Raw genomic sequence first — 57671 nt, 5'->3', positions numbered from 1 at the left:
GCGATTGAGCGGCCTGCGCGAATAGCCGTCGCATTTCGGTAGCGGATAGGTCAGCGATGTGCAGCCGCTTAAGGCGGCCGCCATGCAGAACAGCGAAAATATTTTGATCATTCCTGGAGAGCCTTTTTCTTGTTCGTGCGAAAGGCGTCATGATCCCGAGCCTTTCGAGGTGAAGGTTCGACCAACGGCTCGGACACCGCGCCCGGCCGCACGGACGCTGTGTGATGCTGCCCAAGCCAGCGTGCTTTCGTGGGCGTCGCGTGCGGCGCCGTAGCCGTAGGTCAACGACGCCCCGCCGGCGGCCAGCGCCGAAGCGATGTTGGGGAGTTGGTAAAAGACATAGAGGGCGGCAAGGCAGATGGCGCAAAGCGCGATCGGGCGCATCAGCACGTCGCTATATCCCTGAATTGCCGTGAAGGTCGTGTCGATGCAGGTGATCAGCAGCGAGCCGACGGCCACGACGAGGACCTGAAGGATCACGAAATTGGCAAGCTGCCCGATCCAAGCCTCGGTGAAGCGTCGCGTTGACTGGAACATGGCGAGCGCCACGAAAATCGGCCCGATCGCCAGCACGATGGCGAGCGCCAGCCGGGCGTAGAGCGAAACGATGTAGCCGATCGCAGCGACGCAAAAGCTTGCGCCGATCACCATCATGCCACCGACGCCCGTGACAATGTCGACCGGCCAGGAACCACGCGACCAGATATCGGTAGCAGAGGCCTGCCCCTTGTCGAGCAGGCTATCAAAGGTCGAGGCGCTCGGCGCCGTACCGGTGTTCAGCGCCTGGGAGACCTCGCGCGGCAGGACGTCGAAGAAGATGTTGGTGACATAGGTCTGATATTCGCTGGCGTTCTTCACCAACATCACGATGATGGCGAGCTTGATCGCCCGGTAGGCGAAATCGAGGATCGGTTCCTGGATCGAACCGCGAAGGACGAGATAGCCGTAGAGTACAATGTAGAGGGTGATCGCCGCCGTCAACGGGCCTGAGACCCACTCTGAGATGTTCGACGTTCCGTCGGAGATGAAGGTCTCCAGGGGGGTCTTGAATTGCTCGTCGACAAAGCTGAACACCTCATACATGCGCATCAGCCTCCCAAGGAGTCACGCATGCGCTGCAGCCGCAGCTTGCCGTCGGCGGCTTCGGCGTTCCTGCAGTTCGTGGTGTCGCGAAGCTTGCCTGGATTGTTACGGCACTTCGTGATGATGTCGGTAAGCAGCGCCTCGTCGGCCACCAACTCATCGACGGTGTAGCTCCGGTCCGACGGCTCCGAGCAGGCCGCCAGGCCAAGCATTGCCAGAAGAAGGAGCAGTCTCCTCATTGCAGGGCCGCCTTCATCGTGTCCATGCGCTGGCGCCAGTCCTCGGCCTTACGCTGTTCGTCCACCTGCGCCTGAGCCTGCTGCACCATCCGCAGCCCCTCCATCCGCAGCACATCGGTCTGGAGGAAAGCCGTTTCGGCCTGAAGCCGCGCCTGAAGGTCGGCGATATCCTTGGCGTCGCCAGCCGTGGAGATCTTTTGCCGCAACTGGTCGATACCATCGATGCGCTTGGTCGCGGCGTCATAGATCTGCTCGCCAAGGCTCATCTGCCCGGCATTCCTGTTCTGGATGCGGGAAAGCTCCTGCGCATAGAAGTCGTCGGCGCTGGTCCGGTAGGTCGTATTGCCTTCGAGGAATTTCGACGCGGAATCGCCGAAGAGGCCGGTGGCGTTGCCCTTGAACAATCCTTCAATGGCATTGAAATCTGCCGGCAGCGCCTCGCGGATCGCCGGATCATTCAGGACGCTGGCGACATCGGCCATGTCGGTCAGCTTATTCAACGAACCATAAAGCTGCTGCGCCTGCTCGATCTGCTGATGCAGGGCATCGAGCTGGGACTTCAACTGCGCAATGCTCTCGATGTGCTTGGCGATCGCCGTCTGGTCGATCACCGGGATTCCCTGCCCCGCCGCACTGCCGGGGCAAAGGATCAGCGCCGCGGCGATTGCCGCACCGTGAAGTCGATGGAAAGCCATCAGCTCGCACTCCTTCTTTGTTGGAAAACGGGAAGCCAGTCCTTGGCACCGTCGCCCACCTCCGCGCGAATGGCATCGGCGAGTTCGATATTGGCGGTCCGGCCGGAGAGGATAGCGAGCTCGTCGTCGAAGCCGTTGAGATCCAGCTCGGCAACGACACTGTTGTGCCCCTGCTTCAGCACGAACCGGCGACTCTCGACGGAGAGCTCGCGCGCGATCAGCTCGTATTCGCGCTCCGTCAGCTTGAAGCCGTCGATATAGTCGGCGTGGTTGCCGCGGGCGTTCGGCAGGAAAATCTGGGTCGGGCATTGCTCGATGATGGTATGGGCGATCGGCGAGACGATCGCATCGCGCGGGCTCTGCGTGGCGAACAGCATGAGGCCGTTCTGCTTGCGGATCGTCTTGAGCTTGTTCTGGGCGAGATCACGAAAGCTCTCGTCCTGAAGCGCCTTCCAGAACTCGTCGATGACGATGATGATCCTGCGGCCGTCGATCAGTTGCTCGACTCGATGAAAGAGGTAGGCTATTAGCGGCGTGCGAATCTCCTCGTTGTCGAGGAAGTCGGTCATGTCATAGCCGACGAACTTGCCGCCGACACCAAACTCGCCGAAGCCGATGTCCTCGATGACATTGTCGAAAACCCAGCCGAGCGGCCCTCCCCTCTCCCACCGCCGCAGCCTTGCCGCGATACCTTCTGGATCGGTGTTGTCGAGAAAAGTCCTGAGCGCGCCAATCGTCCGCCGCTCGACCGGCAGGTCGGCGAGCGCGTCGATGGCGGACGCAATGTCGCGGAGTTCAGTCACGGTCAGTTCCCGCGTTGCCGAACCGACAAGCTTGCCGACCCAGCGCGTCAGGAACACCTTGTTCTCTGGCGTCAGTTCGAGTGCCTTCAGAGGGGCGCAGCCGGTCGGGACACCGTTCTTGAGGGGAAGGTAGGTGCCGCCGGCGGCGCGCACGTAGAGATCGGCTCCCCTGTCCTTGTCGAAGAACACCACATGCGGATCGTGCTTTTCGAGCTGCGACAGCATGAAGTTGAGAAGCACGGTCTTACCGGTGCCGGAGGGTCCGCAGACGAAGGTGTTGCCGAGATCGCCATAGTGGAAATTGAAATAATACGGAGACCCCGAGGCCGTTTTGAGCAGGGTGACGGCGGGACCCCATTCGTTGCCGTCCTTCCGGCCGAGTGGATAGGCGTGGAAGGGCGACAAGGCTGCGAAATTCCGCGACGTGATCGCTCCGGACCGGGCGCGGTAACGGAAGTTTCCCGGCAGCTGCGCCCACCAGGCCGCCTCAAGGCCAAGATCTTCGCGCGCGACGACTGCGCCGCCACTGATTAGGCTGGCACGAGCCTTGGCGAAGTTGTCGGTCAGTTCCTTCACCGACGGGGCGAAGACGGAAAGCGTCAGGTGGTGCTCTCCCAGCACGAACCGGTTGGACTCCAGATCGTCCATGGCCTCGTCGAGCTCCTCGATCTGCGAGGCGGCTTTGTCGCCGCTGCTCACCATCTGGTTCTGCTTGCGGCCCATGATGGCGCGGGCGTTCGCCTTCGAGACGAAGGAGAAGGATTGGGCCAGGATCAGTTCGAAAGGGCTGGTGAGCACACCATCAAGCATGCCGGTCCTGGTGCGGGCCGGATATTCCTTGAAACTCAGCATGCCGGCAAAGCGGCTCGTCGCCTCGTGCCGGATCTCGATCGTCTCGCGGCCCACGATGACGCGGTCGGAGTAGATCGCCGAGGCGATGCGCCCGTCGGTCAGCGGGATCGGCTCCCGTCGGCCACCGACGATCTGGTGCAGGACCTCGCTCGGTTCCGAGAGCAGCAAGCCATCGTGCTCGTAAAGCGACAGTACGCGCGGTTCGAAGCGCTTCAACGCCGCCGTGACATCGACCACCTTATCGCGAAGCTGCTTGAAGGCCTCCTGATCCAGCTCGATGCCAGCGCGACGAGCGTGACGCAGGCGGGACAACAGTTTCGCCGCCTTGTCGGCCGGATCGCGCGCCGGAGACCACAGGATCGTCAGGTAGAGATCGTTGCGAAACAGATCCTCGCCCACCATGCGCGCGCGGTACTTGTCATTGAGCGCGGCGGAGAACGGCGTGGTGAACGTGCCTTCCGGATAGCTGTTGTCGCGACGGCGGATGAGATGGGTCCAAAGGGCAAGCCGTTCGTCGGCTATGTTCCGATAAAGCGTGTTGAGATCGCGGTGAAGCGCGTTCAAGTCGAGAACGTCCGCGGTCTCGAAGGAGACGCCCTCAAGCGCGATCATCACCATGAGCGCGCGGGAATCGAGCGCGATCGTGGATTCGTCGACGTGGCGGACATAGGGAATGAAGGTCTCCGGGCCAAGCTCGCGAGACCTGAGTGTGGCGAGACTAGGCAAATCCGAGGTCCTTTTCGTCGTAACGCCGGGCCTGCCTCAGTGGCGAAAGCGTCGCCCCACCCCAATAGGAGCCGTTGCGTGACCGGCCGCGCGTCTCCACCCAGGCAAGCAGGATGCGAAACATGTTGTGGTCGTGCTTGACGAGCGCGCGGAACACCAGATGGAAGACGACGCCGACAGCCAAGTAGGCGACCGAGCCGGCAACGATGAAGAGAATGGTCGTCAGCATGATGTTCACGCCCATCGCTTCCATCGTCACGCCGGCGATCATCGCCGGCCGGGTGCAGGCGATGAACAGCGTGTCGTCCTCGAGCGTTGGCCGCGCGGTCGCCATGACATCAGCTTCCGACGATGGTGTTCACAAGTTCGGTGGCGCCGAAGATGCCGCCGATGCCGATGATCCAGAACCCTGCCCGTCTCAGATCCATGTAGCCGAACATCCAGGCGATGCAGATCACGATCACCGCGATGACGGCCAGCAGCTTGGCGATGTTTCCGGTCAGCATGTCGACGATGTTCTGCAGTACGGTCTCGATGCCGGCGGCTTGCGCGAAGGCCGGTTCGACCAGAGTGGCCACAATGGCGACGGCCATTAAACCGCTGGCGGCTAATGGGCGGATACGGGAACTTAAATTCATTCACTCTGCTCCATTTGACTGTTCTGAAACACGAGGACGGAAGACTTCCGCCGCGAACTGAAAACGTCCCAGGACGGCGCTGATGCCGTCTCATCGACGGGCCGGACGTCGTCCGCCTCCGCGACCGCCACATCGCCGGCGCTAGCTTCGGTGACCTCCCTCTGCTGTCCGCCATCTCCGATCACGAGAGTCGCAACGGTTTTGCCGAGCCGCTTCACTTCTTCGCGGACCTGCTCGTCGTACTGGACCTTGGCGCCAACGGACGGATCGTCTCGGCCGTAGTAGGATTGCAGCATCACCTGTTCGGCCTGGTACGGATCCGCGCCGGCCTTCACTGCGAGCCGGTAATATCCGTCGAGAAGCGTCGCGGTGGCCTGAAAGTTGAGGCACGGGTCGAAGGCGTCGGAGATCGAGAGCTTCAGGTTCCGGAGTTCCTCCGTGCCAATACCACCGAGACCGAGTTGGATGTCCTGCCGCTCGGCTACCAGCGATGTGGCGATCTCGATCGCTTCCGCCTCGGTCGCGGGCTGCTGCGAAAGTTTGGCGCCGCTGTTGATCCGGATGGCCAACGGCTCGAATCTGCTTTCAAGACTGACGACGCCGGCGAGTGTCTCGGCCGCAACCATTGGTGCGCACGTTTGCGCCAGATCGAGGAACGCAACAGGCATGGCTCAGTACCACACCCTTTGTTTGCCGACGCCGTCGATGGTCACGTCGACATAATGGGGTTGCGCGCGGACGTTCGGCCGCGTCGTCACATAGCGTTGGCACTTCATGCGGCCCTCGCTCCGGCGCCACATCGCCGAGGTGTTCCGATCATTGTCGGAATAGCATTCATCACTTGAGACGGTTTGTGGCGTGGTCGAGACGCAGCTCGCCTCGCGCCCACGATCTCCATACCGCGTCGTCAGGCGGTAGCCATCATTGCAGTAATACGGCTGGTATCTGGGGCGCGAGGCCTGGAACCCAACGCCGCTGCAGGTCGGAAAAGAGTGTCCCTTTGCAAGCGCGCGCCAGAGCTTCTCGATCGGAGGCCGGCACTCTGCATACTGCGTCGGTCCGCCGGGAGCGGAAAGGCACAGGATAACCTGGCATCCCCACTCATACGCTCGCGCTTTACCGTCGAAAACCAGATAGAATGACGCTAAGCTGGCTGCAGCAATGACTGCCTGCATGAGAGACTTGTCCATGACCACTACCCTTCACCGACGCAAGCATTTGCGGAACCTAGCAGGCTCTGCGGCTTCCCGCCTCGTTTTACAATCATATAACTGATAGTATAAAAGATGGCAAGAGCACTCAACGCACATTGGCAGAGTCAGTTATTTGCGGCCTACGCCCTGCAAGAAGTCCTCGACAAACCCATCGACGGGGAGACTCCGCAATCGCGGCTGAAGCAGCTTGGGATGATGACGGTCCTCTACATGATGCACCAGAGCCACGAAAAGCTAACGCTTTCAAACATCGTTAAAATCACCGGATTGACGCGCAATGCCGTGGCGGAATCGGTCGACCCACTCGTTGAGCGAGGCATACTTACAGAGACAATTGTGAAGAACTCCATGGGGCGCGGAACTGCGAGGCAGTTCGAGTTCTGTCCCGACGTATTTGAGAGACTAAAGCTGAGCGCACATCAAAGGAAACCGCAGAATTAGTGTCTATTATCTGACACTAAGGTTCATGTAAGGCGCGAGATCACGGCCGCTTTCGGCGCACCGTCTATCAAGTCCGCCCTGGCGCTTGCCGTTGGCCCCACCATGTGGCCACGCCGGCGCAAGAGCAGGAAGGCAGTGAGCTGCAACTTGCTTGAGAAGTTGGCTGGCCGCCTGCGGCGAACAAAAGCCGGGAAAGAGAGCCGATACAGACGAGTGCGAAGTTGCCTAAGGGACCAATATCGCTAACCGAAGCTCGTCCAAACTATTCAGCTTTTGGGGCAAGCGAAATACGCTTCATCACCAAGGTGCGAGCTGCAGGGCCGCCGAAAAGGTGATGGTACTCATCAGGTGGTCGCTAGCGGCATTCTCCGATCGCGAAACGCTGGCTACGCACAATTGCGTACTGCGTTCAACTTGCCACCGTCACAATCAACGCGCAGATTACAAGTCCTCCCTCGTGCCCTCGTGCCGTTGACCACGGATGTACTGGCAGCGGCATGAGGTTGCGGCTGCTCAGATCTAGGCGGGATTTCTCGTCCGCCTCCCATCATCATCAGGTCGAACAGCGGTAGCGCTTCTTTGCATCTGGCGCGCACCAGAAGCGGCGTCGCATCGGCGACCTTTCGGCATGGATTGGGCTTGAACGGATTGGCGTGGGGTTGAGAAGCCCAGCGGTGCCTCACGGTTACCTACGGCAAATCCTGGGTCCAGCACACCGATTGCGGAGAACCGTTTTGGCTGGCAGTGATAAGCATCCGCATCAACAGGACATATGCGCGCAGGTCTATACGACATAAACCCCTTATGATTTGGACATTATCTTCGCGGGGAGGCAACAATGCCTAGTCGCTCGCTAAGAAAAGCTCAACAGAACATCCACCCGTTGAATGCCTGTAGCGGACCTACGTCGATGCCGCTTCGGGGTTTCATTACACAGTTTCCTTATTGAGTGCGGCTGAAGGGTCTGCGGCACCGACGCTTTGAGAAAATGAAGGCAATCGATAGAGAGCTTCTTCCGTCTTATCGAGATACTGCATAAGGGCGGTCACGAGGTGATAGAATATGGAAGCTGGCACTTCAGTCGCAACGGCCCTACCCTTATCGTCGATACGGTCGATCCACATGCCGAGCGGCGCCGGGTCGATGTGCCACCGGAACAGGCGACCGACACGCGCCTCGATCTCCGGCTTGAGATCCGGTCCACCCGTGCCTTCAAGCGCGAGCGCGGCTTTGACCGCCTCGGCCTGCGGCCAACTGCGCGAGATGAGGTCAAGCGGGAGGGCGGCGCGCGACACCGCTCCGTAAGCCAGTCCTGTGGATCGATTGAGCCCAGTTGCTATCGCGGAAGCGTAGAGCTTGCGTGCAAAAGCAATCAGATCCGTCTGCCTACTTTTTGCGGCAAACTCGACGAGAAGCGAGGCCCATTCGAAATGGTGGCCAGGCTCGGTCCACTGGCCCTTTTCACCGGCGGCCGGCCTCCAGGCCTCGTCGAAATATTCGCCGAGCGTCCAGCTTTCGGTATCGAAGAAATGGCTGCGGAACAGATCGATGATGCGGGCAGCCCGGCGCAGATAACCCCGCTCGCCCGTTGCTGCGTACCAGGCGAGGAAAGCCTCGAGAAGATGCATATGCGGGTTGCTCCGGCGCAACTCGGTACCGTCTGATGTCTCGAGGAAACCGGTCAGTCTGTCGTCCTCCAGGTGTTCGTCGAGAAAGGCGAAGGTCTCCTGGCCGAGCCGCAGAGCGTCTGGATTGCCGGCTTGGTGTGCGTGAGCGAGCATCAACAGGACACAGGCATGATCGTAAGCATCCTCACACGCATCGGCAATCGTGCCGTCTTCCTGAAGCACCCGCGCCCAGCCGCCGCGTTGAGTACGTCCTTTCTCCATGAACGCAATGCCATGCTCGATCAACCGGTCGGCATCGCCGTCCCAGCCGCGTAGCTTTGCCACGGAAAAGGCGTAGACCTGACGGGCCATGGTGCGCATACGCTTGGGCTTCATCAGCGGCGCAGCCTCGAAACTCATGGCTTCGTGGAAGCCGCCATGGCGCTCGTCGACACCCACCGTAGACCACAGCGGCAGCGTTTCCTCGAACAGCCAGTGAGCGACCCGCTCACGCCAGGCACCGGGCTGAAGCACGCGACCGTGAGCCGGGGTGAACTTCGTCTCCAAACGCCCGCTCTTCTCTAGTTGTTCGACGATGCGCTTGACCTCCTGGCTCTTGGCGACCGGCGCCACGAAGGTGGCGTCAGCCGTGGACACGATCGCGACGTCTCGGAGACCGATGACCGAGAGCAGCCGACCCTGGCTGCGCAGGTAGGAGCGCTCGCAATCGATTGCGACGACGTCGCCGATCACCACGTTGCCGTTCCCGTCGGTAGGGCTGATATCGAGCAGCGACTGCCAGGAGCCGAGGTCGCTCCAACAGAAGCTCGCCGGCACCATCGCGATGCCGCTCGCATGCTCCATGATCGCATAGTCGATCGAGGCAGAGGGGATTGTCGAATATTGCTCAATTGGAAGGTAGGTGCCCGACACCTCGGTCGCTGCCGCCGCGAAGGCGCACTCTGTCTTTTGCCAGATCACGGCCTGATGCTTGCGGAAGGCTGCGCGCATAGCGCCGGCGCGAAACAGGAAAATGCCAGCGTTCCAGAAAAAGGTTCCGGACGCGACATAGGCCTTCGCCATCTCCAGTCCAGGCTTCTCAACAAACCGGGCGACATCACGAACATCGCCCTTACCAACCGACTCTATGTAGCCGTACCCAGTTTCCGGCTGGTCCGGCGGGATGCCGAAGACAACAAGTCTGCCGGCTTCGGCCGCCGGCACGCCCTTTTCCACTGTATTCCAGAACTGCTCCTCGGTCGAAATCTCGTGGTCGGAGGGCACAACCAAGACCAGTCCGTCGCCGTGAGCGGCAATCGTCTGGAGTGCAGCCACAGCGACCGCGGCAGCCGTATTTCTGCCAACCGGCTCGAAGATCGCGTGACCACCCGCCAAATCGATGCCGGCCAGGTCGGCACGCATCCGCTCAGAATGGCGCTCCGACGCGATCACGTGGACTGGCGTGTCCCCAGCCGGTCGAGCCTTCAGCCGCCGCACGGTGTTGACCAGCATCGAGCCGTGGCCGGCAAGGTCATGGAATTGCTTCGGATTGTCCTCGCGTGAAAGTGGCCAAAGCCGCGAACCGACGCCGCCGCTCATTACGAAGCAGGAAATCCGTTCCGGCATAACTTCGCCCTCTTCCCTTGCTCGCTTCCGGCTAGAAGGTCTGGTTGTAGGCGCCGACCTCCGGATTTTCCCTGAGTACGCAGTCGACCGCCTCGAACATGACGCGCTGGCGTGCTTCCGAGACCGGGCTTTCGACCACGACGACGAGCTCCGGCTTGTTGGAGGATGCCCGCACCAGTCCCCAGGTGCCGTCCTCGGCCACCACGCGCACGCCGTTAACGGTGACGAGATCGGCAATCATCTGTCCTGCGACAGGGACTCCGTCCCGCTGCATCGCCCGGAACCGCTCCACCACCCGTTCGACCACGGCATACTTCACCTCATCGGCGCAAGGTGGCGACATGGTTGGTGAACTCCAGGTCAACGGCAGCGCCCGGTAGATGTCGGCCATGCTTCTGTTCGGACTGCGGTCGAGCATCTCACAGATCGACATCGCGGTGATCAACCCATCGTCATACCCGCGCCCGAGAGGCGGATTGAAGAAGAAGTGGCCCGACTTCTCGAAGCCCGCGATGGCACCCAGTTCAGCGACCCTTCGTTTAATGTAGGAATGGCCGGTCTTCCAGTAGTCGGTGCGCGCACCGTTCGCCTTCAGCACCGGATCGCTCGCGAAGAGCCCGGTCGATTTGACGTCGACCACGAAAACCGAACCAGGATTCAAAGCGGAAATATCGCGTGCCAACATCACACCGATCTTGTCGGCGAAGATCTCGCAGCCCTCGTTGTCGACCACCCCGCAGCGATCGCCATCGCCGTCGAAGCCCAGGCCGACATCGGCGCCGCTCTCCAAGACCTTGTCCCGGATGGCATGGAGCATCTTCAGGTCCTCGGGATTGGGATTATAGCGGGGGAAGGAATGGTCCAGCTCGCAGTCGAGCGGGATCACCTCGCAGCCGATCCGTTGCAGCACATCAGGCGCAAAAGCGCCGGCCGTGCCGTTGCCGCAGGCGGCAACGACCTTTAGCTTCCGGCCGATGCGCCTGCCGCGGGTCAGATCGTCGATATAGCGCCGACGGAAGTCGGGAACAAACTCATAGGCTCCGCCGCCGGTCAGGTCGAAGTCAGCTTCCAGTACGATCCTTCTCAACTCCGCCATCTCTTGCGGCCCGAAGGTCAGCGGCCGGGCCATGCCCATCTTAACGCCGGTCCAGCCGTTCTCGTTGTGCGAGGCCGTCACCATCGCGACCGACGGCACGTCGAGTGCGAACTGCGCGAAATAGGCCATCGGAGACAAAGCCAGGCCGATGTCCCTGACCCGGGCGCCTGCGGCCATCAGCCCGCAAACTAATGCCAGCTTGATGCTAAGCGAGTAGGAACGGAAGTCGTGCCCGGTCACGATCTCCGGACCGGCGCCGGAGCGCTGGATGAAGGTGCCAAGCCCCATGCCCAGTGCCTGAGCGCCCATCAGGTTAAGTTCGGGCGCCGTCCCGCCATCGGAGCGCCCGAACCACCACCGCGCATCGTATTCCCGAAACCCCGTCGCCCGTATCAGCGGGCTCGTCTCATAGGTAAATTTGTCCGGCCCGGATTCTTGGGCCCGCCCATTTGCCGACGCCGATTCAAAACGAGCAAAATTCATCTGCACCGCCTCGCGCACCTCCAATTGTTGGAACCATTAACAGGATCGCGGTTCCCGCAGTCCCGGCTTGTCCCGTGCTCCGCCCTCGACGACGAACATATCGCTGAGCTTGTAAGCAACCTCAGTCCGGTTCGTAGCCTTCAGCTTTTTCATGATGTTCCGGATGTGGACCTTTACGGTGCTCTCACGCAGATTGAGCTCGTAGGCAATGATCTTGTTCGCCTTGCCGCGCCTGAGCGCTTGGATGACTTCTTCCTGCCGCTGCGTGAACATCCCCCCCAGAGGCCGTGTCACCTCCCCGCCAGCGACCATGTCCATTCGTGTGGTCAGGACACTGCTGGCGGGGACGAATATCCCGCCGGCTCGCGCGAGATTGACGGCTTGCACACAGACGTCGAACCCGATTGAGGATGGTATATAGCCCCTGACTCCGCACTCAAGTGCCTTGAGGATTTGAGGCAGTTCATCCCAGTCGGATAGGAGCACGACGGGGGTCGGGTCAAATTCCCTTACCAGATCCGAGATTTCGGCCGAATTGCTGGCATCGACAGCCTTTCGACCACCGATATTCAACAGGATTGCCGCGATGGGCGGATGAGGTTCTTTGTCCTTGCGCCATTCATCAACTGAACCATAGGCTAAGACTTGCATGCCGATACCATGCAGCACGAGACATTGGGACAGGCATTCCCTATCGAGTGTTCGGTTGTCCAGCAGGAGCAGAGCCGAGCCCGCTGCCGTGTTGTTATGCGTTTCACTTATTGCCTTGCCAGGAAGAGGTGAGCTCAGCCTGTGGACTTCAAGCGCGCCATTTTCGTGAATTCGAGTCAATGAATGCATGGTACACCCCCACCGCAACATTAGTCGGGCGCAAATAAATGATGAGGTGGCGCTGAACGGTTCACGTCACCCGCCACAAAAAAATGTCAACATTTGAAAGGGCGCCGGTAAAGCGCCAATCCCCAATAGTAAGCGAGAATAAGCCCTAAAGCGTGACCGTTCATTAACCTAAGTTAATATGCACCATTATTTCGTATATATATGGGAAATCTAACCTAAACGGAGCAATTACAGGCTACTCTACAGATTAATACGGTTTTACAATCCGCTCGCACTATACCCATTTTGGGTTATCTCAAACATCTTGATCTCGCATTCGCATTTCATGTCTCACCGGGCAAACGGAGGTAACCTGGATCGAAATCTGCAAAGTGCTCTAGGCCTTCTTTGTTCAGTAAATGAACGGAACCCTGTCGGAAATCCAAATAGCTCCTCTGTCTCAATTCGCGCAGCATCCGGTTAACATGGATCGGGGTTACCCCGAGTGCGGCCGCGAGATCATATTGAGTTAGGGGGCATTTAAACCCATGGCTTTTTGCAGCATCCGCCTTCTCTAGGCGCGTCCCCAACTCAAGGAAAAAATGAGCGGTACGTACCAAGGCACTTCTTCGGCCCAGATTGGTCAAGTGCTGAGACAGAATCGCTTTTTCGCGGGCGATCGCCCCGAGCAGGCCAGCGGCAAGGCTCGTGGAATGGGCGAGGCCTGACGAGATCGCCTTGGCGGGCGCCTCGAATAGCATGAGTTCGGTCTGTGCCGTGAATGATTCCAAACCTTCTCCCTCGAAGGCTCGAGAGGCTACAACCTCTCCTTTCAGCGGGAAATCGAGGATTTGCCGCTCGCCATTCGCCAAATTGGTGCAAATGCAGCCCCAACCGGAATGGACGACGAAGATGCGATCCTCCTCGTCTCCCTGTCGGGTAATCACCGCATGCGCGGGGTAACGCCTCGGAATGAAGCCGAGCGACCCAAAGAGGGATTTATCGCTGTCGTTGAGCGCAACCCGGAGTATCGAGGTTTCCAGTGCCCGGGCAAACGCTTCAGACGCAACTGTCATTTGCGGGGCACCCCCTTTCTTTAAACTTGCATAATATACGGAGTGCGCCACAACGTAAGATTGCTAATGCGAGCTAATGCGAAATCGGTATCGTGCTCCCCCCTTGTGAGGTCATGTCACGCATATTGAGTTGTGGCTGAGCGAGGAGGCAACCTCACGCTTTTGCGAAGTACTCAGTACGGTCCCGCTTGCTCGTTAAATTTTTGCGTCGCTACCGCAAGGTGAAGCCGCCGTGTTTGGGCCCGAGTCTGAGGCGATTGCGCTCAATCGTGGGGCCTGGCCGCCAACTGGATAGATCAGGACGAGGTCCAATGATGCGGGCGAGACCCGGGAAGGAATCCAACAAAAGGGAAATGGCCGTCATCAGATCTGGTGAAGTCTGCGAGTCACGCAGACCTTGCGGCGGGTTCACGCGCAGGATGTGATTAGCATGAGTCGATGTCCGCGATCAGGTGCAGATACGCCTCAGCAATCCGGCGCCATGAAAAGGTCGCTGCCCGGGCTCTGCCCTTTTCTGCCAAGTGGCGACGTAGACTGTCTTCCTTGCAAAGTCGGCGGACGGCCGAAATCCATGATCCGGCATCTGCCGGACCGGCATAAAGGGCGGCATCCCCACACACCTCTGGAAGACAGGGGGCAGTCGAAGCAATAAGGGGACAACCAAGCGCCATCGCTTCGACGGCTGGCAAACCAAACCCTTCGATGCGGGAGGGGAAAAGGAAGCACAATGCATGCGAAAGCACGTTGGCCAGGTCGTCGTCACTGATGCGGCCCAGCAGTCGGAGGTTCGATGGCTGCTGCGGGACCAATTGTTTCAGCAAAGCGGCATCAACATCGCCAGCCATACAAAGATCCAGCCCCAGCCGATCCAAGGCTGGGGCAAGCTTCAATAGAAGTTCTACATTCTTGTACTTCTGGCTTTGGCCAAGGCAGAAGACAAAAGGCCGCTGCCCCAGATCGATCGACGATAGCGCCGCATCCCAGCGCGCTACATGATCGCTTCCATTGTAGGTAACAGTGATCTTCTCGAAAGGTGCCACGCCAAAGCCGGCGATGTGATCGCGTGAGAAACTCGATACTGTAGTAATCGCCGACGCTCGGCGGCCCAATGCTGGAAGTATCAATCTGTGCGCCAAGCGAAATCCTCGGCCGTAGCTTTGTGGCATCAATCTGGTGTGTAGATCGTGAATGCACACGATTTGGCGCCGTATAGCTACCGGCGCGAGATTGCAGAAGCTCAGCAATCCGCCCCTTACATAAAATGGCAATTGCGCCTGCACCCAGAACTGCGGCAGCCGAGGTCGACTGTATTCCGGCACCACACGCACCGGGATTGACTCCAAGGGGAGATCTCCAGGCGGTTCGCAAGGGGCGACAATCGAAAACTGGAGCCCACGCGTCATCGGATGACGTTCCGTCATTAACGCGTCGAGCGCCAAAGTTACTTCTCGCGCATAGCGGGCCACACCAGTCGGCCGCAAAGCGAGAAAGTCCCCGTTGATGGTCCAGTCATGATGCCAATTCGGAATAGGCGCCGCGAGCGCCGGTCCCCCTACGTCCCATCCATGCCGTGGCGATTTCGCACGAGTACTCTGCTGGTCGACCGGGCGAGCGCCCCCGACATCGGTCATGCTTGCTACTCCACCGCGGACGACATTGTCCGAATGCACAATGGAGCATCCAATGAACAATTGGGCGCGGGTCGTTCAACTTCTCATCAGTCGCTCGGGCCCTATCGTCCACCTGGAGGCGTTATGCCGTCGGCTTATGTCCTTAAACCTAACCTTATGGAAAATACCTCCACATGCGCGCGTTCGAAACGAACCAATTGGAGGTAAAGGTGGCATGCCCGATGGCCATCGTCCTGCGACCTACACCGAGTTTAACGCCAATGAGTAAGAGCCCTATCCAAAGGGTGGTGACGTGGTGAGCCTTTCGCCGGAACGGGGTTTGCCTGGCCGCGCCGAGGGCAAACGAGCGGGCGTCGGTCCTCACTCCAAGGGCTGACGGGGGCTAGGAAGAAAAGTCCGAAGGTTTGCGCTAGGCTTGGACGCGGTGTAACGCGCGCAGTGGCGGACTATGGAACGCTCGTGGACAATTAACGGACGCTTTCTGGCGCAGCCTCTTACGGGTGTTCAGCGATACGCTTTTGAGATCGTGCGTGCCTTGGACGAACTTCTCGTCGAGCAGCCCCTCCTCGCCAGCAAGCTCAAGATCGAATTGCTCGTTCCTCGCGAGGCAAGGGCCCCTTCCCTCAAAAGGATCTCAACGCGCGCCATCGCCATTGCCCCTACGCACGGCCACTTGTGGGAGCAGGCAGCGCTTGCAGCTCACGTTCGAGGTGGACTTCTCAGCTTCTGCAATACCGGCCCCTTGAGCGTCCAAAAGCAGATCCTGTGCATCCATGATGTCAACACGCGAACCTACCCACAGAGTTATTCGCTCCCGTTCCGGCTGCTCTACCGCACCTTACTACCTGCTTTGGGGAGGAGAGTCGCGGCGGTCGCGACGGTCTCGCGCTACTCTGCCGGCGAGCTCGTCCGTCATCGAATATGCGGACCTGGCAAGATCATGGTGATCCCAAACGGGCACGAGCACGCAGCCTCGTGGAAGCCGGGGCATTCCCAAAGGACTCGGGCCGTCGCGGGGCGGGACACGATTGTCGTCATGGGAAGCGCAATTCCTCACAAGAACACCGGCCTGATCATCGGCATGGCCGAAAGGCTTGCCGCTGTGGGGCTTCGAATAGCGGTGGTAGGCATGTCCGACGCGCGCGTTTTCAAGAGCGACGGCCGGAAAGAACCGGCCAGCAATGTCGTTTGGCTGGGAAGACTGTCGGATGAGGAATTGGCGGCGCTGCTCCAGGACTGCCTGTGCCTTGCGTTCCCCTCTTTCATAGAGGGCTTCGGTCTGCCTCCGCTCGAGGCCATGGCCACCGGTTGCCCGGTCATTGTATCCAATCGTGCCAGTTTGCCGGAAATCTGCGGTGAAGCGGCTCTTTACGCTTCTCCCGACGACGCCGAAGCTTGGTTTGACTGTTTCATGCGGGTGCGCAACATGCCCGCCATGCGCGATGAAATGATCGGCCTCGGCAGGGTACGAGCGTCAAATTTCCAGTGGAAGGCGTCGGCTGGCCGATATCTCGACGTAATGGCCGTTTTGGACGGAATGTCTCAGTCCTCCGGCGGGCCGGTTGCCACGTCTATCGCCTGACGTGGGCGGCCTGCGCCAGTGCAAGCGCTTTCAGGATCGCCAGGTCGAAGCGGTTTACGGAAAATCTGTCCGCATTCGATCGGCATGCCTGCGATTTGATCGCCGGCTGGTTCTGCTCGAAGACGTGGATGGCCTCCTTGAGCGACTCCACAGATTGGCTGCCAAAGAGAATACCAGTTGGATGCTCTGCTTCGCCGAACGCCTGCACGATATCGCGCGCGCCGCCGCGGCCAAAAGCGATCAGTGGCGTACCGCATGCTTGTGCTTCCGCCAGAGCTATTCCGAAATCCTCGCACCCAGCAAACACCATCGCCTTGGCCCTGGCGACGGTCCTCACATATTCCTGTCGTGGCAAATAGCCAGTGAAGCTTACGTTGGAGCTGGCCATGCCCCGCAGGCTCTGCGATTGTTGACCTTCTCCTACCACTACCAGTCGCCTCGATGGCATGTCGTTGAATGCCCGTATCACAAGGTCCGTGCGTTTGTAGGGCGCGAGAAAAGACGCCGTAACGTAATAGTCGTCTTTGCAGGCGATAAATTCGAGTTCGTCGAGGGCAACCGGCGGAAAGACGACCTGAGCTTCCCGGCCGTAGATTCGCTGGATACGGGAGCGCACATAGCTCGAATTGGCCAGCATGAGATCGGGCCCGTGGGCGGTTCGGGTGTCCCAGGTCCTTAGATTATGCAGCATGTAGCGGAAGAGCAGGCCCTTTGGGCCAAATCCAAGACGACCCTGCGCAAGATAGGAAAACTGTTCGTCCCACGCGTAGCGAATGGGGCTGTGTACGTAGCATAAATGTGGCTGGTCAGGCCGGGTTAGAACTCCGCGCGCGAAGGCGGCGGAGGACGAGATGACGGCATCATAGCCGGTGACATCGAACTGCTCGACGAGAAAAGGGCAAAGAAAAAACAGGGAGCGATAATATTTTTGCACCATTGGCAATCGGTTGGCGGCCGAGGAATGAAACGCGACATCGTGAAAATACTGCTCCTTTATGTCCTTTGGAAGAAAGTCGAATAGGGTGAAGACCTCTGCATTTGGGAACAGCTTGCATATGCGGGCAAGCACACGCTCACCACCGCGAAAGTTTGGGCACCAGTCGTGTACGATGGCGATTCTTGCGCCGCGGTCCGCCAATGCCGGCGGCGTTTGACCAGAAATGCGTCTATGCGGCCTAAGGCCAGTGATCGTGGCCATTTCGTCCCGGCGCATATGATGCATGTGGGAACACCCCCTCAGCCGATGTGCTTCCAGGTTCTCCACATGAACGCGGCTCTGGAACGCACGCCAAACAGTCTGTGTTCGGCTGTTGACGCGGGCAAGGTGGCAATCGGGCTTAGACGGTTCTCACCTGCGAGGCGGACATAATCGATATGCGTATGGTGGCTACGTCTGATGGGCCAGCCCCCGGCACCTCGGTAGCCTTATTCACAGGCTGTCTGGCCGCCCCGGCTCGCCTAGGATGAATTTCGCCAGGCGAAGGCCCGTGATTATGTCAACTGCAAGAGAGCGAGCTATCGATGAAACTGGCCGTGATCATTGCCACTTTCGGCCGCAAAGAGCAGCTTGCTCACCTTCTAGAGCACCTCGGACGGCAGGAAAGGCTGCCGGACGAGGTCGTCGTGTCGGCTCCTGACGAGACGCACGTTCCGGCCTACGAGAAGCCCAAATTTCCGATCTCTATCGTCTTGGGAAGGAGAGGACTGTGCGCGCAACGCAACCAAGCGCTCGATAAGGTCTTAGAGCGCTTTGATGTGATCACCTTCTTCGATGACGACTTCATCCCCGAGGACAATTATCTGCGCCTTGTTGATCGGGCGTTTCATGACCATGAGGACTGGGCGGTGGTGATGGGGCACGTCGTCAAGGACGGCGCCCGAACTGCAGGTCTGAGCTGGGCGGAGGGGCTTCAAGTCCTTGCGGCTGAACGATCGAAAATGCCTGTCAAGCCGAAAATCGTTGATCATGTCGGGGCCTATGGCTGCAACATGTCGATTCGAATGAAGTTTATCGGCAAGTTGCGCTTCGATGAGCGGCTGGTCCTTTACGGTTGGCAGGAAGACATCGACTTCACAAGTCAGTTGAGACGGTTCGGTCGAGTGATCGGTCTGAGTACACTGCACGGTGTTCATCTGGGGCTCAAGATCGGCCGCGTCAGCGGCGAGCGCTTTGGCTACTCCCAGATCATCAATCCAATTTACCTGATAAGAAAAGGAAGCGTGCCGGCAAGTTTCGCACTGCCGCTGATGGGACGCAACCTAGCCGCCAATCTTGTGCGCAGCCTTTGGCCGGAGCCATACATCGACCGGCGGGGACGCCTTCGCGGCAACCTTATAGCCCTCGCGCATCTGCTGAAGGGCCGCATCGAGCCCGAATACATCCAGAAGATAGCCGCCTAGGAGGCCAGATGATGCCCTCACACAAGCACCCGCGATCCAAATTACCCATTTCACTGGAAGTGCGGGGTCTTGTTCCAGCCCGCGTTTTGTCGAAGGGTACCAGGCGTTGCATCGGCCGTTTCGCCTTGTCCGCCGTGCTTTCCGTTTTCTCCGTACGCGGACCAATTGCCGCCATCGCCAACGATGAATATCTCCTCGGACCTCAGGACAAGGTGCGCGTCAAGATCTATGAATGGCGCGCCTCGCGTGACGTTATTTTTGAATGGAAGGCTTTGAATGATACCTTCACGGTCAGCGCGGGCGGGACATTGTCACTGCCCTTTGTCGGGGCAATCCCTGCCGCCGGTCTCACGCCGAATAGCCTCGCCTACGCCATTGGCGATAACTTGAAGCGCAATATGGGTCTCGGGAGACGTCCGGATGCGGCAGTTGAAGTCATTCAGTACAGACCCTTTTATATCGTCGGCCATGTGATGCAACCGGGGGAATTTCCATACAGGCCGGAGCTTACGGTTCTCCAAGCGGTAAGCATCGCCGGAGGCGTGAGAACGAGGGAAGAAAGCATCGCCAGATTCGAGCGCGAAATGATTCAAGGAAGAGGGGACGTCAGCCTTCTCGGGCTTGAGAACATCAATCTTCTGGCCCGTAAGGCACGACTGGAGGCGGAGCTTAAGCACGCAGATAATATTAATTTTCCAGGCTCGCTGATTTCTCGTCAAGACGATCACGCAGTCGCGCTTCTCATGGAGCAGGAACGGTCAATCTTCCAGGCCCGCCGCGAAGGGCTAGAGACCCAAATCCGTGCACTTGAAAGTCTTCGGGCCTTTCTTGAAAAGGAGCTCATATCATTGGACAAGCAACTTGTTTTCCACGACCGGCAGATCGCACTCATCCAGAAAGAGCTGGGGGATGTATCATCGCTTGTTTCCAAGGGCCTCGCGGCCGCTCCACGAGAGATGTCACTGGAACGCGCGCTGGCGCAGTATCAAAGTGAACGACTGGCGGGTGAGACAAGCCTTCTCCGCACCCGACAGGAGATTAGCAAGACGGAGATCTCTATTCTGGAATTGCGCAATCGGTACGTGAACGAAGTCACTGCAACTCTGCGCCAGACACAGGCAGAACTCGATGCACTGGGTCGCAGGGCAGAGACGGCGATTGAACTGCTACATGAGTCGGAAATTTCAGCGCCTCGGCTTCTGGCGCGCCAGGCTTGGGCCGCTAAGGCCAAACCGATCTACACCATCGTACGCACGACAAATGGCCACAGCAAGGAACTGCGGGCAGGCGAGTCGAACGTGGTCAACCCGGGTGACACCTTGAAGGTAGAAATTCCCATGCCCGACCTAGAGGACTTCGAGGGCTTCGAGGCCACCGACCCCGGCGCCCCGGGCACCACTGCGCTCTCGATCGCGCCGACGACATCCAGAGTGCCGAATGTTCGCTAGGCTCTTCAATACCGTGATAGCAAGCGAATTCCGGCCGTAGTCGGCAGGCGGCCGACTGAATGGTCGCAGGCTGTAAGCCCATTATGTGACCTGTGGAAGGGCAAGCGGTCGAGCTTCCCGGCGTCGTCACTGTTTCACGGCCCCCTCTCACATCGGTGACGGACAGCAAGGTGCGTCCCGACAATCATGAAATGAATGCGATGCGAGCAGCCATAAGCCGCCAGCAGATCAAGGTCCAGATCCAAGCTCATGATGCCGGATCGCTACGGGCTGACGGGGTTTTCGCCAGGCCGGTTAATATGGCTGCACATCCTGGCAATGAAAAGCCATGAAAATCTAGAGACTCACGTTCACAAGTCCAAGCGACTCTGGTTTTCTGGGCTTAATTGGTTTCCCTTCGGACGCCTGCGGGGAGGTTGGTATGCTTTGGAGCTTCCTTGCAGTCGGAGCGGTCGGCGTGCTGATCGGCCTTCGCCTCAGGGTGCCTGCGCTCATCGTCGCGTCCTTGATAACGATTATAGTGACCGCTACCGCGATGCAGTGCTTGGGGTTTTCTGACGGACGCACGTTTTTGACGACGCTGTACCTCGTCCTCACCTTACAAGGTACCTATCTCATTGGTCTTCTCTTTGCGACGTTGTTGCACAGGTCGCCCTTTGATCGACATCGGCGATAGGCGGTTGATTGCAGCCAGCGGACGTGCCACGTCTGTTGCGGCCCTCTACGATGCCTCATCGAACCTCATGACCGCGTAGGCTGTCTTAGCCAGGATGATGAGATCAGTCCAAATGGACCAATTTCGTACGTATTGCGCGTCGAGGGCAACTCGGCTCGCGTATTCAATGTCATTCCTGCCACTTATCTGCCAAATGCCGGTCAAACCGGGGCGGGTTTTTAGATACTCGTACGCTACGGCACCATATCGCGACATCTCGCTGGCCACGATGGGCCGTGGTCCGACGCAGCTCATCTCCCCTCGCAGGATATTGATCAGTTGGGGAAGTTCATCAAGGCTGGACTTCCTCAACATTTGGCCGAGCGGCGTGGTGCGCGGATCATTTTTGAGCTTTTGGGTTTGCCGCCACTCCTCGGCTGCCCGCGGATTGCAGGCAAGATACTCCTTGAGTACCTGGTCCGCGTTCTCCGCCATCGTTCGAAACTTATAGCAATCGAATGGCGCGCCGTTGAAACCGATACGGCGATGGACGAACAGGACTGGCCCCCCCGTGATGACCTTGATGAGGAGTGCGACGACAACCATTAATGGCAGGGCCAAAACAAGAGCCGTCGAAGCGACTGCGAGGTCCAGGCCTCTCTTGGAGCTACCGCCAAGGGGCTGGAGATGTGGACCATGTGGTCTTGCAAGCGCCAAGGGCTGATCCTCAGCATTCGCGTCAATCTCCCTGGTGGAACTGCCTTCAATCGGAAGGGGCGGCCATTTGTGGCTCGGTCGTTCTATTGAGGCTTCCGAATGCGCGGAACGGCGCACGCCCATCAACGAGCTGTTGCTACCGAGCAACCTGGCGACGATTCCGCGACGGTCTGGGCGAATACCAGGAGTGTTGACTGTCATGATCTCAGCGGCCCCCAGGACATCTCACCCAGATATTTTTCAGCCGCCGCCGCCGCGAGGCAAGAACGGCAAAGGGCGTAACGTTTTTTGCAACTGCCGCCGCTGCCTACTACTAAGTTGCTATCGGCTACGCGCTTCGAATGCGGCTCGGCGACCGCATCACGCCAATACGCGGAGCAGCACCGTCTGCCGCCCAGGAACAAGTGCAGCCGTTCTGCAAGGCACCTGCAATCAATGCCCCGCCTGAGTGGTGCGCTTGCGATATTGTCGCGTCGACAAGCTACGGACCTTCGTCATGACCACGCCGATCACCGCGGTCTTTGTAACCCGCAAAATGCGTGAAAGCTCGCCGACAAGGTCCAGGGGGGTTTTTCCCCATTCCGCGACAATGAGCACACCGTCAAGCACGGAAGCAGCCACCAAACCGTGCACCCCAGAGGTGAACGGCGGGAGGTCGACAATGATGATCTCATAACTATCGAGTTCATTGACCAATAATGCTTCCAGATTCTTCGGTGTAATCAGCCGGAGCGCATCGGATGCCGCGCTTGGTAAGAGATCAAATTGCAACCCTGGAACGGATGTGATCTGTCCTTCTATTTCCGCACCGTCGCGGTTCTCGCCGGTCGGTACCTGGGCATGCGGAAGGCGCTTTGTCAACGTGGAGTGGAAACCATCGGCGTCGATTACGAGAGTTCGCATGCCGGAGACGGCATACAGCGCGGCAAGGTTGCTCGCAACCGTGCTCTTGCCGTCATCCGGAGTGGCCGAGGTGACGCCGATGCATCGCAAGGGATGCGCGACATCAGCCAGGCTAATGGCACCCTTTGTATGCCTGAGATTCCGGCTGAACAGAGACTCCGGCCGCCTTAGTACGTCATCCAGCTGACCAAAGCCTCGCAGAAAGCCCACTGGTGGCAGTTCCCCGACGCAGTCAAAGCCCAATTCGTCCCTGACCTGCCTCGACGTCCGAATAGTCCGGTCCAGCGTATGCCGTGCGAATGCCAGCCCGAGGCCTGCCATCAGCCCCGAAAGAACCCCCAATGCAAGCACTAGCCTCTTGCGCGGATGACTGGCTGCGAGTGGTCGCGTGGCCGGCGTGATGACGCGTGCGTCGGCTATCAGGTAAGGTTGTTGGTTCACAGAACTGGTGAAGGCGGCCAACAGGCTTTCATACATCTTTCGATATGTGTCCGCGGTAACCTCGAGCTCCTCGAGAGTGGGGCCGTTTCGCGTCACTCCCTCCCCTTGTCCGGACGCCACGACCTCCCCGTCCACGATTGTAGCTCCAAGTTGACGGCCAACGCTGTAGTCGTGCTTTGCCCGAAACTCTTGGGTCACCTGCGTGGCCAGATTCATCTGGGTACGGACTTCCTCGATGCGCTTTTCAAGCCATGCCACGCCTTCGCGTGCGGCTGCAGCTCGGGTCTCCAATTGTTCGCGAACGAACGCTGCCGCTGTGGCATTGGCGACCTTTGCTGCTAGTGCCGGATCGTGGGATTGGAAGGTTATATCGATAGCATAGGAGACACCAACGCGCTGGACGCCCAGGCTCTCTCTGAATGTTTCGACCACGATGCGCCTGCGCTCAAACTCCGATAGTTGTGCCGTGACGGCCCTTGTTTCCGACCGATCTGCGATGGGCGAAGCAGGCTTCGGCATCGCCTGATGTTGCGGATCGCCGTTGAGAGCGAGCATGTCGACGGCGATTTCCCTTACTCGTTCGATGCGCTCCACTATGCTCGGGCTGCTCACGGATTTGAAACGCGGGTTGTCGACAAGGTCCAACTCTTCGATCACCATTAACGCAATCTTCTCGGACCTGAGAACCGCGAGCTGGGTTTCAACCTGGGACGTGTCCAGGGACAAGTTAATCTCGCCGGATTGCCGTTGCAGCAGTTCGGGGATCTTCGGTTCTATGAGAATCTGGGTGCGAGCCGTGAACATAGAATCCGTCGTAGCTAGGGAGAAGACGGCGCCAAGCAGCCCGAGCAACGGGAACGCCATGATCAGAAATATACGCTGCCGGACAAATGAGGTGATATCGGCAAAGCCGATAAACTCGGAGTCCCTAGCTGGTCCATACGAATTCTGCTGGCCCGCCGCTGCCGACCATTGGCGCTCTAGCATGGCGTCCGCCCACAGTTCGCGTAGATCATGTGGAAGTGCCGAGCAAGCGTAAAACACATGCTAGCGACACTCGGCCAGGGAACCCCTAGTGAATTTCTCGACCGGTCGGGCCAACCCTCTTGTGCTACGGAATAGATGTGCATGTCGATTTACAGACCTGCTGCGATCCAAATTGTCCCGGAAATTGCAGGTTAGCCTCAAGGGCGGGATGCATAAATGCCACCAAATGGAGTAGGCTGGTCTACGCCCTTCATAAATCAGCGATCGCCAATTGCATTCACGATGAACAGCGAGTGCCACCGCGATCTGGGTGGAGCTTCGCTCCATCAGCGCGGCGGGTCATTAAAGGCAATTAGTAAATGTAGGCCAAGCTCGCGCCGAGCGGAGAGCTAACCTTCTTCCCTCATGGACATAAATGCCGCATCAGCAGACATCGCAGACGTCACTGACCCGCACCAAGGTGCGCGGCATATTTCCTCTGAAACTCACTCGATAGTATCATTCCCAAGGCAACGTGTTCCCTGGTCATAGTTCCGCCACTCAGATGTCCCGCGTATGTGTCGAGGCCATATGGATCGGCTGACCGGTCCAAGAGCAGGAGATAGAGAAAACTGATGAACGGGCGGTCAGTCAAGCCAAAGGTGGCATAACGCCGATTGAATTCCTCGGATTGCATCAGGGTGAGCACCATTTCCGTGACATTAGTCTCGCCGTTCTCCAATGCCTGCACCCAGCGGGCTATGCCTCCGGCATCTTTTCTGTGCCCTAGCACGAGACAGTAGGCAAAGCGCCCCTGCCGTACAGAGAGGGGCTCGGATGTACTGACTTCTGATATTTCACAGTCCCTTTTGGGGCGCACCACAGGGCGCTTCCCGAGAATGACTTCCCTTGCCGCGGCGTAGGCTGGTTTGGGCTCCCCTATTGCCCAGCCGCCATCACTCTTTGCGACGAGCTTGACGAGACCCATATACGCCTCGAAATTGGGTGCCCAATATGTCTCGTCCAAGAGTTCGTAGACGTGCGCCGCCTCTACTTTGTATTTCAAGTGTAACTCGCGCAAACGCATCATCGCCTGCCTAAGTCCGTCTGCCTGCTGCTCGTCGCTGCGTTGACTACCGAGGGGATTGTTGAACTCCGTGACCCAGATGGGATGGCCATAACGTGCGAGTTCCTTGAACGCCCATTCAGGGTCTTCGCCATACATATGCCAGACGGAGATATCCCAGTCGATACCGTCCTGCTTCATCCTTTCAAAGGCACCGACGTGCCCCCAACCCGCCGTGCCAATTGCCTTGCGGATTTGCGGGTCAACGGCGGTCATTCCATCAGACAATCCTCTCAAGACAGCGCTCACCTTCGCCCATCGGGGTCCATAATAGTCCAGTGGACCGACTCCGCCGGCAGGACCCCATTCACACGGATATTGACTACCGTCGTCCCGCTTTTCGCAAGCCTTGATGATGGCATAGTTTTCCATCTCGTTTCCCAGTTCCCAGACCCGGATGTCGGCCTTGAACTGGGAGCCAAGCGTTACGGCGAGCCTATGGGCTTTCTCGTAAAGATCGCCCACACTGTCCTTGTCGAGGTCAATGTTGCCGGGTGTGATCACGGGAAGGATACTTATGCCGCGGGCCTTTCCTTCTTTCGCAAGTACCGCGAGGTCCTCTACTCTGACCGCGTCGGAAATGTTGACGCGGTAAGATTTCATGCCGAGATCCTCGAGGAAGTTGAGTTGTTGTTCGATTCCAATGCCAGGATATGCCGTGATCGGATGGCCGTTGACCCCCCAAAGTATGTCTGCGGAGCCGGAGGCGGCCGTGGTCAGGAGACATAGTGCTCCGAGCGCCAGCCGAGTAAACATGACCAAATCCTTTTCATTTCGATCCCCGAACCATGCCGTCGCCCGGCCCGCGCGACAATTCGTCGAAATTGACGAGGCGGCGACGTTCGCTACACCTTTAGTCGACCGTTCCCCTACTATTTGCCAGCATGACCTCTCGCTTAAATTTGTGGAATTTGGTGCTGGGAGCGCCGACCGGATCGCCCTATGCCTGGCGCGTGAAACCGCACGCGAAGACGAAAATGCTGCCTTCGGTACAAGACGCAAGCGAGCCTCGTTCCCCGGGCCCTCGTCGATACTCCCGGCAGATATTGCTCCAGCGGAGGCATCGGGACATGGACAAGGGCGCGATTCTTCCACTCAACGGGCAGAGTTCCTCCGGGAGCGCCGCAATTGTCCTGGTCACTGATCAGAATTATGCACTTCCGACATTTTCTGCCGCGTTGTCTGCTGATCAACACACCAAGGGCGCAGACATCGCAATTCGCATGTTCGTGGTCGGTACTGAAGATACATGGGCCCGCCAATTTGACGAAGCGGTGGCTGGCACCAAGATTAAAGTCATTGCAGTAAGGCTGCCGCAGTTGGCCGAGCTTGCCCCATACCACCGCGATCACTATCTGCCGCCTATAGCTCTCGCGAGATTTTGGATCGACAGTTTCCTTGATGCCGGGGTCGACCGGTTTCTTTATATAGACGGAGACACAATGGTCGATGGCGAGCTTGATAGCCTCTTGGCCAGTACGCCGCCAGCGGAAGGATTGATGGCCGCACCAGATTTTCTGAACATTTTCATGGACGAGGTCAGTCGTGGTAAGAAGCGCGATTTGGCCCATCTGGAAGGCATAGGCTGCCGGGCCGAAACTTATTTCAACTCCGGCGTGATTTACGCCTCACGCGAGGCGTGGAACGACATTGTTCCTGCCGCCATGAAATTCATGATCGAGCACCCGGAACATTGCCCCGCCTCGGATCAGAGTGCGCTTAATCACGCGGCGCGTGGCCGCGTCACGATGCTGTCCCTCCGCTACAACTACCAAAGTGAACACATGATGGTGCTCGATCCCCGGAGACGAGGTATCGGTCCCACAATATGGCACTTTACCGGAGGCCCCAAACCTTGGAACATGCCCGGTTGGCCGTGGGATGAATCGTTCAATCGCTATTATTGCGCAGCCGAAAAGCGCTTGCACGGAAGCACAATAGTTACACCGGTACCCCCGGAGGCCCAGACTAGGGCAGGCATAGCGCATCGGCGGCGTAGCAGAAGCAGAATGGCTTGGGTTTATCCATGGCGAAAGATCACACGTAGAAGAAAAATCCTGCATCTTCTTGCCGACGACCGTTAACGGAAACCAGGCCGTGGCGGTCCGGGGTGCCAGTATCGATGTACAAGCGCTCCCGGTGACCTTTCCAGATTGCCAAGCACACGGGAAACTTCCGCCCTTGGCGGCCTACCCATTTAGACGCTGGGAAACAGCGGTCCCTTACTCCCAATGGCGAGCTTGCTGGAGCGCAGGAGGATATCCACACTTTAGACAACTGGGACCGTGCCACCGATGCCGCCCCAGGCACCTAACCGTGCAGCCAAACTCGACCCGGTGAAGTTATGAATTCGCTCGAACTGAACGTGGCGCCCATGAAGCCTAATGTCGCCGCACCGGGAGGTTGTCCCTGCTGTGCGTCGACCGGTACAAGGCCAATCTATCGGGTTTCTTCCATTCCCGTGCACAGTTGCATTCTGCTGGGGTCCGCGGAGGAAGCCCGCGCATTCCCTGTGCGCGATCTTGAGCTTGCCTACTGCCGAGAGTGTGGCTTCATCTTCAACCGGATCTTCGACGAGTCCGTAATGGGCTATTCGCCCAACTTTGAGGAGTCCCAACATTTTTCGGACACATTCGGCGCATTCGCGAAGAAACTTGCCGGAGAGATCGTGAAGGTATGCGCAGTTGCGGGAAAGCACGTGCTAGAGATCGGCTGCGGCAAAGGAGAATTCCTGCGGGAACTCTGCGCCGTGGGTGGTGCGACCGGGCTCGGAATCGACCCGGGCTATCGGGCGGACAAGGGACGCGGCGGCGGCGGCGATCGCAGGCTGAACTTCATCGTCGACCATTTTGGGCCCAAATACGAGCATCTCAGTGCGGATGTAGTCCTTTGCCGTCATACGCTCGAACATATCGCGCCTGTACGGGAATTCCTCCGCTCAATTCGACGAGTCGCCGGCACGCATAATGATACCTGGATTGTCTTTGAAACGCCGGATGCAAAGCGTGTGCTCAAGGAAGCCGCATTCTGGGATATCTACTATGAGCACTGTTCCTATTTCAGCCCTGGCGCTCATGCCCGTGTCTTTCGGCAAGAGGGCTTCGACGTCACCGGCCTCGAGTTGGTCTATGGAGGCCAGTATATCGTACAATACGCCAGACCTGCTGACGGGCGAATACGGCCGACGTTGCCGCTGGAGGATGACCTTGCCGAATTGGAGCGCCTCGTTGAAACCTTTTCAAACCGGGTAAGCTCATTTCAGCAGCAGTGGCACGAACGTGTTGCCGCGGCGCACGCCTCTGGCCGCCGGGTCGTCCTGTGGGGTGGCGGGTCGAAAGCAGTCTCTTTCCTCACGACGCTCGGCTTGGGCGAAGAAGTGGATGCGGCGGTTGACATCAATCCTTACAAACAGGGCAAGTACACTCCTGGGACCGGCCACCCCGTCGTCTCGCCGCATGCATTGTTGCAGCAGCCACCGGGTTTGGTCATCGTGATGAACGCGATCTACAGCAATGAGGTTTCCCAGGCGCTCAACTCGTTAGGCCTCAAGCCGGAAATTGTTGCAGTGGGAAAATGATAACCGGAGCGAAATATGTCGGTGCGCGTTTCCCTTGGTTTGCCGGTGTACAACGGCGAGAACTTCATAGCCGAGGCCATCCAATCGCTTCTCGACCAGGACTTTGAGGACTTCGAGTTAATCATTACGGACAATGCGTCAACGGACAAGACGGCGAAAATCTGCCAGTCGTTCGCCGAACGCGACACCCGGATACGCTATTTCAGGAATAGACGGAACCTTGGAGCGGGGGGCAACTTCAACCGGGCTTTCATGTTGAGCTGCGGGACTTACTTCAAATGGTGCGCGCATGATGACCTGATCAGCGCCAACTTTCTCACGGACACCGCAAACGCTCTTGATGAGGATGCGGATGCCGTGATCGCATACCCAACCTTGCTGGGCATCGACGGGTGTGGCGCAATGACTTCGTACCAGGAACGCGATTTGCCGAATATGAGGAATTTACCGCCTGCATCGCGTTTCCGCATATTGATTGCCGCGCACGGATGCGATGCGGCAATGTTCGGGCTTTGGCGCCGGAGTTCCCTTGCTCAGACGTCTCTCCATGAGCCCTACTACGGCTCCGATTGCGCGCTCCTTGCCGAAATGGCACTGCTTGGCAAATTCGTCAGTGTGCCAAGCGCAATTCTGTACAGTCGCGATCATCCGACACGATCGGTGAATTTGCACAGCAGTGAGCGCTTGCTTTGGCACAACCAGGACGCATCCGGCTCGAATCCCTTCGAATTGTCCAGTCGATTGAGGCACCTGGTCGTAATCGCCTATAGGCATAGACGCCAAGCACCGGTTCACCATTCGCTCTGCCATCTTGCGCTTTGGATGTTGGATCCTCCTCTGATAGGCCGGCTTGTCCTGGAGGGCGTCGGCGCCTTTTCACCTCGGCTTCGCGCCAAACTCCGCGCCATCGGGTTGCGCGCCTTAAAGTCGATACAGGGTTCCTCGAACCAGCCGTCAAGACGAACATGAACAAGCCGCACCTCACTTTCCGACCGATGAAGATTACCCGACCAGCACTGCCTGGTGATTCAGCCGCACGACTGCGGCGCAAAAACCTGGTCATCGTGCGCGCGGGCCGCAACTCTTTGCATGCGGGCTGGACGGCGGGAACGGGGGAGGCTGAGTTCGATCTCCTCGTGGCCGCTTATGAGAAGCTTACGCCCGGCGCAAGTGATCAGTGGTCCATCCTGTTACCTGGGCGCAAGATCGCCGGATACAACGAACTCTTCCAACGATATCCTGAACTGCTGGACCGCTACGAATATATCGCACTTATTGACGATGACATCAAAGTGACAAAGCAGGACTTCAACCGACTGTTTCAAATCGGTGCGGATTACTCTCTCGACCTGTTTCAACCAGCCTTGTCCTGGGACAGTCACTTTTCATACGCGGCGACGCTCGCCATACACAAATTTCGGCTGCGATTCACCAACACAGTCGAGATGATGTGTCCTGTGTTCCGCGCGAAATACCTGCGTATAGCACTCCCGTTATTTAGTCTCGGCTATGAAACGGGAATAGACCTCGTGTGGACGCGTCTTAACGACGACCCATGGTTCCGCTACGCGATTGTTGATGAGGTGGTTGTGACCCACACAAGGGTTATCGGCACGACGATGAAACAGCAGGGTTTTGCCCCGAACGAGCCTTACGACAGGCAAGTCGAGTGCGTGCTGAAGAGATTTGCAGCAGAGTTTCGCGGATTCGTCACTTACGCCGGAATAGATAAGCATGACCGCCTAGTCTCATCTCGATATCTCATTGGGCTGCATTCACTAGCGACATGGACGGCCTGGCGCAGAACCCCGGTGCCATTAACATATTTTGTCAGGCTTGTTACTGATTATACACGCCACTGCCTCGTGCGCCCAACTAATCTTCACCGAATTCCCATGGCGGAAAACGCGCCGCGCTCAAGCGCAATTCGGACTGGTTCCTGACGAAGTTGCACGCCGTCACCGGCGCGCGATAAACGACTGAAGGGTTGATCCGGTATCATTTCCCCATTCCCAATTTACCGCCAGGCCCACGCGCAAAATTCGCAGTGGTGGATCGCCCGGATATAAATCAGTCAGAGCCCGTTGCATCACAGGTTCGTCATCGACAAAGACCACAAAGCGCTCTCCATCGAAGGGAATCCGGAGGCGGAAGGGCTTGCCCCAGTCGATCTTGGTCCACAGCATTGTCCACACCGCGTCATAAAGCTCTTCAAAACCGTGACGCTTGGTAAACAGCGCAATCGAGGATCCATGGTATTCATCGTCCAGATAAGCCGTGAACGTGAGGTAATTGTCACGGTCCTGCCAGAATACGAGCCCTGTACGGCAACAATGCGCCTGGCCGCGCTCTTCCCCGGGCGGCGTAATAGTGACTTCCAAATCGGCGAAGCCAACCTCATCCCACGGCAGCGTGTACAATGTTCTGTTCGGATGGGGCTTTTCAAGGGTTCCCCGCACGCGCGCCGCACCCTTACCGGTGACGTCAATGAAGCCAACACCGAAGGTTTTGCCCCAGTTTCCTCTGCCGATCCTGGGCGCGCGTCCCGCAAGATCCCCGAACGGCCCAGCGAAGTCATCGACGATTTCGGCGCGTGGGCCAAGCCGCAGCCAAGGCGCGTCGAAGAGCACAAAGGGCGGTATGGGCACCTCGCGTGGATGCGCCTCGAAATCTCGCATCTCCACGCCACAAGCACCGTCAAACCATATGCCGGTGCCTGTAGCGTCTTCGAGCGGTTCATCGTCGATCCCGAAAAGGCGATCGCCATCAAGGTAACATCCGATTTGCCCATATCCGTCGAGTATCTGCAACGAATGAAGGGTGTCTGGCGCTAGGCTTCGGCGCGCGTCGCTGAAAAGGATGACTTCTGCCCCCTGCTCTACTCGGATGAGCGCACTCCCCTCGCCCGACACCTTGAAGAGCCAGAAATTGGCGCTATCCCGAACGCGCCACGCGAGGCCGCAAGCGCCCGGAGTATCGCCAGTCGCGGCGATCGCATGAATGAGTCCCGACGGAACGCCAGGGTCGGACGTTGCGAGGGCGACACCATCACCTCCAATGGCCCCCGTTTCCGTGCGGTCGACATTGCCGCGCAAAACACGCCAAGAACTACTCCGTCCGGCAATACCGCTCGCAACGGCGTCTCTCGTCATCGGGTCACCGACATGGGCTGTCCCAAAGCGAGACGTTAAAACCGGCACTTTGTGCACTCTGATGCCATGAATGCGCGTATCGACGCGAAATCCAATCTGGCCGAGTACACATTGATGCACGCCGGCGTAGAGGATCTCGTCGTCATTGAAGGCATCAATGGCGATCGGCCGCATCATCGGGAAGGCAGCGAGTCCACGCGCACCCTCCATGGCAGCGGCATAGTAGATTGCGCCGCGCTCACGCAAAGCGACGAAATAGTAGATCTGCAGGTTCTTCAGGCCGCGAAATGCACTGAGACAGCGCGTCCCGACCCGTGTCCACAATTCTCCGTTTTCCCCCTTCGCTGCATGCACGATAAAGCCGCAACCGTCAGAAAGCGGGTCGCGGGGTGCTTCGCTCGTAAACCAGCCTACCGCGAGATTCTCGTTGAAATCAGGAAGCTTGTAGGTCGTCGTTGTGCTGTGCGCCCACCAGAGGAAGCGCCTGAGCGTCCCTTTTTTGCGCGGACCACACGCCCAGGAAACGAGGCGGTTCGGCCAAGGGTCAGCATTAGGGCCTAACACCCAGCGATGAATTCGCCTGAGGATGTGCTCTCCGATGGTTGTGCCCTGTGACGTATTGTGCCCGTTTGTTACGGAGACAGCCATGACGAGCCCGCTTGCACGGTGGAAGGGGCCATAGGCGATCCCCTGGCGTGCCCATCCAGGTTTCACGAGCGGTTGAAACCGGAGCGTTCCATGGTCGATAGCGATCTGCCGTTCACTATCACAGCCGCCCCTAGTCACCCCGTTGGTGGTATGGGTTCCTATGACCGTGCCGGCGGCGCGATCGTCGGAAAAGGCATCCGCGACCAACAATTTGTTATGATCATCTCGCGGCCCCGCATCGATTGCGACCGATACAGTCATCGACATCCCTTCCCGTTCTACGACGTGTCGTAACAAAAGCTCGTGTTGCAGCCGCCGCATCAAGCGACGACGATTTCCGGCGCAAGACCGATCGCTTTCGCAATTCCTGCGATCTCATGGCGGTAAAGTGGATTCATGATGATGATCGCCTCGACCAAACAGCCGCGCAAGGACTCGGGCGAGAGAACCGGCGTGCCGGTCCGCGGTGCAAATCGCCCTTGCTTGTACGTGTTAACGTCGACAAGCGCACTGATCCCCGCTGCCGGCGGGACCACGTTCACGAAGGTGATGCCCTTTGAACCAGCTCCCCAGACAACCACCCTTTCGAGGTTGCGTTCAGAAAGAAACTTCTGCCAATGCGTGACCTTGTCGCGATGCAGTCCCTCGAATTTGCGGACCATTAACGCACACTCCTCAGACTCTTGGGCTCCCGCAAGCGGGTGCACTGTACCGGCGCGCGCTTCAATGAACAGATACTGGTCGCCAAATGAGCTTCCAGCACTCAGCACGTCGAATCCCGCCGCTTCGACGGCAACCCGCAGTGAGTGCCCGGTGAAATAGGACACGTGTTCGTAGATGAGATCCCAGATGCCCAACTCGCGCAGGGTGTAAAGGGCATTCGGGACCTCAAAATAAAATATGGTTTCCGGGCCAATGCCGGGGTGGGCGCGCAGGGCTTGCAAGAAGGCGATCGGGTCAGCGAGGTGTTCTATGACGTGACGACAGGAGACGAGGTCCGGCCGCAAATCGGCATAGCGGTCGTCGAACCAATCACTAACAAAACGAACCCGGGGGACGAGCGCGCCACGGTCTTCCTCAAAGCTCTTGTCGAAACCTATGCCCGTGGCGCCGCTGAGCGCACAAAGGCGCTTCAAAAAATCTCCCTTACCGCAACCGACATCGATGACCGTCTTGCCAGCGAGTGCATAGCTATTGCTCAGACGCCCCGCCAGAGCGTCCACGAAGGCCAGGAATCGCGGAGAAAAATGCAGAGAGTTTTCATAGCTTTGCGTGTAACCGATCCGCTGTTCCTCGAAGGCGGCATTAAAGAAATGCGTGCAACGGCGACAGAAGACGCCGCAAAATCGGCCGGTTTCTGCTGCGCGTGCCAAAGCCGGGCTCGAATGGAGAGCGTTGCAAAGCACGGGCAACGCCTCGAACGTAACCGAAGGCAGTAGCTCTTGCCCCCTGCAAACTGGACATTCGCTGCGAAGATCTGACGCGACCGTCTCGGTTCCAACTGCTTGCGCGCAATTCATGCCTGCTCCTCGAGCTTATTCTCACACGATGCGGGGAACCGGGACAGGAATGATGAACTTTCCGCCACGCGCGCGATAGTCGGCCTGCTGTTCGAGGACCTCGTCTACGAAATTCCAGGCAAGCAGCAGCACGTAATCCGGTTGGGTTTCGACAAGCGTCTCCGTCGATCGTATCGGCAGCCGCTGCCCCGGCATATACTTGCCTTGCTTGTGGATGTTGCGATCCACGACGAAGTCTATGAGATCGCGTCCGATCCCGATCGTGTTGATCAGCGTCGCTCCTTTGGCCGCCGCCCCATAGGCGGCAATCGATGAGCCCTGCGACTTCAGCCTGCGTAGGAGTGCCAGAAGCTCACGCTTCAACACGTCGACCTTCGCAGAGAAGTTGCGGAAATAGTCGATCGTATCGATCCCCAGCGCTGTTTCGTGCGCAAGACGATCCTTCACGGCGGCTCCCACGCGCTCCCTGACCTCAACATAAAGACGGAGCGACCCCCCGTGGATCGAGAGAGGCTTGATCTCATTGAGATAAAGGCCGTGGCGACGGAAGAGTCTGTCGAGCGCCGTGACGGAGAAGTAGCAGAGATGTTCGTGATAGATTGTGTCGAACTCGCAATGCTCGATCAACGGCACGACATAGGGCACTTCGATCACCGCTACACCATCTTCCTTGAGGAGACGTGCTATCCCGGCCACAAAGCCATTTGTGTCGGCTACGTGCGCGAGTACGTTGTTGGCGTGAATTACGTCGGCAACGGCGCCTTCGGCACGAAGCGTTTCGGCGAGATCTCGGGTGAAAAAGGTGCACCGCGTTTGCACGCCTATCCTTTCCGCGGCCGCGGCAGGCCCATCGGCGGGATCGATTCCAAGCACCTTGACACCCGCCTCGACATAGTTCTTGAGCAGGTATCCGTCATTGCTCGCCAGTTCGATGACAAGGCTCTCGGGACCCAGGTTGCGGCGGGCGATCAGATCGAGCGCGTTCTCGCGCGAATGTTCTAACAGCGAGGGCGAGAATGAGGAATAGTAGGGGTAATCGTCCGCAAAGAGGATATTTGGACTTACCGTTTCGGTGATCTGGGCGAGGCTACAGTCTCTGCAGAACGCGACGCGCAACGGGAAGATCAGTTCGGGCTTACCGATGTCCTCCTCGGCTAGAAGGCGATCGGCAAGCGGTGTTGCTCCCAGGTCAAGAAACGTTTCGAGACGCGTTCCACCGCAGGACCGGCATGCGTACTCCGTAACAGAGTTCAGCTTTTCATGCAGCATGTTGGTACCACCCTCGCACACTTTAGACCGCCACCGCCATGGTAGGAACGGAAACCCGGCGTAGGTCATCGTCCAACTCGCCATTGCGGATCAGCTTCTTCACATGGGCGATGCGCTTGAAGCGCTCGCCTTCAAAATCTTCGAGGGAGAGGCCAACCGAGCAGAACGCCTCGTAAAGCTGCTCGACGCCGCGCCGTGCCGTCCATTGGGGCTTGAAGGCGTGCAAGCGCCGACCAATGTAATTGCAATCAACTCGATAGCATCGCGTATCCGGACCCGCATCGGGCGCGAACTCGATCCGACTGTTTGGCACGATGGCTTGGACGATGTCGGCGATTTCGCGAACCTGGTAGTTCTCGGTAGTCAGTCCCACATTGAAGGCCTCGTTGTGGACAAGCTCACGATCGGCCTCGAGCGCGGCAATATAGGCGCGAGCAATGTCTTCCACATGCACGATCGGACGCCAAGGCGAGCCATCGCTTTTGAGGTAGATTTGCCCAGTGGTGAATGCCCATGCAGTCAGATTGTTGAGGACAAGATCAAAACGGATGCGCGGCGACAGGCCATAGGCGGTGGAAGCGCGCAGGAAAGTAGGGCTGAAGCTTTCGTCCGCCATAGGGGCAACTGCGTGCTCTACTTCAACCTTGGAAAGGCCATACGGCGTGACGGGGTTGAAAGGCGCGCTTTCGGTCAAAAAATCCGAGCCTGCGGCTCCGTAATTGCTGCAGGACGAGGCAAAAAGGAAACGCCGCACGCCTGCCTTTTTTGCAAGCCGCGCCAGGTTCACGGAAGCTTCGCAGTTGATTTGTTGGGTGAGGTTCGGCCGATAGTCCCCAAGAGGGTCGTTGGAGAGCCCAGCGAGGTGTATGACGGCGTCGAAACCAGCCAAATCGCCGACGACAATGTCGCGGACGTCCTCTTCCATCGTCGGCGTATCGTCGAGGGTGCTCTCGAACGTGCAGGAGCGGAAAATATCACTGTCGAGCCCGGTCACGTCGTGATCGCGCTGATGCAGCATCCGCGTCAGAACGGCTCCGATGTAGCCGCGGTGGCCCGTGACCAGCACCTTCATCTATTCACTCCCACGTTTTCCAGGGCGCGTTCCCGCTGTCCCAAAGTGTCTGCAGGATGTGCTTCTCCCGCAACGTATCCATGCATTGCCAGAAGGCTTCATGGCGGTACGCCATCAGTTGGCCATCAGCCGCGAGCTGCTGCATCGGCGCGTGCTCGAACATGTCTTCGTCGCCGCCGATGTAATCGCGGACGCCCGGCTCAAGCACGAAGAACGCTCCGTTTATCCAACCTTCCGAAGCCTGCGGCTTCTCGGTGAATTCGACGACGCGGTTGCCGTCGAACTGAATGTGTCCGTAGCGCGCAGGCGGACGCACCGCCGTCATTGTCGCGAGTTTGCCGTGGCTACGGTGAAAGGCGACGAGTTCGTCCAGATTGATGTTCGAAACGCCGTCGCCCCAGGTGAGCATGAAGGTGCCGTCATTCATCCATTCGATCAGGCGCTTGATGCGGCCGCCCGTCAGCGTTTTGAGGCCGGTCTCGACGAGATCGACGGACCAGTCGGGGGCGGCATTCGTGTGACGCCTCACGTTCCCGGTCGCCGCGTTTACCGTCAGAGTGCCATTGAGCGCGATGTAGTCGCTGAACCAGCGTTTGATGTACTCACCCTTGTAGCCGAGCGCGATCGCAAACTCCCGATGGCCAAAGTGAGAGTAGTGCATCATGATGTGCCAGAGGATCGGCATGCCGCCGATCTCGACCATCGGCTTGGGTCGAACCTCCGTTTCTTCGGCCAGCCTCGTGCCGAAGCCACCAGCCAAGATACCCACTTTCATGAAGAACCTCCTCACGAAGACTGTGTGCCTGACGCAGGCGATTTCAGCTACGATGCATGTTCAGCGCCGAGCAAACAACACGGGCGAACGGATGATGGACATGCACACCTGGGACGTCAGGCAGGCCCTTTGCACGATCCTCGATAGCCGTATGCGGCGTCGATTTAAGCCCTTTGATGTAGCCGATTGGTCCGCGTCGTCCGTCATCTTCGCGCCGCATCCAGACGATGAGACGCTGGGTTGCGGCGGCGTTGCAGCCAAGAAGCTCGCTTCAGGCGTTGAGGTTCGCTTTGTTTTCGTTACCGACGGCGCAGCATCTCATCGGAGGCTCATCAGTCCTGAAGAATTGCGCTCCCGGAGGGAGGCCGAAGCGTTGGAGGCGGTCCGCCGTCTCGGCGCCTCCTCCGAAAGTGTGACCTTCTTACGCTTTCCTGATGCGGAGGCATCACATCACATTCATGCGATAACGAAGGCGATTGTACCGTTGCTCGAAAGATGGCGGTCGCAAAGCGTGTTTGTCACTCATGCAAAGGACCCGCCTTCCGACCATATCGCTGTCAACACCGCCGTGTGGGCGGCACTTCGCTGGCATGGTCGCCCGCTCACCGTCTTCGAGTATCCGGTATGGTTTTGGTATCACTGGCCCTGGGTTCGTACGGCGGGCGATCTTCCCGGCATGTGGCGAACCACACTGCGGCAGACGATCAAGACCGCCGCCGGGCTGCGTGCGCTGTCTGCACTCAACACGCTGGTCCCGATCGGCGATGTTCTCGAGGTAAAGCGCCACGCACTGGCAGCGCATGTTTCACAGACTCAACGCTCGGAAGACAAGGATGACTGGCAGACACTTTCAGATCTCTCAGGCGGTGAGTTCGTTGCGCGGCTGCTTGCAGACCATGAAGTGTTCACGCGCTACCCGGTCAATTTTTAGCGACCTACGTCATGCGGTCTTCATCCTTGCGGTAAGCATCGCGACAACAAACTGCGATGTCAGCCATGGCAACGAAAAGCCCGAAGACACAGCTCTTAACGGCCTTACCTTCGATCGGAAGGAAATCGCCGATCATTCGGGAGATGTAAAGCTCGTCGGCGATATTGACGGTGATGGTCAAGTCGATTTCGTTCTTGGCGGCCTTCCGGAGGATCCGCTGTCATGGTGGCACGGTCCCGATTTGCGCAAGACGACCATCGCCACCGCCCGCATCGAGTTCACCACCGATGGCGTGCTTGCCGATGTGGACGACGATGGTGATCTCGACATTATCACCGCCGACGGGCCTGACGGAGTTAATTTAATCTGGTTCGAAAATCCGCGCCCGAACGGAGACCCGGCCGATGGTCACAAATGGAAACGCCACGAGATCGGAGAAGCCGGCGGTTGGGGCAAGGACATTAAGGCTGCCGATTTTGACGGCGACGGCCGTTTAGACATTGTCGTACGAGCGCCTGGTGAAGTAGTGATCTTTTTCCAGAACGAGCCGATCGCCTGGATCGGTGTCGCCTTTTCTTCCTTCAATCTGGGCGAAGAGGGCATGGCGATCGGAGACATCGACAGCGACGGCAATATCGACCTGGTCCTGTGCGGTGTATGGGCGCACAATCCCGGCGGAGTAGCGGCACGCGATGCACCTCGATGGCAGAGCTATCCGGTTGGCCCGTTCAACCCGGCATTCAAGGCGCTCGTTATCGATATCGACCAAGACGGACGCGTCGACATTCTGTCGTCGAGTTCAGAGCACACGGCTGATGTCGCGTGGTTCCGCGCCGAAAGCGGACCGTCTGGCCATTGGGTCCGCCATGTCATTCAACCAGCCGTGGCAGGTGCTCACACGCTACAGGCAGCCGACATGGACAGGGATGGTGACATCGACATTGTGGTCGGGCAAATGCATCAGACGGAGGAGCGGACCCTCGCCGTCCATTATAACCGTGACGGACGCGGAACACGCTGGACCCGGCAGATCATAGACGATACCGGTTTGCACAACGGCGTTGTCGCGGACGTCGATAGCGACGACGATTTCGATATCTATGGCGCCAACTGGGCGGGTCATCCGCCCCTCAGGGTCTGGATCAACCTTCTCAACCCGCCCGCCCCGACCCGTCGGCTCGATAGGTGGGTCTATCACCGGATCACGAACGCGCATGTGCGTTCTTTCGGGCTGGCCTTCGCCGATATGGATGGCGACGGGCGAATGGACATTGTGTCCGGCCCGTTTTGGTACCGTCAGCCACCCTTGCCGTGGCAGAAGGGATGGGAGCAGATCCGGCTGGGCGAAGGATTGGACGCGGTCGAAGCCCTCGATCTCGATGGCGACGGGCGCGCGGAGGCCACCGCCCAGCGCAACAGAGGCAAAACACTGCAATTCCATTGGCTGAAGACTGTCGATGCCGTAGCGCACAAGTTTGAGGAGCACGTGATTGGCGAAGTGCCGGCAGCGACGCATGACCTTGGCTCGCAAGGCCACGTATTCGCACAGATCGTTGAAGGCGGTCTTCCGGAGCTGGCGGTCTCGAGCGGTAACGGGGTCTTCTATTTCACGGTCCCCGACGATCCGACAGCCCCCTGGCCAAGGACGCGCATCTGCGCAGAGGCCTCCGATGAGGGAATAGCCTTCACCGATCTCGATGGTGATGGCCTAATTGACCTTGTCGCCTCGACGGGGGAAGCCAAAGAGGTCGCCTGGTGGCGCAACCCCGGCGATGGTTCGAGAGATTGGCAGCGACGAGACATCGCGAAAGTGCCAGAAATGGATTACCCGGATCGGGTGGCAGCGGCTGACCTCGACGGCGACGGTTACCCGGATATCGTCGTGGCAGAGGAAAACGGCGCCGCTGACGGTGCGAGGGCCTCTTGGTGGCGCGGCCCAGCCACTGGCTCATTCAATTGGGAGCGGCACGAAATCACTTCGCGGGGCTCACTCAACAGCCTTTCGGTCGCTGATATGGACGGCGATGGCAGGCTGGACCTAGTCATGGCCGAGCACCGCGGCGCGCTTCGGATGTCCCTCTGGCGCAATGTGGGCGGCGGAAATTTTATCGAGCAGTTGATCGGGGAAGGATTCGAAAGCCATCTCGGCGCGCGCGCGGTCGATCTCGACGGCGACGGCGATCTCGACGTCGTTTCGATCGCATGGGACGCCCCCGGCGCCATTCACGCCTGGCGTAATGATGCGGTCGAGCAAATGCCGTCGGCCCCTGAACCCGGCCAGTTACGACGATAGGGTGTATTGCTCACTGCGGGGGATGCACCGGTCAATCGATCGGCGTACTGCCACCAACCCGATGTAGGTCTCGATGGAGCTTTGCGGATTTGCCATTCTCAAGGTGGTCGGCTCCGTTTCCAAGCCGAGGGGGAATGATTTGCCGACGCAACGGAGAATGGGCCCATGAGACTGGTTTCAAGGCTGCTCGACGTCTTTTCGGAAAGACGTGTGGTTGCCACGGGAGAGGCCGCCGGATTGACGCTGGTCTCGAGAGATGCCGATCCGGAATTCGGGCGGGGTACCTATGAGCGGCCAATCCAACAGGCGATTGCATCGAATTTAGCGCCTGGTGACGCCTTCTTCGATATTGGCGCCAATATCGGCTTCTTCTCCCTCATCGCTGCGCGCCGGGTCGGAACGGAAGGCCAAGTCTACGCCTTCGAGCCGGTGCCGAGGAATGCAGCCGCGATCCGTCGAAGCGCTCAGCTCAACGGCTTCGACGCCATTCGGGTGTTCCCCGAGGCGGTTGGGGCGACGAGCGGCCGCGCAGAGCTTCTTTTGGCGCGCCACATCGGGGGAGCCGCACTCGCCTCGGCCGAGGCACCACCCGATATGAACGGCTATCTTGAAGTCGATGTAACAACGCTTGACGATGCGATCGCCCGGCACGGCCTGCGGCCCCCGTCGCTTGTCAAGATCGACGTCGAAGGTGCCGAGATCGACGTCCTTCGCGGGATGACGGAAACCTTGCGAGCCCATCGACCGAGCATCATCTACGAAATCGATGACGCGACGCGCGAGGGTCTTGACCGTAAGGCACGCCAAATTGCCGCGCTTCTGACATCGTCCGGCTATGTTCTCGCAGCACTGCCGCCGTCCTATACCGAGCAGTTTTGGCACGTCCAACATTTGCTCGCGGAAGCAATGTAGCCGCGCCAGTTGCCGGGATATTACGGGAGGCGGAGAAAAGCATGTACAGACAAGCGCGAAATGCGGTGCGCGACCTTCTTCGGACGCGCGCGCCCTACCTGGTTCGCTACATCAGTACGTTTCATCTCACCGATGACCGCAGACTCCTCGAGACGGTTATTCTCCCCTATCTGCGCGACGATCCTGCTGTCAAACGTGTTCTGTTTGTCGGCTGCGAGTGGTACACAAAGCCTTGTGAATCGAAGTTTCGCGCCAAGGAATATTGGACGATCGATATAGATCCCAATAAGCGCCGCTTCGGAGCACGACGCCATATGGTTGATGCTCTGAGGAACCTCGAACGGCATAGGCCCGCCGATTACTTCGATGCGATTATCTGCAATGGCGTCTTCATGAAAACGGCAATCGAAACGCGCGACGACGCTGAAGCCTCGTTCCGGGCATGCTGGCGTTGTCTGCGCCCCGGCGGCTGGTTCGTTCTCGGCTGGAACGACATCGACGAGTTGCGGCCCTATCCTCCCTCGGAGAGCCCGACGCTTTCGGCTTTTACCCGCACTTCATTTCCCCCGCTAGGTGCGAGCGAGCATCGGACGGACACAAGCTACGGACACACTTATACGTTTTTCAGGAAGCCAGAATCCATTCAGGAAGGCCTTTTGGGAAAATACGTCTAATTCAAAGTCTTGGATGGACCGGATGGGATGACTGGACTGAGGAAACGAAACATGGACCTAGCTACTAGCGGTGCTCATCTGCTCACCCGCTCATAAACGGACCTTAGCCGCTCCGCGCGCGCCTCCCACGAATAAAGCGCCACGGCGCGCTCGCGTCCTTCGTTCCCCATTCCTCTTGCGCGGGCGGGATCATCCAGAACGGTGATCAGTGCCTGCGAGAGTTCGCCCGGAGCATCGGCCTCCACCAACATCCCGGTATGTCCGTCCAGGATGGATTCACACATACCCCCGACCCGCGTTCCCACCACCGGAATTCCGCAGGCCATTCCTTCCACGACAGAAATCCCAAAGCTCTCGCTGAGCGACGGATTCACCACGATATCGGCGTCGTGGTAGGCCGCAATGAGTTCCTTGTGGGACACATTGCCAACGAATCGGATCCGATCCCGTAGCCTGTGGCGATCTATGAGTTCGTCCAGGTGTTCCTGATATCTGCATCTATTCCATTGGTCGTAGAAACGGTTGAGATCTATGACACGGGGGTCTGACGAGAGGCTGGTCAGGAAGTCAACAGGGAGAGGAGAATAGGGCCCCGCGATCCGCAGTTCCACGTCCGGGAAGCGCAGCGCGACTTCACTGAAGGCCTCTACGAGCGTGTGAAGCCCCTTTTCTGGTGATATTCGCCCGACGAACAGGATTACACGCCCGGTTCTTGGGTCACCTGGTGCTCCCGCTTCGCCCGGCCGAAAATGGAAGACATCGACGCCGTTGCCGACAGAGGCAACAGCTCCGGGATAGTCCGGGAATGCAGAACGAAATGTTTCGGCTATGTGATCGCTGACGGCGACCACGGCATCCACTACCTCAAGTTGGGAGGCCACCTGATCGCGGTCACGCTGTGACAACCACTCACATTGCATCTCGAGCACGAGCCTATGAGATGAGCTGGACGCCTTTAGAGCCCGGCTCCACTTCCAATAGTTCATCAGATGGACGATATCCGGCCGGTCCAGGGCCAGATAACGACGAATTTCGTTCTTATATTGGGAATGGTCGTCGGCCTTCCGGTCCAGTTGCGTCCAACGCGCCAAGCGAGGAAATTCGCGAATAACCTTTTGCTGCAGCCTGTCGCGCCGTACCGGAGCTCGCCGCAAAGCGAATGGCAGGTCCGCCGGAACTCTGTCGTCCCGGTAGTGTCTTCCATAGACCGTGATGTGCAAGCTGTTACTGAGGTGAAGCGCAGTATTGTAGACAATCAGCCCGATCGAATTCTGAACCGGCGGGAAAAGTCTATCGTAAGGCTGCCCGACATAGACCAGCTTCATTCATGCCCCCAACGTGTGCTCACGCGACTTTTCTGAGCTCATGAGAGCTTTGCGACTTGGAGACGTGTTCGGCAAGGCGCCTAATGCCCTCTTCTAGTGGAACCAAGGGACGGTTCAAGAGTGCCTTCATCTTGCTCGTGTCAGGGCACCGGCGCGTCATGTCGCCCTCTGTTAGCGGTGGACGGAACTCCAATTTTGACGATGAGCCCAGCACGCCGATGACGATTTCGGCGAGTTGTCGAATGCTCACTTCCAGATCGCTGCCTACGTTGATGACATCGTTCTCGTGCGAGCGAGTTCGATGTACCGCAATGCACGTGTCAACCGTGTCGTCAACATAACAGAAAGTGCGCGTTTGCGAACCATCCCCGTAAATGGTCAGAGGCTCACCGAGAAGTGCAGCATGCACGAAACGCGGCAGCACGAAATCTTCGCTCTGGCGTGGTCCATAGGTGTTGAAGAAGCGGAAAATCGTGAAGGGGAGTCCGAATTCACGCTGATAGGTGCGTAGATAGACTTCTCCAAGATTCTTCACGACAGCATATGGCAGGCGCGAGTTCAGCGGCGTGGTGTTCTCATTTTGGGGAATCTCAAAAGGCTCCCCATAAACTTCTGATGAGGAAGCGAAGTACACACGCTCGGCGCCCGTGTTCTTGCACAGTCTCAGCACGTTCTCTATTCCGGCAATATCGCGCAATACGAGTAATGGGTTTGCCAAGGTGCGCTGCACGCCGACGACGGCTGCGAAATGGAAGACATGTGTGAAATGGAAGCGATAGAACAAGGAGGAGATGTCGTCGAAATCGTTCGCATCCGCCTTTATGACGGTCAGGTTTCCGGCGTCGATTTGTACTTTATCGCGACTGCCGGTCGACAAGTTGTCAGCCACGACCACTTGGGTCTGAGGGAGTTTGACCAAGGCGCGAGTGAGTGCGCTGCCGATGTTGCCCGCACCTCCGGTGATCAAAATTGACTGTGTCATCATCCCACCTGTACCAAGCAGCCGATAGTGGCCGCCGATGCGTCGGCGTCATCCACAACACGCCCTGCCCGCTCATAAGCGGAGAAATGTCAAAGGCTCTTTGCTGCGCTCGAGATTGAGTGTCGCAGCGAACGATTTATTTGACAACTTCGGCTGGATAAGCATTTCGACTGTTCTCCTTTTGGCGCAACTCAACTTTTTTGAGATGTAGAGCGCCTCGCAGAATACATCCAATTTGCTGATTGCCGGGAACTACTTCACTGCAATAATTGAGACGATGCTCCATTTTCGACATGGGGACGAAAGCATATGCAACACATGAACACTGGTCCTGATGCCGAAGAACTGCTGAACCGCATCCGGACGCGGGACTGCACGATCGGCATTATGGGGCTTGGATATGTCGGATTGCCGCTCGCTCTGAGCTCGCTTGAGGCGGGGTTCAGGGTTATCGGTTTCGACATCGACCAGTCGCGGGTCGCGCTGCTTAACCGCGGCGAAAGCGGAATAAAGCATCTGGCTGGCCCAGCCATCCAACAGGCTGTTGACAGCAAGCGGTTTCGCGCCACGAGCGATTTCTCTGCGTTGAGCATGCCTGATGCGATCCTGATAGCGGTTCCGACGCCGCTTACCAGAAATCGGGAGCCAAACCTGTCGTTTGTCGAAAACAGCGCAAGGGCCATCGCTGACCGGCTCCGTCCTGGGCAACTTATCGTCTTAGAGTCGACCACTTGGCCAGGCACGACACGAGAAATCGTGCGGCCGCTGCTGGAAGCGACGAACCTTGTTCTCGGAAAGGATTTTTTTCTTGCATATTCGCCCGAGCGCGAAGACCCCGGAAACGAAGTGCACACTACCACCAGTGTTCCGAAGGTGATCGGCGCCGACGATCCGTCTTCACTGGAAATTGCGCAAGCACTGTACAGCCAGATTATCGTGCGGACTGTTCCCGTGACTTCAACCGCAACCGCGGAGGCGGTCAAGCTAACGGAGAACATTTTTCGCTCCGTGAACATTGCCTTGGTCAACGAGCTGAAGGTCATCTTCGACCGGATGGGCATCGATGTTTGGGAAGTGATCGAAGCCGCCAAGACAAAGCCGTTTGGATATATGGCGTTCTACCCAGGACCAGGTCTCGGCGGCCACTGCATCCCCATCGACCCGTTCTACCTGACATGGAAGGCTCGCGAGTACGAAGTAGCAACGCGCTTCATAGAATTAGCTGGAGAGGTCAACACGAACATGCCGCACTACGTTGTTGACCGCCTTGTGGAGGCTTTGGACCGCAAAGCCCGCCGCGGCTTGAACGAATCTCGGATCCTATTGATCGGGATGGCTTACAAGAAGAATGTGGGGGATACACGAGAGAGCCCGGCGCTGAGGCTAATCGACCTGATGGAGCGACGGGGCGCAGTCGTTGACTACCACGATCCTTACGTGCCTGAGATTCCCGCCACAAGAGAGTATGCCGCGTTAGCAGGTCGGCGCTCGGTGGATATTTCAGCCGACCGCCTGGCCTCGTTTGATGCCATTGTCATCACGACAGATCATGATGCCATTGATTGGAGAACCGTCGTTGAAGGTGCAAAGCTGGTGGTCGACACCAGAAATGTCTGTGCACGCTTCCATGTGAGCGCCCCTAATGTAGTAAAAGCATAAACTGCCCGACTGCAAGGCTCCGTGGGATAGCGTCAGCGAATTGTATTCTGACAAGCCGCCGGTTCGAGGTAGGTACCGGGAAGCGCCGCGGGGACCTGGTCAGTGTGCTTGTGAGAGCGCTGCCATTTTCTCCGATGATCTGGTTGCTCCTATTCGCGAAGGCTTAGAAGCATGTCGCGGACTTTGAGCAGGTCCGCACGCACCAGCAGGACGGCTGCGGCAATATAGATGGGAGCGCCGATCGCGATCCCTGCTGCCACTGTGACAGCCTGCGGGAGATCATCCGGGGCGGCCAGCAACCATGCACTAACGATCACGAACATGAGTGCGGCCGCGCCCGCCAATCTCGGGAAGATTGCCAATGGCTTCGACACGTCGATATGAGCGGTATGCTGTACGTAGAAGAGAAAGACCGGCAGCAGGAGCAAATTACAGGCGACGAGCGCAGCAATTACTGCCTCCAGACTAATCTGTGCTGCGGCGGTGAGCAGGACGAGACTGAAAAGCGTGTAAATCATATTTAGTTTCAGGACCAAACTCGATTGCCCGAGCGCAAGGATCGTATACGCACACAAGCTGTCGATCGTACGCTGCAATCCCAATATCATGAGGATCTGGACGGCGACCACGGCGCTTGTCCATTGTGGCCCAAAGACCAAGGGAACGGCGACAGGCGCGATCGCGGCAAAGCCCACGAAGGCGGGAAAGCCAGCAATTGCGGCCATCCGCACGCTTGTGTTGAAGAAGTGATCGATCTTGTCCGGTTCGCGTTGAACTCTGGCCACGGCGGGCATCGTTATCGCCGCCAAAGGACCGAGTAGGAACTCCCCCAAAAGGTCAAGGGGGCGACGGGCGATGGCGTAAACGCCAACAGCAACAGGCCCGAAAAACAGGCCAAGGATGACTTTTGGAATCTCTTCGTTCACGAAGGTCCATAGAGTTTGGACGACGATGGGGCCGGCAAACCCGAACAATTCGCGGCAACGTGCGTAAGAGTACGCCATGCGGGGCCGCCACGAACTGCCGAGAAGAATAACCGTTGTTTCTACAATCGCTTTTGCGACCTGCATCAAGACCAGGCTCCACATGCCGTAGCCGCCGATCGCCATGGTCAAACCCACGGTTCCGCCGACCATCGTTCCGGTCAATGTGCGCAGTGTGAAGAGGCGAAAATTAAGCTCACGCTTGAGGACCGCTGTTGGAACTGCCGCCAAGGACTGAACCACGACAATTATGGCGGTCCAGCGCACAAGGCCCTCGAGAAGCGGTTCGCCGAAGAGCTCGGCGACCACTCCGGCGAACCCCCAGATGAGAGCGCTCAGCGTTGCACCGGTCGCAACAAGCAGCCAGAACGCTGAATCCACATGAATGGGCTCGATCTCCGCGCGCTGTACAAGTGCATCAGGTATCCCTCTCGTCACGACCGTTGCTAGAATAGTTGGAGCAACCATGGCGAGTGTGGCGAGGCCGAATTCCTCCGGACCCAGATGGCGAGCCAGAATGATGAAGACGGCGAACATGGCCACCTGACGGCCCCATGTCTCGGCGGCTGCCCATGCCGCGCTGCTGACAACCTTTTTGCCTAGCGAAGTCATCTCGGATCCTTGGACATTCGCGGGATCTTGATCTTGGAGGTCAAATTGCATGGATGCGGATCATCTCCTTACGGCGTGTGCTGTTCGCCCGATCCGGTTTGGTACATGCAAGTCCGCGGCCACTTACCGAATTCCGTAGTTGCGGTATGCGATCAGGCTAGCGGCCCGGGGGATGAAAGCAAATCTCTCCATTTTGGGGAGGGCGTAAACCCTCCCACTCCTTTCGCAGGGCCATCGCATGTGGCGCGAACCAGGAGAACCGGACAGACGGGAGAAGCAGCCTCGCAACCATCGGCATATTTGCATAGGTTCGCTGAGGTGCAGTGGCGTTTGGCGATGGGCTCGTCGTCGGCAGACCTCGGCGGGCGGAGGTGACCTAAAGCGAAAAGGCCACCAAATCATTGCAGGTCCCTACTCCGTTTGACGCCCTTGCATTCCGCGCAACAATTGCCAAGGATTGCATGAGGCAAGTTGCGACCAATTCGCGTGCCTTCGGTCTGCGTTGCAGAGTTGGAACCGGCAGCCCATGCAGATCTCGTTCGTCGGCCTTTTAATCTGTGCGGGGATATTGGTGATCGGCTATTATTGCCGCGCTCCATTGATCATTGGCCTCATCGTCTCGCTTGCTTTCGGTGCCACTGCAGTTATGACTCTGAGCGCGATTGGAGGCTCGTCACCGCTCATATACACCTTCTTCGCCGCGCTTTTGATAACGGCAGTTGTCAGCAGACGGCGCATGTGGCGGGACCTTGGTCACGTGTTCGGCAAAATTCGACCGGTTTGGGTGCTCACGAGCCTGATGCTCTATGCCGTGGTCGGCGCATGGTTGTTTCCGCGCTTTTTTGCGGGACAGACGAGCGTATTCGTTCAGGCAGCCATGAGGCGCGGGGTCATCGAGGCTCCGCTTGCGCCGGTCTCGGGCAACATTACCCAAACCGGGTATTTTGTTCTGGGCGGCCTCACCGCCATCGCCTTATGCGTCCTACTCCTGCAAGAAAATAGGTTGGAGAGTATCCGACGCGGATTTCTTCTGTGGTGTAGTGTTCACGTCGTTTTCGGACTCCTTGATCTGCTGGGCAAGGTCGCTGGAGCCGGCGATATCCTGTCGCCTATCCGCACGGCCAGCTACGCCATGCTTACCGAGGTCATCGAAAATGGCTTTTGGCGCATTACTGGGGCCGCATCCGAGGCATCGTCCTTCGGCGGCGGCTCACTGGTCTGCCTCTCATTTTGTTACGTTTATTGGCGAAAGACAAAGTCACGCGTGGCTCAGGCACTGGCCTTCCTCTTACTCGTCCTCTTGCTTCTTTCCACGTCTTCTGTTGCCTATGTCGGCCTAGTCGTACTGAGCATTCCCGTGGCACTTTCCATTTCGTGGTCGTTTCTGTCCGGCCGAATGGACAAGGACGAGATCCTGATCATCGCGTTGCTTGCGCTCGCAGCCGTCACTGTCATGGCAGTCGTGCAGTACGATGAAGAATTCTTCGCGCCTTTTGTCCATCTGATCGATTCCATGGTTCTCAACAAAGCCAGTTCCGCGTCCGGTCAGGAGCGTGCCTACTGGAATATTAAGAGCCTCCAGGCTTTTGTCGAGACGGGTGGTCTCGGCGTCGGCTTGGGCAGTTCGCGTGCCTCCAGCTGGCCGATTGCAGTGGCTTCGCAGCTTGGCCTCGTTGGCGGGGCTATGATGGTGACGCTGCTGCTGGTTATACTCAGGGGCATGGGAAGCCTAAAGGGGCACATTCATCCCGAAGCAAATGCGGTGATATCGAGCGTGCAGGCTTGCGCGATCGGTTCCGTCGTCGCTGGATCTTTGGGTGCTGGGAGTGCCGATCCGGGCATGATTTTCTTCATTGCACTTGCCGTGATCTCGACGAGCAGAGTGAATGCCCGCAGAAGCAGGGATGCCAGGATGCGCACCATACGGCTTGGTCAGCCTGAGCCTCTCGCTTACCGACCCGCCGCGTATTGATGTGCTTAAAAGGTGGACTGCCGCGCGGGCTATTACATTCCGGTAAAAAACCATCTTCACCAAAAGTCATTTTCACCGTCGCGGTGCGGACTCCTCCATTTTCCGACGGGACGACCAAATCCTCTTGACTTCCGTTCGCCGGCCTGGAGCAAGACCTGTTCGGCTCCAGGATCGAGTGCATATCCCTCTCCATTCAGGTCTCATAGTGCCTGGACACGAGCCCTCCGAGCAATCAGTGGCTTAGGGTCAGTCGTTTGTCGTTGGGTTGTGGCGGGAACTGGGGAACAGTTGCTCGACAGCTTGCCGGCTTGGGCTAAGATGAGAGGCCTGGTCGACCGATGAGGGATGGCGATCGGGCGATCGGCCTTTGTTGGGCATCAAAATCGTTGCATTTGAACATTTGACACGTCCTGTGCGCGAATGTTTGTTCAACGCCACGGATGCGCGATGACGCTAAGGAATACACACTGGCCGCTCTGTTAGGCTCATTGCGCAGTCCTGCCTAACTATTTGGATCAGCGCAGCCTTGTGCAAGCGCGTACGATCGGCCTGAACGGACTAAGTGGCTCAGGAGGTGGGTGTATCGCCTGAAAAGAGGCCGTTCAGCTTACAAGCTACCTCGGTTCGGTTGGTAACCTTCAGTTTTTTCATGATATGGCGCACATGGACCTTGACCGTGCTTTCGCGGAGCTTGAGTTCGTAGGCTATGATCTTGTTCGCCTTGCCTTTTCGTAGCGCCTCGACCACTTCCGCTTGACGTACGGTGAACATCCCCACTAGCGGCGAAACTTCCTGCCTCTCAGTCGCGATCAGGTGGCGTGCCGCGAGAACACTGCTCGCCGGCACAAAGACGCCGCCCGCGATCGCCAAACCGATCGCTTCAATGCACACGTCCACGCCGACAGATGTCGGGATATAGCCTTGCGCGCCGCTTTCAAGAACCCGCAAGATTTGGGTGATGTCGTCGCTGTCGGACAGGACAACGACGGGTGCGGGGCGAAACTCGGATGCGAGCCTAGGAATTTCTGTCTCAATCTCGCGGAGTTTGCGCGCACCGCTATTGAGGAGGACGGCTGCAATGGGGGGACGGTTGCCCTTCATCTCCCGCCAATCGTCAATCGATCCGAAGGCGGCAACAGCCATCCCTATACCGTGATTAATGAGGGTTCTGGCCAGGCATTCGCGACCTAACGCCCTACTATCAAGGACAAGCAAGCACGGCTTGTCTGCGTTTTCGAATGACTGCTCTTTCCCTCCGTTTGCCGCTGGCGAGGCACTTTTCGCGCGATGCGGCTCATTCGTGAATGCCGACACTTTCCCTAAATCCGGTATTGATGAAGCCATTGCCGATTCCCTCTGGTACCGCTAGACAGATAAATTTGCCAAAGAACTGCACGGACCAAGGAAGCAATTTCCGGCCGAGATTTTACTATAAATGTTTTACGCGAGCTTCGGCTTATTCCCTCGGACCGTTACTCCCCGAAAATTAGTTATCGATCAAAGAACGAATACAATCTTCCAGTAGATGGTCCTGAAGAACACATCAACAAAGATCGCGGGCATACGTCATGACGAATTGCCTGCACGATTTACATTTGGAACTGGAGTCCTCTGCTGTCCCAACGGATCAGCACTATTCCGGCCATGTTGATCCAATTGGCAAATGGCGCATGCAGCCGGGCCGACGCCGCGGGGCAAATCGTCTCCCATCAACGAAGGCCGATTGGTCGGCAAACCACGTCTTTCAACAGCCCACGTCGAAGAAGATCGGGTTCGCGACAAAGGGGGAACGTCACACGCTATTGCACATCTACTGTTCCACACCGGCGACGGTGGATGTCGTTTCGTCTCCTCAAAATAATATGCGACCGTCAGGTCTAATCACCTTAACCCTCGAATTAAGTGATGGGGGGCGCCATTTGGCAATTACCGAATGAGAGGCATAGCTACCATCTTCGAGGTAAGCCCGGTATCGCCTATTCACCTTTTGTAGGAGTATGTTAGGCGCCCCGCTCATCAGGAAGCTCATCAGGAAGCCATAGGAAGGCATTGCGCTCCTGTTTCCGTCTTTGAGACTGCAAAGTCGCGCCCCGCCTCGCTTCTGTTGCGGGCACCATTGAATGATCGAGGGCAAGTTCAGATATCGAAATCTCAGATGACGCGGCTGACGCCGTTGTTACGGCTGGAAATGCCGTCTACGTCGTCCTCGCCTCAAAAACTAAGCGCTAACGGGCGTCGACGAAAAGACACCCATGACGGCGCCGGCCGCCCACGGATACCCCATGAAGCAGAGTCAGGGATCACGACTGGGAGTTCCACCTGCAGCTATCGGCTCGGCCGCTGAGAATTCGCACAGAGCGTCTGCGCAACGCACTCTAGACGGCGCAGCCCAGCCCCTATTTAGAGTCATTCCTCGTTCAGGCTGCGCAGACGAGAAAAAACGGATTTCGAACGATGCAGGTGCTGACTTGAGAACTTGAGATATCGGCTTTCGAACGGATTGAATACGAAGGCATCCCTGCCCTTCTCGTCGGCAAACGCGTCGGCTTCCGCTTCCATTTCGGCCAGCCAGCGGCTAATGCGTTTTTGAGCTGTGCGGCCGGGTACGAACAGGCATTCAGACGGTCGCTCCAGCGAGCGCGAGGGAACGCTTCCCGAAACCGGGCCACCGTCCCCTGTCGTGCGGCAACTCAGTCGTTGCTCCAACACGTGGCGCGGGAGCTCTGTCATTCGCGTCTTCGTCTATAATTCCAAAACGCGGGAAGGCCGCCTCCCGTTCGCTTCACGCGTACGGTCCTTCACGGTGCCTTCCCTATTGTTTCGAAACGCTTGAAGCGCCCTCCAGCGGCCCTGACCATCGCAATCATCTTTCCACGCAAAGCTTTCGCAAGAGGCGTAACCGCCCGGTTGTTACGTTGTTACCGCGGGGATTTCGCTTTGATGCGCGCGATGAGCTCTTCGTCATCGACGAAGGCTTCGAGGAAGTCGTTCCATTCGTCAGCGGTGCGGCGAGCATGGGCGAGCATTTGTCTCAGCTCGTCAACCCCATCGTCAGTGAGAGCGGTGAGTGCCTCGTCTGTGCCATCGTAGACGCTGATGATACTGCCATAGGAGAGATTGTCGTCGTTGCTGACTATCGCCTGAAGGAGTTCAGGGTCCTCTCCAAGCTTTTTCGCGACGTGGTTTATCGTGAAGACATAGGTGACCGTAGCCATCAGGCGGCCTCGGCGCAGATGATTGCCACAGGTGCCCAGTTCCACGGGAGCAGTTCGTCGAGCCTATTGATCTTGTGATCGTGAATGCGGTCGAGCACGTCGGCCAGATAGGCCTGCGGATCGATGCCGTTCATCTTGGCCGTCTCGATGATCGTCATGGCACGCGCCAGGGTCTCCGCGCCGGTGTCAGCGCCAGCGAAGAGCCAGATGCTATGACCATTTCTTCTTGCGAAGGCGTGCTTTGAGGGCAGCATGGCCGGCGGCCATTTCGGTCGGGAGAAGGATGTATCCGTCATGAGTGATTACGATGCATATATTGGACTGGACGTCCATAAGGACTCTATTTCCGTGGCCCTTGCCGAAGCGGGAAGGTCGGGTGAGGTTCGCCTCATTGGTACGATCGCAAACGAACCAGACGCGATCTCCAAGCTAGTGAGGAAGCTTGGAGATCGGCACGGCCTCCTAGAGTTCGCCTACGATGCCGGCCCGTGTGGATATAACGTCTTCCGACAGATCGAGGGGCTTGGTTTTGATTGCAGGGTCGTCGCGCCAAGCCATACCCCCGTGCGGCCGGGCAACCGCCAGAAGAAGGACACCCGCGATGCCGTAATGCTCGCGCGGTTGTTGCGTGCAGGCGAACTCACATCGGTCTGGGTGCCGGACCCGGTGCATGAGGCGATGCGAGATCTGGTGCGCGCGCGTTCCGTCGCGTCCCACGATGCGCGCAAGGCTCGCACATTGGTTCAGCTGTTTTTGTTGAAGCACGATCTGCGCTATCCGGCCAAGTCCTGGACCTCCAGACATCGGACATGGCTTCGTAATCGACAATTTTCTCATCAAGCGCAGCAGATTGCATTTCAAAGCTACCTCAATCGCCTGGAACAGGCCGAAGCCCGCAAGAAGGAGCTGGAAGAGCAAATCGCGCTGGTTTCACAAACTTGGTCGCTGGGTCGCACGGTGTTGAACTTGCAGGCTTTCAAGGGTGTCGGCCTTGTCATTGCGGCAACGCTTGTCGCCGAGGTCGGGATGTTCTCGCGGTTCGATAATCCCCGCAAACTCATGGCCTATCTCGGCCTCGTTCCGGGGGAGCACTCGAGCGGCGGATCCATCCGATCGCGCGGAATAACCAAGAAAGGCAACTCCGCCTTGCGCGCCCTGTTGTTTGAAGCGGCTTGGTGTTATCGCGGGAGCGTCAAGGTGGGAAACTGGATACACAAGCGCCGTCCCGAGATCCCGCAGCCGATGAATGACATTGCATGGAAAGCGCAGGTTCGGCTGAACACGCGTTATCGGAAGCTGGTGGGATCGGGCAAAAAAAGCAATGTCGCCATCACTGCGATTGCTCGAGAACTGGTCGGTTTTCTTTGGGACGTCGCCTGTCGAACGGAAGCCGCAACGGCGTCACCGGCAGCGTAAAGCCGCATCCATCCTCAAGGATCGGGAAGAATCAGGGCGCCGAGAGCGGAGAAGGAAACCTCGGGCAAAAATTTGGACGGGTCCGACCTATGTCCGCAGCCAGATCGAGGCAGCCTTCCGACGCATCGTCACCATTGGGTAGCCAATCCCAGGACAAGAGTTTGGGCAACCGTCGAGTAGACTCGGCGCCCTGACCCATCCCGACCGTGAAGCAACCCTTATAGGGGGCGCCGTCCATGACAAAGTGCGGAGTTTACCTGCGATTGCCGGCGTTCCCCGCGACGTCTACGCTCCGTGGTGGCCTTACCATGAGCTGCGACGCAGCAGCCGGCCGCACTTAGAATTCCGCCCGACTGATAACTGCAACAACGGCCGGGCGATAAGAACAATCAAGAGCGTCGACAACGCATTTTACCTCGTCTGAATATTTCGGACTAGCCATGGTTCTATGAAGGCTCCATCAAGGCAGGCACGTTCCCGCCACATCGCCGTGTTAAAGTCACCACGTCCGATGGAGGCGATAGTGGACGATCGCGAGATAGAACGGCGAGCAAAGATCCTCTGGACCCAAGAGAACCCTAGTCGACCATGGCTTGCGGTCGCACAGCGGTTGCAAATGGGTGAAGACCTCTCAACAGGAGCAACAGAAGAGGATCGGGAGCGCTATCGGCAACGAGTGCGCGCCGGCGATTGATCTTCACGCCACCTTGAGTGACAGGTGCCGCAAGCATGGGCGATGTGCGCATTGGCGATCTGATGCGGCCGCTTGGCGGCATCGGCAGATTGGCGAATGCCGTCCGCATCTGCGCCATAGCGATGAGAAGCGCGTAGACTTCCGTCGGATCGGGATGGATGGAGTTGGCGGTGCGGTAGGCCATCATACGCTCTCCCCGTTGCGCGGAACCTTACCGGATGCGGTTGGTTGAGACCGGGTCACGAAAGGAATCCGACGATGAGTGATCCCAAAGACGGCAAACTCACCCAACAGCAGACGCCATCCCGGCAGAAGGCAGTGCCACCGGAGATGGATTTCGAACCCGTTCCGTTGCCAGATCAAGCCGCCGAACCCGGCACCAAAGACGCCGATGCTCCTCCGGCACGAAGCGGCCAGACAAAAAAGCGGGAGTAGCCGACGGGAAATGCCGGCAAGGACATTCCGGTGCATCACAATGGCCGGATCGAGCGGAAGGTTTGGCTGCGGCCATCGCCAGTTTCCCTCTCTCACATGCGGATGGGAGTTCAGTGAGAACGACTATCGTCCAAAGGTACCACACGCGACGTCAATTCTCGTCGCGAGTTGGTCTCCGGGCGGCATCTCGGTCCAGGAGAACGAAGACTTAGCCGTTAAATCGAGGAGACCTGCTTATTCCGCCCCCCTGCCTTGATCTCTCCATTATTAGCTTTCGTTAATGCTCTCTGCCGACCGGATCGCAGGGGAGCGACCAATGGAAGAATTTTTTCAGCCAGTTCTCGTCAGAAACATCCGCCATTCGGATCTGGAGAGGCTTTGCAAGTCCGTGAAGACGTATGCGGGGTGCTACGTTCTAAAGGACCCAAGCGGCGAGGCAAAAACAGCTGGCCTCGATGCCCACTGCTGGTTCCCGTCACGCGACGACAGCATCCTATTCCAGCTGCAATGGGCAGCCCCTGACGGCGACTAACAGGCAATCCGTCCCTGGATGATGAAATCATGACGCGCGGAACATCAACAACCCGCTCACCGGGTGAAGGCTCTCCGCTACAATCCGTGCCTTCTGATCGTTGGACAATCACGGTCTCCACGACGAGGTTCGACAATTTCGCATCGCCCAACAATTCTTAGCCATTCGCCTTGCCAAATCTCCAGCTCCTGCCGAAAACCTCAATACTCAGAAATACGCGCAATTAATGGTCTAGGCGGCGCATACGGCCAATTGCGTTGGGCGCTCGCTTGGTCACACCGTGATTTGGATCGTACCGGCCCACATACAGGGGCGGGCACTATCCATCAGGTCTAAGCCATCTGGTCTGCCTTTCCCCCCATCAGGCCGAATTAAGATGTTAATGCAGCTGAGCTATAAGGTAGCTGCGTTTCAGATCTCGGGGCATCGAGCTCGGGGTACTGAACTGACTTTCAATCCCGCGAGCCTGGAAAAACAATGCCTGCCACGGCGACCTATGAAACGACTCGTAACGCCTATATCGACGGTCTCCTTGGCGACCGGAAATGGGCGCTCAAGGACCTCACGTTCCGTTTCCCGACCAACTAGGATCGATTTTCATCATGTAGAAGCAATGGCTTGCTTGCAAATGCGCAATTCGCTCGCAAGGCATGTCACCGTTGCCTCATTCGACCTTCGCAACCCACGGCAGAATACCAGGGGATAAACGAATGAACATCAATGGAACCAATGTCGCCAACAGGCTCATGGGGACAAATCTTGCGGACGCGCTTCGTGGCTATGATGGGAACGATTACCTCTGGGGTAATGCCGGTGACGACTATCTCGACGGCGGGCTTGGCAACGACTGGCTCTATGGCGGACTTGGCAACGACTTTTTCAAGGCCGGAGCGGGTGATGACTACGCGGAAGGCGGCGACGGCAATGACAGTTTCGACGGCGGCGCTGGCGCCGACACGCTGATCGGCGGGCTCGGCAACGATATCTTTTCCGGCGAAGACGGCAATGACATCATCAACGGCGGCGATGGCCATGACCACGTCCTGGCGGGTGCCGGTAACGACAAGATCTATGGGGGCGCCGGCGAGGAATACATCGACGCCGGAGCGGGAGACGACATCATCTATGCCGGCTCTGGAAACGACGGCTTCAACAACCGCATTGATCTCGCAACGGGCAAGCTGACGCAGCAGGCGGTCGGTGGTGGTGCCGGCAACGATACGATCTACGGCGAAGAGGGCAATGACGCCCTGAAGGGGCAATCCGGAAACGACCGGGTCTATGGCGGCATCGGCGACGACATCGTCGATGGCGGCGACGGGAACAACTACCTCGATGGCGGTGATGGGAATGACGTGCTCGACTCCGAGGGCGGCATCGACGAAGCCCACGGCGGTAACGGTAACGATCGGATTGCCGCAGGCGCCGGCAACGATCGGGCATTCGGGGATGCCGGAGACGATATCCTGACGGGCGAAGCTGGCGACGACGTGCTTGCTGGCGGCCTCGGCAACGACCTTGTCATTGCCGGAGACGGAAACGACACGCTTCGCGGCGACGCGGGCAGAGATACCCTGCTTGGCGACGCGGGAAGCGACATCCTGTGGGGTGGCGCCGATGCCGACCGCTTCGTCTTCAAGGGCGCGGGTTCGCTCGTCGGACGGGACTCCGTGATGGACTTCCAGGACGGCACGGATCTATTTGTCCTGGAGAAATTAGGCATCAAGCAATATTCAGCCTCCGGCGCCGCCGGCAC

General features: G+C 58.2%; 46 protein-coding genes and 3 pseudogenes (1 of these 49 running past the window's edge). 18 read left to right on the top strand and 31 right to left on the bottom strand.

What is annotated here, in order from left to right; all coding sequences use genetic code 11:
• The 9 genes in view from ACTJKL_RS28205 to ACTJKL_RS28165 are tightly spaced (at most 36 nt apart) and all read right to left on the bottom strand, a layout consistent with a single transcriptional unit that may run on beyond the window.
• Window positions 1-111: the 5' end (the start) of a hypothetical protein gene (locus ACTJKL_RS28205; protein ID WP_411923967.1), read on the bottom strand. The gene continues 165 nt to the left of window position 1, outside the view; the window shows 111 of its 276 coding nt (coding positions 1-111); it begins with the start codon at window positions 109-111; the stop codon falls past the left edge of the window.
• A gap of 36 nt (window positions 112-147) precedes the next feature.
• A complete protein-coding gene (locus ACTJKL_RS28200; protein WP_440854368.1) occupies window positions 148-1083 on the bottom strand; it encodes a TrbL/VirB6 family protein in 936 nt (311 codons plus the stop codon).
• 5 nt (window positions 1084-1088) lie between these two features.
• Window positions 1089-1322 (bottom strand): EexN family lipoprotein, encoded by a 234-nt coding sequence (locus tag ACTJKL_RS28195; RefSeq protein WP_440854367.1) that lies wholly within the window; start codon window positions 1320-1322, stop codon window positions 1089-1091.
• Window positions 1319-2017: a P-type DNA transfer protein VirB5 gene (gene virB5, locus ACTJKL_RS28190; protein ID WP_411934735.1), complete on the bottom strand. Its 699-nt coding sequence runs from the start codon at window positions 2015-2017 to the stop codon at window positions 1319-1321. The genes ACTJKL_RS28195 and virB5 overlap by 4 nt, the downstream gene beginning before the upstream one ends.
• The gene (locus tag ACTJKL_RS28185; protein WP_411934736.1) at window positions 2017-4398 is read right to left on the bottom strand and encodes a VirB4 family type IV secretion/conjugal transfer ATPase; all 2382 of its coding nucleotides are present in this window, start codon (window positions 4396-4398) and stop codon (window positions 2017-2019) included. The genes virB5 and ACTJKL_RS28185 overlap by 1 nt, the downstream gene beginning before the upstream one ends.
• Window positions 4391-4732, bottom strand: coding sequence for a VirB3 family type IV secretion system protein (locus ACTJKL_RS28180; RefSeq protein ID WP_102762270.1), 342 nt, complete (start codon window positions 4730-4732; stop codon window positions 4391-4393). Before ACTJKL_RS28180 ends, ACTJKL_RS28185 begins: the two co-directional genes overlap by 8 nt.
• A gap of 4 nt (window positions 4733-4736) precedes the next feature.
• On the bottom strand, window positions 4737-5036 hold the full coding sequence (locus ACTJKL_RS28175) for a TrbC/VirB2 family protein (RefSeq protein WP_411934737.1): 300 nt from the start codon (window positions 5034-5036) through the stop codon (window positions 4737-4739).
• A complete protein-coding gene (locus ACTJKL_RS28170; RefSeq protein ID WP_411934738.1) occupies window positions 5033-5704 on the bottom strand; it encodes a lytic transglycosylase domain-containing protein in 672 nt (223 codons plus the stop codon). Before ACTJKL_RS28170 ends, ACTJKL_RS28175 begins: the two co-directional genes overlap by 4 nt.
• Before the next feature lie 3 nt (window positions 5705-5707).
• Window positions 5708-6226 (bottom strand): hypothetical protein, encoded by a 519-nt coding sequence (locus ACTJKL_RS28165; protein WP_411934739.1) that lies wholly within the window; start codon window positions 6224-6226, stop codon window positions 5708-5710.
• A gap of 96 nt (window positions 6227-6322) precedes the next feature.
• Between ACTJKL_RS28165 and ACTJKL_RS28160 the strand changes: the two genes are divergently transcribed.
• Window positions 6323-6691: a MarR family transcriptional regulator gene (locus ACTJKL_RS28160; protein WP_411934740.1), complete on the top strand. Its 369-nt coding sequence runs from the start codon at window positions 6323-6325 to the stop codon at window positions 6689-6691.
• A gap of 929 nt (window positions 6692-7620) precedes the next feature.
• Here ACTJKL_RS28160 and ACTJKL_RS28155 read toward each other — a convergent pair.
• The 5 genes from ACTJKL_RS28155 to ACTJKL_RS28135 form a co-directional block, all read right to left on the bottom strand.
• The gene (locus ACTJKL_RS28155; RefSeq protein WP_102764686.1) at window positions 7621-9924 is read right to left on the bottom strand and encodes an AGE family epimerase/isomerase; all 2304 of its coding nucleotides are present in this window, start codon (window positions 9922-9924) and stop codon (window positions 7621-7623) included.
• Between the two features lie 31 nt (window positions 9925-9955).
• Entirely contained in the window at window positions 9956-11503 is a 1548-nt protein-coding gene (locus ACTJKL_RS28150; protein ID WP_411934741.1) for a phosphomannomutase/phosphoglucomutase, read from the bottom strand.
• Between the two features lie 36 nt (window positions 11504-11539).
• A complete protein-coding gene (locus ACTJKL_RS28145) occupies window positions 11540-12364 on the bottom strand; it encodes a response regulator transcription factor (protein ID WP_411934742.1) in 825 nt (274 codons plus the stop codon).
• Between the two features lie 302 nt (window positions 12365-12666).
• Complete coding sequence (locus ACTJKL_RS28140; RefSeq protein ID WP_411934743.1) at window positions 12667-13398, bottom strand: Crp/Fnr family transcriptional regulator; 732 nt, start codon at window positions 13396-13398, stop codon at window positions 12667-12669.
• A gap of 425 nt (window positions 13399-13823) precedes the next feature.
• Window positions 13824-15029: a glycosyltransferase family 4 protein gene (locus tag ACTJKL_RS28135; RefSeq protein WP_440854366.1), complete on the bottom strand. Its 1206-nt coding sequence runs from the start codon at window positions 15027-15029 to the stop codon at window positions 13824-13826.
• 448 nt (window positions 15030-15477) lie between these two features.
• Here ACTJKL_RS28135 and ACTJKL_RS28130 point away from each other — a divergent pair, with 448 nt between their 5' ends.
• Window positions 15478-16611: a glycosyltransferase family 4 protein gene (locus ACTJKL_RS28130; protein WP_440854365.1), complete on the top strand. Its 1134-nt coding sequence runs from the start codon at window positions 15478-15480 to the stop codon at window positions 16609-16611.
• Here the strand turns inward: ACTJKL_RS28130 and ACTJKL_RS28125 are convergent.
• Window positions 16601-17833, bottom strand: coding sequence for a glycosyltransferase family 4 protein (locus ACTJKL_RS28125; RefSeq protein WP_440854364.1), 1233 nt, complete (start codon window positions 17831-17833; stop codon window positions 16601-16603). The two genes, ACTJKL_RS28130 and ACTJKL_RS28125, sit on opposite strands and share 11 nt — an antisense overlap.
• A gap of 299 nt (window positions 17834-18132) precedes the next feature.
• Between ACTJKL_RS28125 and ACTJKL_RS28120 the strand changes: the two genes are divergently transcribed.
• Both ACTJKL_RS28120 and ACTJKL_RS28115 read left to right on the top strand, forming a co-directional pair.
• Window positions 18133-19011, top strand: a complete 879-nt coding sequence (locus tag ACTJKL_RS28120; RefSeq protein ID WP_440854363.1) for a glycosyltransferase family 2 protein — start codon at window positions 18133-18135, stop codon at window positions 19009-19011.
• Window positions 19012-19019: 8 nt separating this feature from the next.
• Window positions 19020-20459 (top strand): polysaccharide biosynthesis/export family protein, encoded by a 1440-nt coding sequence (locus tag ACTJKL_RS28115; protein WP_440854362.1) that lies wholly within the window; start codon window positions 19020-19022, stop codon window positions 20457-20459.
• Between the two features lie 721 nt (window positions 20460-21180).
• On the opposite strand, the gene ACTJKL_RS28110 is transcribed toward ACTJKL_RS28115, so the two are convergent.
• The 3 genes from ACTJKL_RS28110 to ACTJKL_RS28100 all read right to left on the bottom strand — a co-directional run bounded on the left by ACTJKL_RS28110 (window position 21181) and on the right by ACTJKL_RS28100 (window position 26023).
• Entirely contained in the window at window positions 21181-22032 is an 852-nt protein-coding gene (locus ACTJKL_RS28110; RefSeq protein ID WP_411923956.1) for a sugar transferase, read from the bottom strand.
• A gap of 231 nt (window positions 22033-22263) precedes the next feature.
• Entirely contained in the window at window positions 22264-24162 is a 1899-nt protein-coding gene (locus ACTJKL_RS28105) for a polysaccharide biosynthesis tyrosine autokinase (protein WP_102762256.1), read from the bottom strand.
• A 442-nt stretch (window positions 24163-24604) separates the two neighbouring features.
• On the bottom strand, window positions 24605-26023 hold the full coding sequence (locus ACTJKL_RS28100; protein WP_102764678.1) for a DUF4214 domain-containing protein: 1419 nt from the start codon (window positions 26021-26023) through the stop codon (window positions 24605-24607).
• 314 nt (window positions 26024-26337) lie between these two features.
• Between ACTJKL_RS28100 and ACTJKL_RS28095 the strand changes: the two genes are divergently transcribed.
• The 4 genes from ACTJKL_RS28095 to ACTJKL_RS28080 all read left to right on the top strand — a co-directional run bounded on the left by ACTJKL_RS28095 (window position 26338) and on the right by ACTJKL_RS28080 (window position 30787).
• Window positions 26338-27351 (top strand): glycosyltransferase family 8 protein, encoded by a 1014-nt coding sequence (locus ACTJKL_RS28095; protein ID WP_440854361.1) that lies wholly within the window; start codon window positions 26338-26340, stop codon window positions 27349-27351.
• 500 nt (window positions 27352-27851) lie between these two features.
• On the top strand, window positions 27852-28844 hold the full coding sequence (locus ACTJKL_RS28090; protein WP_411923973.1) for a class I SAM-dependent methyltransferase: 993 nt from the start codon (window positions 27852-27854) through the stop codon (window positions 28842-28844).
• Window positions 28845-28859: 15 nt separating this feature from the next.
• Window positions 28860-29813, top strand: coding sequence for a glycosyltransferase family 2 protein (locus ACTJKL_RS28085; RefSeq protein ID WP_102762253.1), 954 nt, complete (start codon window positions 28860-28862; stop codon window positions 29811-29813).
• 116 nt (window positions 29814-29929) lie between these two features.
• Window positions 29930-30787, top strand: coding sequence for a DUF707 domain-containing protein (locus tag ACTJKL_RS28080; protein WP_411926831.1), 858 nt, complete (start codon window positions 29930-29932; stop codon window positions 30785-30787).
• Window positions 30788-30802: 15 nt separating this feature from the next.
• Here the strand turns inward: ACTJKL_RS28080 and ACTJKL_RS28075 are convergent, their stop codons facing one another.
• From ACTJKL_RS28075 to rfbF, 5 genes are all read right to left on the bottom strand, one after another.
• A complete protein-coding gene (locus tag ACTJKL_RS28075) occupies window positions 30803-32905 on the bottom strand; it encodes a DNA-binding protein (protein ID WP_440854360.1) in 2103 nt (700 codons plus the stop codon).
• A 59-nt stretch (window positions 32906-32964) separates the two neighbouring features.
• Window positions 32965-34017 carry a class I SAM-dependent methyltransferase gene (locus ACTJKL_RS28070; RefSeq protein ID WP_411923953.1) on the bottom strand — a complete coding sequence of 351 codons (1053 nt, stop codon included), beginning with the start codon at window positions 34015-34017 and terminating at the stop codon, window positions 32965-32967.
• A gap of 168 nt (window positions 34018-34185) precedes the next feature.
• Complete coding sequence (locus ACTJKL_RS28065; RefSeq protein WP_440854359.1) at window positions 34186-35433, bottom strand: class I SAM-dependent methyltransferase; 1248 nt, start codon at window positions 35431-35433, stop codon at window positions 34186-34188.
• 22 nt (window positions 35434-35455) lie between these two features.
• Complete coding sequence (locus tag ACTJKL_RS28060) at window positions 35456-36505, bottom strand: NAD-dependent epimerase/dehydratase family protein (protein ID WP_102762249.1); 1050 nt, start codon at window positions 36503-36505, stop codon at window positions 35456-35458.
• 4 nt (window positions 36506-36509) lie between these two features.
• Window positions 36510-37280 carry a glucose-1-phosphate cytidylyltransferase gene (gene rfbF / locus ACTJKL_RS28055; RefSeq protein ID WP_440854358.1) on the bottom strand — a complete coding sequence of 257 codons (771 nt, stop codon included), beginning with the start codon at window positions 37278-37280 and terminating at the stop codon, window positions 36510-36512.
• On the opposite strand from rfbF, the gene ACTJKL_RS28050 reads away from it, so the two are divergent.
• From ACTJKL_RS28050 to ACTJKL_RS28035, 4 genes are all read left to right on the top strand, one after another.
• Window positions 37279-38211: a PIG-L deacetylase family protein gene (locus tag ACTJKL_RS28050; protein ID WP_440854357.1), complete on the top strand. Its 933-nt coding sequence runs from the start codon at window positions 37279-37281 to the stop codon at window positions 38209-38211. The genes rfbF and ACTJKL_RS28050 overlap by 2 nt on opposite strands.
• Window positions 38177-40504, top strand: a complete 2328-nt coding sequence (locus ACTJKL_RS28045) for an FG-GAP repeat domain-containing protein (RefSeq protein ID WP_440854370.1) — start codon at window positions 38177-38179, stop codon at window positions 40502-40504. Before ACTJKL_RS28050 ends, ACTJKL_RS28045 begins: the two co-directional genes overlap by 35 nt.
• Window positions 40505-40669: 165 nt before the next feature.
• Window positions 40670-41416, top strand: a complete 747-nt coding sequence (locus ACTJKL_RS28040; protein ID WP_411923949.1) for an FkbM family methyltransferase — start codon at window positions 40670-40672, stop codon at window positions 41414-41416.
• Between the two features lie 65 nt (window positions 41417-41481).
• On the top strand, window positions 41482-42090 hold the full coding sequence (locus ACTJKL_RS28035; protein ID WP_245425111.1) for a class I SAM-dependent methyltransferase: 609 nt from the start codon (window positions 41482-41484) through the stop codon (window positions 42088-42090).
• Window positions 42091-42164: 74 nt separating this feature from the next.
• Here ACTJKL_RS28035 and ACTJKL_RS28030 read toward each other — a convergent pair whose 3' ends face one another.
• Both ACTJKL_RS28030 and ACTJKL_RS28025 read right to left on the bottom strand, forming a co-directional pair.
• Window positions 42165-43415, bottom strand: coding sequence for a glycosyltransferase family 4 protein (locus tag ACTJKL_RS28030; RefSeq protein WP_102764669.1), 1251 nt, complete (start codon window positions 43413-43415; stop codon window positions 42165-42167).
• 19 nt (window positions 43416-43434) lie between these two features.
• Window positions 43435-44397, bottom strand: coding sequence for an NAD-dependent epimerase/dehydratase family protein (locus tag ACTJKL_RS28025; protein WP_180980765.1), 963 nt, complete (start codon window positions 44395-44397; stop codon window positions 43435-43437).
• A gap of 309 nt (window positions 44398-44706) precedes the next feature.
• Between ACTJKL_RS28025 and ACTJKL_RS28020 the strand changes: the two genes are divergently transcribed.
• On the top strand, window positions 44707-46056 hold the full coding sequence (locus ACTJKL_RS28020) for a nucleotide sugar dehydrogenase (protein ID WP_440854356.1): 1350 nt from the start codon (window positions 44707-44709) through the stop codon (window positions 46054-46056).
• A gap of 149 nt (window positions 46057-46205) precedes the next feature.
• On the opposite strand, the gene ACTJKL_RS28015 is transcribed toward ACTJKL_RS28020, so the two are convergent.
• Window positions 46206-47702 carry a lipopolysaccharide biosynthesis protein gene (locus ACTJKL_RS28015; protein ID WP_245425109.1) on the bottom strand — a complete coding sequence of 499 codons (1497 nt, stop codon included), beginning with the start codon at window positions 47700-47702 and terminating at the stop codon, window positions 46206-46208.
• A gap of 475 nt (window positions 47703-48177) precedes the next feature.
• Here ACTJKL_RS28015 and ACTJKL_RS28010 point away from each other — a divergent pair, with 475 nt between their 5' ends.
• Window positions 48178-49623, top strand: a complete 1446-nt coding sequence (locus ACTJKL_RS28010; protein ID WP_102762241.1) for a hypothetical protein — start codon at window positions 48178-48180, stop codon at window positions 49621-49623.
• Between the two features lie 567 nt (window positions 49624-50190).
• Here the strand turns inward: ACTJKL_RS28010 and ACTJKL_RS28005 are convergent.
• The 4 genes and pseudogenes from ACTJKL_RS28005 to ACTJKL_RS27990 all read right to left on the bottom strand — a co-directional run.
• Window positions 50191-50967 carry a LuxR C-terminal-related transcriptional regulator gene (locus tag ACTJKL_RS28005; protein WP_440854355.1) on the bottom strand — a complete coding sequence of 259 codons (777 nt, stop codon included), beginning with the start codon at window positions 50965-50967 and terminating at the stop codon, window positions 50191-50193.
• Window positions 50968-52063: 1096 nt separating this feature from the next.
• Window positions 52064-52369: pseudogene (locus ACTJKL_RS28000) on the bottom strand (hypothetical protein); the annotation flags it as partial.
• A 172-nt stretch (window positions 52370-52541) separates the two neighbouring features.
• A complete protein-coding gene (locus ACTJKL_RS27995; protein ID WP_014989677.1) occupies window positions 52542-52838 on the bottom strand; it encodes a hypothetical protein in 297 nt (98 codons plus the stop codon).
• Window positions 52838-53056, bottom strand: a pseudogene (locus ACTJKL_RS27990) (transposase domain-containing protein); the annotation flags it as partial. The gene ACTJKL_RS27995 and the pseudogene ACTJKL_RS27990, both read right to left, overlap by 1 nt.
• 76 nt (window positions 53057-53132) lie before the next feature.
• Between ACTJKL_RS27990 and ACTJKL_RS27985 the strand changes: the two are divergent.
• The gene (locus ACTJKL_RS27985; RefSeq protein WP_440854354.1) at window positions 53133-54254 is read left to right on the top strand and encodes an IS110 family RNA-guided transposase; all 1122 of its coding nucleotides are present in this window, start codon (window positions 53133-53135) and stop codon (window positions 54252-54254) included.
• Window positions 54255-54832: 578 nt separating this feature from the next.
• Here ACTJKL_RS27985 and ACTJKL_RS27980 read toward each other — a convergent pair.
• Entirely contained in the window at window positions 54833-55132 is a 300-nt protein-coding gene (locus ACTJKL_RS27980) for a hypothetical protein (protein WP_440854353.1), read from the bottom strand.
• A 74-nt stretch (window positions 55133-55206) separates the two neighbouring features.
• Between ACTJKL_RS27980 and ACTJKL_RS27975 the strand changes: the two are divergent.
• The 3 genes and pseudogenes from ACTJKL_RS27975 to ACTJKL_RS27965 all read left to right on the top strand — a co-directional run.
• A pseudogene (locus tag ACTJKL_RS27975) lies at window positions 55207-55500 on the top strand (hypothetical protein).
• A gap of 199 nt (window positions 55501-55699) precedes the next feature.
• On the top strand, window positions 55700-55915 hold the full coding sequence (locus ACTJKL_RS27970) for a hypothetical protein (protein WP_018099480.1): 216 nt from the start codon (window positions 55700-55702) through the stop codon (window positions 55913-55915).
• A gap of 710 nt (window positions 55916-56625) precedes the next feature.
• A partial coding sequence (locus ACTJKL_RS27965; protein WP_440854352.1) for a calcium-binding protein occupies window positions 56626-57671 on the top strand: 1046 nt, incomplete at its 3' end.

The sequence above is a fragment of the Sinorhizobium sp. 22678 genome, from assembly GCF_052044265.1.
GTDB classification, from domain to species: domain Bacteria; phylum Pseudomonadota; class Alphaproteobacteria; order Rhizobiales; family Rhizobiaceae; genus Sinorhizobium; species Sinorhizobium meliloti_A.
The sequence above is the reverse complement of the archived record's forward strand: the minus strand, read 5'-3'. Positions and strand labels throughout refer to the sequence as shown.

Excerpts from the sequence above, each read along its gene's own strand:
- ACTJKL_RS28015 (WP_245425109.1), bottom strand. The coding sequence starts at position 47,702 with ATGCAATTTGACCTCCAAGATCAAGATCCCGCGAATGTCCAAGGATCC.
- ACTJKL_RS28125 (WP_440854364.1), bottom strand. The coding sequence starts at position 17,833 with ATGCATCATATGCGCCGGGACGAAATGGCCACGATCACTGGCCTTAGG.
- ACTJKL_RS28115 (WP_440854362.1), top strand. The coding sequence starts at position 19,020 with ATGATGCCCTCACACAAGCACCCGCGATCCAAATTACCCATTTCACTG.
- ACTJKL_RS28030 (WP_102764669.1), bottom strand. The coding sequence starts at position 43,415 with ATGAAGCTGGTCTATGTCGGGCAGCCTTACGATAGACTTTTCCCGCCG.
- ACTJKL_RS28145 (WP_411934742.1), bottom strand. The coding sequence starts at position 12,364 with ATGTTGCGGTGGGGGTGTACCATGCATTCATTGACTCGAATTCACGAA.
- ACTJKL_RS27970 (WP_018099480.1), top strand. The coding sequence starts at position 55,700 with ATGGAAGAATTTTTTCAGCCAGTTCTCGTCAGAAACATCCGCCATTCG.
- ACTJKL_RS28050 (WP_440854357.1), top strand. The coding sequence starts at position 37,279 with ATGAAGAACCTCCTCACGAAGACTGTGTGCCTGACGCAGGCGATTTCA.
- ACTJKL_RS28005 (WP_440854355.1), bottom strand. The coding sequence starts at position 50,967 with ATGGCTTCATCAATACCGGATTTAGGGAAAGTGTCGGCATTCACGAAT.
- ACTJKL_RS28090 (WP_411923973.1), top strand. The coding sequence starts at position 27,852 with ATGGGCTATTCGCCCAACTTTGAGGAGTCCCAACATTTTTCGGACACA.
- ACTJKL_RS28060 (WP_102762249.1), bottom strand. The coding sequence starts at position 36,505 with ATGAAGGTGCTGGTCACGGGCCACCGCGGCTACATCGGAGCCGTTCTG.
- ACTJKL_RS28130 (WP_440854365.1), top strand. The coding sequence starts at position 15,478 with ATGGAACGCTCGTGGACAATTAACGGACGCTTTCTGGCGCAGCCTCTT.
- ACTJKL_RS28105 (WP_102762256.1), bottom strand. The coding sequence starts at position 24,162 with ATGCTAGAGCGCCAATGGTCGGCAGCGGCGGGCCAGCAGAATTCGTAT.
- ACTJKL_RS28200 (WP_440854368.1), bottom strand. The coding sequence starts at position 1,083 with ATGTATGAGGTGTTCAGCTTTGTCGACGAGCAATTCAAGACCCCCCTG.
- ACTJKL_RS28155 (WP_102764686.1), bottom strand. The coding sequence starts at position 9,924 with ATGCCGGAACGGATTTCCTGCTTCGTAATGAGCGGCGGCGTCGGTTCG.
- ACTJKL_RS28010 (WP_102762241.1), top strand. The coding sequence starts at position 48,178 with ATGCAGATCTCGTTCGTCGGCCTTTTAATCTGTGCGGGGATATTGGTG.
- ACTJKL_RS28110 (WP_411923956.1), bottom strand. The coding sequence starts at position 22,032 with ATGACAGTCAACACTCCTGGTATTCGCCCAGACCGTCGCGGAATCGTC.
- ACTJKL_RS28085 (WP_102762253.1), top strand. The coding sequence starts at position 28,860 with ATGTCGGTGCGCGTTTCCCTTGGTTTGCCGGTGTACAACGGCGAGAAC.
- ACTJKL_RS28140 (WP_411934743.1), bottom strand. The coding sequence starts at position 13,398 with ATGACAGTTGCGTCTGAAGCGTTTGCCCGGGCACTGGAAACCTCGATA.
- ACTJKL_RS28135 (WP_440854366.1), bottom strand. The coding sequence starts at position 15,029 with ATGACCGATGTCGGGGGCGCTCGCCCGGTCGACCAGCAGAGTACTCGT.
- ACTJKL_RS28065 (WP_440854359.1), bottom strand. The coding sequence starts at position 35,433 with ATGCTGCATGAAAAGCTGAACTCTGTTACGGAGTACGCATGCCGGTCC.
- ACTJKL_RS28165 (WP_411934739.1), bottom strand. The coding sequence starts at position 6,226 with ATGGACAAGTCTCTCATGCAGGCAGTCATTGCTGCAGCCAGCTTAGCG.
- ACTJKL_RS28175 (WP_411934737.1), bottom strand. The coding sequence starts at position 5,036 with ATGAATTTAAGTTCCCGTATCCGCCCATTAGCCGCCAGCGGTTTAATG.
- ACTJKL_RS27985 (WP_440854354.1), top strand. The coding sequence starts at position 53,133 with ATGAGTGATTACGATGCATATATTGGACTGGACGTCCATAAGGACTCT.
- rfbF (WP_440854358.1), bottom strand. The coding sequence starts at position 37,280 with ATGAAAGTGGGTATCTTGGCTGGTGGCTTCGGCACGAGGCTGGCCGAA.
- ACTJKL_RS28075 (WP_440854360.1), bottom strand. The coding sequence starts at position 32,905 with ATGACTGTATCGGTCGCAATCGATGCGGGGCCGCGAGATGATCATAAC.
- ACTJKL_RS28020 (WP_440854356.1), top strand. The coding sequence starts at position 44,707 with ATGCAACACATGAACACTGGTCCTGATGCCGAAGAACTGCTGAACCGC.
- ACTJKL_RS28120 (WP_440854363.1), top strand. The coding sequence starts at position 18,133 with ATGAAACTGGCCGTGATCATTGCCACTTTCGGCCGCAAAGAGCAGCTT.
- ACTJKL_RS28170 (WP_411934738.1), bottom strand. The coding sequence starts at position 5,704 with ATGCCTGTTGCGTTCCTCGATCTGGCGCAAACGTGCGCACCAATGGTT.
- ACTJKL_RS28040 (WP_411923949.1), top strand. The coding sequence starts at position 40,670 with ATGAGACTGGTTTCAAGGCTGCTCGACGTCTTTTCGGAAAGACGTGTG.
- ACTJKL_RS27995 (WP_014989677.1), bottom strand. The coding sequence starts at position 52,838 with ATGGCTACGGTCACCTATGTCTTCACGATAAACCACGTCGCGAAAAAG.
- ACTJKL_RS28045 (WP_440854370.1), top strand. The coding sequence starts at position 38,177 with ATGAAGTGTTCACGCGCTACCCGGTCAATTTTTAGCGACCTACGTCAT.
- ACTJKL_RS28150 (WP_411934741.1), bottom strand. The coding sequence starts at position 11,503 with ATGAATTTTGCTCGTTTTGAATCGGCGTCGGCAAATGGGCGGGCCCAA.
- ACTJKL_RS28100 (WP_102764678.1), bottom strand. The coding sequence starts at position 26,023 with ATGTTTACTCGGCTGGCGCTCGGAGCACTATGTCTCCTGACCACGGCC.
- ACTJKL_RS27980 (WP_440854353.1), bottom strand. The coding sequence starts at position 55,132 with ATGGCCTACCGCACCGCCAACTCCATCCATCCCGATCCGACGGAAGTC.
- virB5 (WP_411934735.1), bottom strand. The coding sequence starts at position 2,017 with ATGGCTTTCCATCGACTTCACGGTGCGGCAATCGCCGCGGCGCTGATC.
- ACTJKL_RS28180 (WP_102762270.1), bottom strand. The coding sequence starts at position 4,732 with ATGGCGACCGCGCGGCCAACGCTCGAGGACGACACGCTGTTCATCGCC.
- ACTJKL_RS28025 (WP_180980765.1), bottom strand. The coding sequence starts at position 44,397 with ATGACACAGTCAATTTTGATCACCGGAGGTGCGGGCAACATCGGCAGC.
- ACTJKL_RS28095 (WP_440854361.1), top strand. The coding sequence starts at position 26,338 with ATGGACAAGGGCGCGATTCTTCCACTCAACGGGCAGAGTTCCTCCGGG.
- ACTJKL_RS28195 (WP_440854367.1), bottom strand. The coding sequence starts at position 1,322 with ATGAGGAGACTGCTCCTTCTTCTGGCAATGCTTGGCCTGGCGGCCTGC.
- ACTJKL_RS28160 (WP_411934740.1), top strand. The coding sequence starts at position 6,323 with ATGGCAAGAGCACTCAACGCACATTGGCAGAGTCAGTTATTTGCGGCC.